Annotated in this window: 48 protein-coding genes; 15 read left to right on the top strand and 33 right to left on the bottom strand. The window is 72.1% G+C overall.

Features of this window, described 5'->3' with window-relative positions; genetic code table 11:
• Positions 1-287 precede the first annotated feature (287 nt).
• The gene (locus AMY39116_RS0334820; protein ID WP_235716275.1) at positions 288-1,241 is read right to left on the bottom strand and encodes a GlxA family transcriptional regulator; all 954 of its coding nucleotides are present in this window, start codon (positions 1,239-1,241) and stop codon (positions 288-290) included.
• Positions 1,242-1,345: 104 nt separating this feature from the next.
• On the opposite strand from AMY39116_RS0334820, the gene AMY39116_RS0334815 reads away from it, so the two are divergent.
• Positions 1,346-1,984, top strand: a complete 639-nt coding sequence (locus tag AMY39116_RS0334815) for an HD domain-containing protein (protein WP_020422215.1) — start codon at positions 1,346-1,348, stop codon at positions 1,982-1,984.
• Between the two features lie 120 nt (positions 1,985-2,104).
• Entirely contained in the window at positions 2,105-5,602 is a 3,498-nt protein-coding gene (gene dnaE / locus AMY39116_RS0334810; protein ID WP_020422214.1) for a DNA polymerase III subunit alpha, read from the top strand.
• Positions 5,603-5,818: 216 nt separating this feature from the next.
• Here the strand turns inward: dnaE and AMY39116_RS0334805 are convergent, their stop codons facing one another.
• The 12 genes from AMY39116_RS0334805 to AMY39116_RS0334730 form a co-directional block, all read right to left on the bottom strand.
• Complete coding sequence (locus AMY39116_RS0334805) at positions 5,819-6,661, bottom strand: CoA ester lyase (protein WP_020422213.1); 843 nt, start codon at positions 6,659-6,661, stop codon at positions 5,819-5,821.
• Positions 6,662-7,101: 440 nt separating this feature from the next.
• Complete coding sequence (locus tag AMY39116_RS0334780; RefSeq protein ID WP_020422208.1) at positions 7,102-8,310, bottom strand: CaiB/BaiF CoA-transferase family protein; 1,209 nt, start codon at positions 8,308-8,310, stop codon at positions 7,102-7,104.
• On the bottom strand, positions 8,307-10,229 hold the full coding sequence (locus tag AMY39116_RS0334775) for an SUMF1/EgtB/PvdO family nonheme iron enzyme (protein WP_020422207.1): 1,923 nt from the start codon (positions 10,227-10,229) through the stop codon (positions 8,307-8,309). The genes AMY39116_RS0334780 and AMY39116_RS0334775 overlap by 4 nt, the downstream gene beginning before the upstream one ends.
• Positions 10,226-11,119: a ribokinase gene (locus AMY39116_RS0334770; RefSeq protein WP_020422206.1), complete on the bottom strand. Its 894-nt coding sequence runs from the start codon at positions 11,117-11,119 to the stop codon at positions 10,226-10,228. Before AMY39116_RS0334770 ends, AMY39116_RS0334775 begins: the two co-directional genes overlap by 4 nt.
• Complete coding sequence (locus AMY39116_RS0334765) at positions 11,116-12,444, bottom strand: ADP-ribosylglycohydrolase family protein (protein WP_020422205.1); 1,329 nt, start codon at positions 12,442-12,444, stop codon at positions 11,116-11,118. Before AMY39116_RS0334765 ends, AMY39116_RS0334770 begins: the two co-directional genes overlap by 4 nt.
• Complete coding sequence (locus tag AMY39116_RS47955) at positions 12,441-12,563, bottom strand: hypothetical protein (RefSeq protein WP_255346914.1); 123 nt, start codon at positions 12,561-12,563, stop codon at positions 12,441-12,443. Before AMY39116_RS47955 ends, AMY39116_RS0334765 begins: the two co-directional genes overlap by 4 nt.
• Before the next feature lie 44 nt (positions 12,564-12,607).
• A complete protein-coding gene (locus tag AMY39116_RS0334755; RefSeq protein ID WP_235716274.1) occupies positions 12,608-13,768 on the bottom strand; it encodes an ADP-ribosylglycohydrolase family protein in 1,161 nt (386 codons plus the stop codon).
• 34 nt (positions 13,769-13,802) lie between these two features.
• Complete coding sequence (locus AMY39116_RS0334750) at positions 13,803-15,077, bottom strand: ABC transporter substrate-binding protein (RefSeq protein WP_027936484.1); 1,275 nt, start codon at positions 15,075-15,077, stop codon at positions 13,803-13,805.
• 26 nt (positions 15,078-15,103) lie between these two features.
• Positions 15,104-15,931, bottom strand: coding sequence for a carbohydrate ABC transporter permease (locus tag AMY39116_RS0334745; protein WP_020422201.1), 828 nt, complete (start codon positions 15,929-15,931; stop codon positions 15,104-15,106).
• A 4-nt stretch (positions 15,932-15,935) separates the two neighbouring features.
• The gene (locus AMY39116_RS0334740; protein ID WP_020422200.1) at positions 15,936-16,892 is read right to left on the bottom strand and encodes a carbohydrate ABC transporter permease; all 957 of its coding nucleotides are present in this window, start codon (positions 16,890-16,892) and stop codon (positions 15,936-15,938) included.
• Entirely contained in the window at positions 16,889-17,914 is a 1,026-nt protein-coding gene (locus tag AMY39116_RS0334735) for a LacI family DNA-binding transcriptional regulator (RefSeq protein WP_027936483.1), read from the bottom strand. The genes AMY39116_RS0334740 and AMY39116_RS0334735 overlap by 4 nt, the downstream gene beginning before the upstream one ends.
• Before the next feature lie 700 nt (positions 17,915-18,614).
• The gene (locus tag AMY39116_RS0334730; RefSeq protein ID WP_020422198.1) at positions 18,615-19,430 is read right to left on the bottom strand and encodes an NAD(P)H-binding protein; all 816 of its coding nucleotides are present in this window, start codon (positions 19,428-19,430) and stop codon (positions 18,615-18,617) included.
• Between the two features lie 41 nt (positions 19,431-19,471).
• Here AMY39116_RS0334730 and AMY39116_RS0334725 point away from each other — a divergent pair, with 41 nt between their 5' ends.
• Positions 19,472-20,479 carry an LLM class flavin-dependent oxidoreductase gene (locus tag AMY39116_RS0334725; protein WP_020422197.1) on the top strand — a complete coding sequence of 336 codons (1,008 nt, stop codon included), beginning with the start codon at positions 19,472-19,474 and terminating at the stop codon, positions 20,477-20,479.
• Between the two features lie 53 nt (positions 20,480-20,532).
• Positions 20,533-21,351, top strand: coding sequence for an endonuclease/exonuclease/phosphatase family protein (locus AMY39116_RS0334720; protein WP_157358795.1), 819 nt, complete (start codon positions 20,533-20,535; stop codon positions 21,349-21,351).
• A 659-nt stretch (positions 21,352-22,010) separates the two neighbouring features.
• On the opposite strand, the gene AMY39116_RS0334715 is transcribed toward AMY39116_RS0334720, so the two are convergent.
• Complete coding sequence (locus AMY39116_RS0334715) at positions 22,011-22,751, bottom strand: GAF and ANTAR domain-containing protein (RefSeq protein WP_020422195.1); 741 nt, start codon at positions 22,749-22,751, stop codon at positions 22,011-22,013.
• Between the two features lie 182 nt (positions 22,752-22,933).
• On the opposite strand from AMY39116_RS0334715, the gene AMY39116_RS0334710 reads away from it, so the two are divergent.
• A complete protein-coding gene (locus tag AMY39116_RS0334710; protein WP_020422194.1) occupies positions 22,934-23,278 on the top strand; it encodes an STAS domain-containing protein in 345 nt (114 codons plus the stop codon).
• A gap of 3 nt (positions 23,279-23,281) precedes the next feature.
• Here AMY39116_RS0334710 and AMY39116_RS0334705 read toward each other — a convergent pair whose 3' ends face one another.
• The 5 genes from AMY39116_RS0334705 to AMY39116_RS0334685 form a co-directional block, all read right to left on the bottom strand.
• Positions 23,282-24,037, bottom strand: a complete 756-nt coding sequence (locus AMY39116_RS0334705) for a GAF and ANTAR domain-containing protein (RefSeq protein WP_020422193.1) — start codon at positions 24,035-24,037, stop codon at positions 23,282-23,284.
• A 220-nt stretch (positions 24,038-24,257) separates the two neighbouring features.
• Entirely contained in the window at positions 24,258-25,250 is a 993-nt protein-coding gene (locus AMY39116_RS0334700) for an LLM class flavin-dependent oxidoreductase (protein WP_020422192.1), read from the bottom strand.
• 21 nt (positions 25,251-25,271) lie between these two features.
• Complete coding sequence (locus AMY39116_RS0334695) at positions 25,272-25,562, bottom strand: metalloregulator ArsR/SmtB family transcription factor (protein ID WP_020422191.1); 291 nt, start codon at positions 25,560-25,562, stop codon at positions 25,272-25,274.
• A 277-nt stretch (positions 25,563-25,839) separates the two neighbouring features.
• Entirely contained in the window at positions 25,840-26,844 is a 1,005-nt protein-coding gene (fgd, locus tag AMY39116_RS0334690) for a glucose-6-phosphate dehydrogenase (coenzyme-F420) (RefSeq protein WP_020422190.1), read from the bottom strand.
• Positions 26,845-26,903: 59 nt separating this feature from the next.
• On the bottom strand, positions 26,904-28,598 hold the full coding sequence (locus AMY39116_RS0334685) for an AMP-binding protein (protein WP_020422189.1): 1,695 nt from the start codon (positions 28,596-28,598) through the stop codon (positions 26,904-26,906).
• A 141-nt stretch (positions 28,599-28,739) separates the two neighbouring features.
• Between AMY39116_RS0334685 and AMY39116_RS0334680 the strand changes: the two genes are divergently transcribed.
• Positions 28,740-30,071, top strand: coding sequence for an MFS transporter (locus AMY39116_RS0334680; protein WP_020422188.1), 1,332 nt, complete (start codon positions 28,740-28,742; stop codon positions 30,069-30,071).
• 36 nt (positions 30,072-30,107) lie between these two features.
• Here AMY39116_RS0334680 and AMY39116_RS0334675 read toward each other — a convergent pair whose 3' ends face one another.
• The 8 genes from AMY39116_RS0334675 to AMY39116_RS0334640 form a co-directional block, all read right to left on the bottom strand.
• Positions 30,108-30,917 (bottom strand): LuxR C-terminal-related transcriptional regulator, encoded by an 810-nt coding sequence (locus tag AMY39116_RS0334675; RefSeq protein ID WP_020422187.1) that lies wholly within the window; start codon positions 30,915-30,917, stop codon positions 30,108-30,110.
• A gap of 159 nt (positions 30,918-31,076) precedes the next feature.
• Positions 31,077-32,063: a transketolase family protein gene (locus AMY39116_RS0334670; protein WP_020422186.1), complete on the bottom strand. Its 987-nt coding sequence runs from the start codon at positions 32,061-32,063 to the stop codon at positions 31,077-31,079.
• On the bottom strand, positions 32,060-32,920 hold the full coding sequence (locus AMY39116_RS0334665; protein WP_020422185.1) for a transketolase: 861 nt from the start codon (positions 32,918-32,920) through the stop codon (positions 32,060-32,062). Before AMY39116_RS0334665 ends, AMY39116_RS0334670 begins: the two co-directional genes overlap by 4 nt.
• 51 nt (positions 32,921-32,971) lie before the next feature.
• Complete coding sequence (locus AMY39116_RS0334660) at positions 32,972-33,655, bottom strand: GntR family transcriptional regulator (protein WP_020422184.1); 684 nt, start codon at positions 33,653-33,655, stop codon at positions 32,972-32,974.
• A gap of 23 nt (positions 33,656-33,678) precedes the next feature.
• A complete protein-coding gene (locus AMY39116_RS0334655; protein WP_020422183.1) occupies positions 33,679-34,143 on the bottom strand; it encodes a ribose-5-phosphate isomerase in 465 nt (154 codons plus the stop codon).
• Entirely contained in the window at positions 34,140-35,813 is a 1,674-nt protein-coding gene (locus AMY39116_RS0334650; RefSeq protein WP_020422182.1) for a dihydroxyacetone kinase family protein, read from the bottom strand. The genes AMY39116_RS0334655 and AMY39116_RS0334650 overlap by 4 nt, the downstream gene beginning before the upstream one ends.
• Positions 35,814-35,827: 14 nt before the next feature.
• Positions 35,828-36,601: an SDR family NAD(P)-dependent oxidoreductase gene (locus AMY39116_RS0334645; RefSeq protein WP_020422181.1), complete on the bottom strand. Its 774-nt coding sequence runs from the start codon at positions 36,599-36,601 to the stop codon at positions 35,828-35,830.
• A 23-nt stretch (positions 36,602-36,624) separates the two neighbouring features.
• Positions 36,625-37,437: a sugar phosphate isomerase/epimerase gene (locus AMY39116_RS0334640; RefSeq protein ID WP_020422180.1), complete on the bottom strand. Its 813-nt coding sequence runs from the start codon at positions 37,435-37,437 to the stop codon at positions 36,625-36,627.
• 186 nt (positions 37,438-37,623) lie between these two features.
• On the opposite strand from AMY39116_RS0334640, the gene AMY39116_RS0334635 reads away from it, so the two are divergent.
• From AMY39116_RS0334635 to AMY39116_RS0334625, 3 genes are read left to right on the top strand one after another with little or no spacing between them, the layout of a single operon-like run.
• Positions 37,624-38,967, top strand: coding sequence for an MFS transporter (locus tag AMY39116_RS0334635; RefSeq protein WP_020422179.1), 1,344 nt, complete (start codon positions 37,624-37,626; stop codon positions 38,965-38,967).
• Between the two features lie 60 nt (positions 38,968-39,027).
• Positions 39,028-39,219, top strand: coding sequence for a tautomerase family protein (locus tag AMY39116_RS0334630; RefSeq protein WP_020422178.1), 192 nt, complete (start codon positions 39,028-39,030; stop codon positions 39,217-39,219).
• Between the two features lie 51 nt (positions 39,220-39,270).
• Positions 39,271-39,582, top strand: a complete 312-nt coding sequence (locus AMY39116_RS0334625; protein ID WP_020422177.1) for a hypothetical protein — start codon at positions 39,271-39,273, stop codon at positions 39,580-39,582.
• Here AMY39116_RS0334625 and AMY39116_RS0334620 read toward each other — a convergent pair whose 3' ends face one another.
• Positions 39,583-40,191: a TetR/AcrR family transcriptional regulator gene (locus AMY39116_RS0334620; RefSeq protein ID WP_020422176.1), complete on the bottom strand. Its 609-nt coding sequence runs from the start codon at positions 40,189-40,191 to the stop codon at positions 39,583-39,585. It abuts the gene before it with no gap.
• A gap of 52 nt (positions 40,192-40,243) precedes the next feature.
• Between AMY39116_RS0334620 and AMY39116_RS0334615 the strand changes: the two genes are divergently transcribed.
• Positions 40,244-42,400, top strand: a complete 2,157-nt coding sequence (locus tag AMY39116_RS0334615; protein ID WP_020422175.1) for a glycoside hydrolase family 3 C-terminal domain-containing protein — start codon at positions 40,244-40,246, stop codon at positions 42,398-42,400.
• Positions 42,401-42,447: 47 nt separating this feature from the next.
• Here AMY39116_RS0334615 and AMY39116_RS0334610 read toward each other — a convergent pair whose 3' ends face one another.
• The 5 genes from AMY39116_RS0334610 to AMY39116_RS0334590 all read right to left on the bottom strand — a co-directional run bounded on the left by AMY39116_RS0334610 (position 42,448) and on the right by AMY39116_RS0334590 (position 48,025).
• Entirely contained in the window at positions 42,448-43,572 is a 1,125-nt protein-coding gene (locus tag AMY39116_RS0334610) for an NDMA-dependent alcohol dehydrogenase (RefSeq protein WP_020422174.1), read from the bottom strand.
• A gap of 25 nt (positions 43,573-43,597) precedes the next feature.
• On the bottom strand, positions 43,598-45,052 hold the full coding sequence (styD, locus tag AMY39116_RS0334605) for a phenylacetaldehyde dehydrogenase StyD (protein WP_020422173.1): 1,455 nt from the start codon (positions 45,050-45,052) through the stop codon (positions 43,598-43,600).
• A gap of 344 nt (positions 45,053-45,396) precedes the next feature.
• The gene (locus AMY39116_RS47690) at positions 45,397-45,705 is read right to left on the bottom strand and encodes an AAA family ATPase (RefSeq protein WP_020422172.1); all 309 of its coding nucleotides are present in this window, start codon (positions 45,703-45,705) and stop codon (positions 45,397-45,399) included.
• A gap of 9 nt (positions 45,706-45,714) precedes the next feature.
• Positions 45,715-46,629, bottom strand: coding sequence for a helix-turn-helix domain-containing protein (locus tag AMY39116_RS0334595; protein WP_027936482.1), 915 nt, complete (start codon positions 46,627-46,629; stop codon positions 45,715-45,717).
• 88 nt (positions 46,630-46,717) lie between these two features.
• On the bottom strand, positions 46,718-48,025 hold the full coding sequence (locus tag AMY39116_RS0334590) for an MFS transporter (RefSeq protein ID WP_020422170.1): 1,308 nt from the start codon (positions 48,023-48,025) through the stop codon (positions 46,718-46,720).
• Positions 48,026-48,135: 110 nt separating this feature from the next.
• Here AMY39116_RS0334590 and AMY39116_RS0334585 point away from each other — a divergent pair, with 110 nt between their 5' ends.
• The 5 genes from AMY39116_RS0334585 to AMY39116_RS0334565 all read left to right on the top strand — a co-directional run bounded on the left by AMY39116_RS0334585 (position 48,136) and on the right by AMY39116_RS0334565 (position 53,143).
• Positions 48,136-49,041 carry a DUF6772 family protein gene (locus AMY39116_RS0334585; protein WP_017981535.1) on the top strand — a complete coding sequence of 302 codons (906 nt, stop codon included), beginning with the start codon at positions 48,136-48,138 and terminating at the stop codon, positions 49,039-49,041.
• Positions 49,038-49,373 (top strand): hypothetical protein, encoded by a 336-nt coding sequence (locus AMY39116_RS0334580; protein WP_235716273.1) that lies wholly within the window; start codon positions 49,038-49,040, stop codon positions 49,371-49,373. The genes AMY39116_RS0334585 and AMY39116_RS0334580 overlap by 4 nt, the downstream gene beginning before the upstream one ends.
• A gap of 16 nt (positions 49,374-49,389) precedes the next feature.
• A complete protein-coding gene (locus tag AMY39116_RS0334575; RefSeq protein ID WP_020422168.1) occupies positions 49,390-50,412 on the top strand; it encodes a LacI family DNA-binding transcriptional regulator in 1,023 nt (340 codons plus the stop codon).
• A gap of 63 nt (positions 50,413-50,475) precedes the next feature.
• The gene (locus tag AMY39116_RS0334570) at positions 50,476-52,287 is read left to right on the top strand and encodes a glycerophosphodiester phosphodiesterase family protein (protein WP_020422167.1); all 1,812 of its coding nucleotides are present in this window, start codon (positions 50,476-50,478) and stop codon (positions 52,285-52,287) included.
• 58 nt (positions 52,288-52,345) lie between these two features.
• Positions 52,346-53,143, top strand: a complete 798-nt coding sequence (locus tag AMY39116_RS0334565; protein ID WP_193354407.1) for a crotonase/enoyl-CoA hydratase family protein — start codon at positions 52,346-52,348, stop codon at positions 53,141-53,143.
• The last annotated feature ends 111 nt before the right edge of the window (positions 53,144-53,254 follow it).

The following is a 53,254-nucleotide window of genomic DNA, read 5'->3' as shown; positions in this document are numbered from 1 at the left end:
GGAGTGGGCAGCGCGCGGGGCGGCGCGGGTCCGGCCTGCGGAGGGTTTGGCGCATCCGGCCACCGGCCGCCATTCCGGTGCGGGACCGCGCGCCGAAACATGGGCAACGCGCTGGGGCGGCGGGTGGTCCGGCCCGCCAAGGCCTCGGACCACCAACGCTTCGGCGCGCGTTGCCGGCTGGAACCTGAGGTGCGAAGGACTAGCGGGTCGGCCTTCCGGAGGGATGGCGCGCTGCCCCGCATCGGTGCACTACCCGCCGGGGCAGGCCCACTCGTCCGCGTACCACCTCAGGTTCGGCGGCTCGTCTGGAACCGTTGCTGGTAGGCCCTCGGCGAGACGCCCGTGTGCTGCACGAACACGCGCCGCAGGGATTCGGCGCTGCCGAAGCCGCTCGCGTAGGCCGTGGCGGTCACCGGGTGGCCCGCGTCGAGCAGGGACTTCGCCGCGTCGAAGCGGATCAGTTCCACGTACTTGGCCGGTGTGGTGCCCAGTTCCTCCTGGAAGAGCCGCGTCAGGTGGCGGGTGCTCAGGCCCGCCCGCGCGGCCAGCTTCGGCAGCGAGTGGTCCCCCGCCGGGTCCGCCGCGACCGCGTCGCACACCGCGCGTAGTGGCGGGGTCTTCGGGGCCGGGCCGCGCAGCGACGGCGAGAACTGCGACTGCCCGCCGGGCCGCTGCAGGAACACCACCAGCGACCGCGCCACGCGGCGGGCCAGCTCGGGCCCGTGGTCGCGCTCCACCAGCGCCAGCGCCAGGTCGATGCCTGCCGTGACCCCGGCGGAGGTGAACACCGGCCCGTCCTCCACGAAGATCGCGTCCGGCTCGACCTGGATCGCCGGGTGCGCGCGGGCCAGCGTTGCGGCGTGCTGCCAGTGCGTCGTGGCCCGGCGGCCGTCCAGCAGTCCCGCCGCGGCGAGCACGAACGATCCCGTGCAGATCGACGCGATCCGCTTCGCCCGGCCCGCGATGGTCCGCGCCGCCTCGGCCAGTTCCGGCGGGACGGCGTGCGCGGGGAACACGTCGCCGCCCATCACCAGAGCCGTGTCCAGCGGCCCGGTGTCCGCAACGTCGGCGTCGACGGGGATCCGCATGCCGGTCGACGACGACACGTCCCGCCCGCCGACCGAGCACAGCACCAGCCGGTAGTCCGCGCCGAACCGGTTGGCCTCGGCGAACACCTCGCTCGGCCCGGCCACGTCGAGCAGCTTCACCTCGTCGAACACCAGTAGCGCCAGCCGCCGCACGCGCACCTCCACACGTCCCGATCTGTGGAGAGTACGTCGCGAATCGAGGAGCGCAGGCAACCCCGCCGCTGCGACGCTCGAGGGGACCAGAAAGGACACCACCGATGACCACCGTGATCGCCGGCATCACCATCCCCGACTCCGCGCTCGCCGCCGAAGCCACCGAGCTGGTCCGCGACGCTACCGACGACCTGCTGTTCCACCACTCGCGCCGGGTGTTCCTGTTCGGCTCACTGCAGGGCCGCCGCCTCGGCCTCACCGCCGACCCGGAACTGCTCTACGTCGGCGCGATGTTCCACGACCTCGGCCTCACCGAGAAGCACCGGGGCGCGACGCAGCGGTTCGAACTCGACGGCGCCGACGAGGCCCGCCGCTTCCTCGAATCCCACGGCGTGCCCGAGGACTCCGTGCGCAAGGTGTGGGAGGGCATCGCCCTGCACACCACCCCCGAGGTGCCGTGGCGGCTGGAACCCGAGGTGGCCCTTGTGACCGCGGGTGTGGAGACCGACGTGCTCGGCATCGGCCGGGACAAGCTGGCCGATGCCGACCTCGCGGCCGTCGTCGCGGCCCACCCACGCCCGGACTTCAAGCGCCGCATCATCCAGGCCTTCGCCGACGGCTTCCGGCACCGCCCGGACTCCACCTTCGGCACGGTCAACGCCGACGTCCTCGAACACGTCGACCCCGCCTACCGGCACATCGACTTCGTGGAGGTGATCCTCCGCAACGACTGGCCGGAATGACCCGGTGACCTCCTGCCACAACCACCGGTGGTCCGGCGACGCGTGTCGTTTGTTGGACCGCCGGGCCGCGCGTCGGGTCCAATGCTCGCCGCCGGGAACCGACCAGGAGGAGTTGGCGGGATGCGATCTTTCGTCCACCTGCACGTGCACACCGAGTACTCGATGCTCGACGGTGCGGCGAAGATCGCCCCGCTGTTCGCCGAGGCGAGTCGTCTCGGCATGCCCGCGGTCGGGATGACCGACCACGGCAACATGTACGGGGCGGACGAGTTCTACCAGCAGTCGCGCAAGGCCGGGCTCAAGCCGATCATCGGCATCGAGGCCTACATCGCGCCCGAATCGCGCTTCACGAAGCGGCCCGTGTTCTGGGGACAGGACCAGGGCGGTGACGTGTCCGGTGGTGGTGCGTACACGCACATGACGATGCTGGCGGAGAACGCGACGGGGTTGCGCAACCTGTTCAAGCTGTCGTCGCTGGCCTCGATCCAGGGCTACTACCGCAAGCCGCGGATGGACCGGGAGCTGATCGCGGAGAACGCCTCCGGCATCATCGCCACCACCGGCTGCCCCTCGGGTGAGGTGCAGACCCGGTTGCGGCTGGGCCAGAAGGCCGAGGCCATCCAGGCCGCCTCCGACTACAAGGACATCTTCGGGGCGGACAACTTCTTCCTGGAGCTGATGGACCACGGCCTGCCCATCGAGCGGTCGGTGCGCGAGGGGCTGCTGGAGATCGGCAAGCTGCTCGACCTCAAACCGCTGGCCACCAACGACTCGCACTACGTCACCAAGGACCAGGCCGACTCGCACTCGGCGTTGCTGTGCGTGCAGTCGGGCAAGACCCTCAACGACCCGAACCGGTTCAAGTTCGACGGCGACGGCTACTACCTGAAATCGGCCGCCGAGATGCGCGAGTACTGGGACACCGAAGTCCCCGGCGCCGCCGACTCCACCCTGCTCATCGCCGAACGCGTCCAGTCCTACGAAGACGTCTACACCCACAAAGACCGCATGCCCGTCTTCGAGGTCCCCGAAGGCCACGACGAAGCGAGCTGGTTGCGTCACGAGGTGCGGGCCGGACTCTACTGGCGTCTCCCCGGCGGGGTCCCGCAGACCTACCTTGATCGGGCGGACTACGAACTCGACGTCATCATCCAGAAAGGTTTTCCCGGCTATTTCCTGATCACCGCGGACCTGATGGCGCACGCGCGCCGCACGGGCATCCGGGTCGGCCCGGGCCGGGGTTCCGCCGCCGGGTCGCTGGTCGCTTACGCGCTGGGCATCACCAATCTGGACCCGCTCGAACACGGGCTGCTGTTCGAACGCTTCCTGAACCCGGAACGCGTGTCGATGCCGGACATCGACATGGACTTCGACGACCGCCGCCGCGGCGAGATGATCCGCTACGCCACCGAGAAGTACGGCGCCGACCGGATCGCGCAGGTCATCACGTTCGGCACCATCAAGACGAAGGCCGCGATCAAGGATGCCGCCCGGGTCCACTTCGGACAGGCCGGGTACGCGATCGCGGACCGCATTTCGAAGGCCCTGCCGCCCCCGGTGGCCGCGAAGGACATCCCGCTGTCCGGCATCGTGGACCCGCAGCACGAGCGCTACGGCGAGGCCGCCGAGGTCCGCACGCTGATCGAGACCGACGAAGAGGTCTCCACGATCTTCAACACCGCCCGCGGCCTGGAGGGCCTGATCCGCAACGCGGGCGTGCACGCCTGCGCGGTCATCATGTCCAGCGAACCGCTGATGGACGCCATCCCGCTCTGGCAGCGCGACGACGGGTCGATCATCACCGGGTGGGACTACCCGTCCTGCGAGGCCATCGGCCTGTTGAAGATGGACTTCCTGGGCCTGCGCAACCTCACCGTCATCGGCGACGCCATCGACAACATCAAGGCCAACCGCGGCATCGACATCGACCTGGACACCCTGCGCACCGACGACGCCGCCACGTTCGAGCTCCTCGCACGCGGTGACAGCCTCGGCGTCTTCCAGCTGGACGGCGGTGCGATGCGGGACCTGCTGCGCCGCATGCGCCCCACCGATTTCGAGGACATCGTCGCGGTCAACGCCCTCTACCGGCCCGGCCCGATGGCGATGAACACGCACAACAACTACGCCGACCGCAAGAACGGCAGGCAACCCGTCGAGCCGATCCACCCCGAGCTCGCCGAACCGTTGCGCGACATCCTCGCCGAGACCCACGGCCTGGTCGTGTACCAGGAGCAGATCATGCACATCGCGCAGAAGGTCGCCGGCTACTCGATGGGCCGAGCGGATGTTCTGCGCCGCGCGATGGGCAAGAAGAAGAAAGACGTGCTGGAGAAGGAGTTCGAGGGCTTCCACGCGGGCATGCGTGCCAACGGTTTCTCCAGTGAAGCCGTTCAGGCGCTGTGGGACACGATCCTGCCCTTCGCCGGGTACGCCTTCAACAAGTCGCACGCCGCCGGGTACGCGCTCGTCGGCTACTGGACGGCGTACCTGAAGGCGAACTACACCGCGGAGTACATGGCCGCGCTGCTCACCTCGGTGGGTGACAACAAGGACAAGTCCGCCGTCTACCTGTCCGAGTGCCGCCGCCTCGGCATCAAGGTGCTGCCCCCGGACGTCAACGAATCCGGCCAGCGCTTCGCCGCGGTCGGCGACGACATCCGCTTCGGCATGGGCGCCGTCCGCAACGTCGGCGCCAACGTCGTGGAGTCGATCATCAAGACCCGCCAGGAGAAGGGCAAGTACTCCTCCTTCACCGACTTCCTCGACAAGTCGGAGCTGGTGGCCTGCAACAAACGGGTCATCGAATCACTGATCAAAGCCGGCGCGTTCGACTCCCTCAGGGCCACGCGCCTGTCTCTGAGCCAGATCCACGAGGACGCGGTCGACGCGGTCGTGCCCCTGAAACGCCAGGAAGCCATGGGGCAGTTCGACCTGTTCGGCGCCGAGCCCGCGCCTTCGTCGTCGCCGCTGGCGCACCTCAAGTTCGGCGACGAGGAGTGGCCGCGCAAGCAGCTGCTCGCTTACGAGCGGGAGATGCTCGGCCTGTACGTGTCCGCGCACCCACTGGACGGCGCCGAACGAATCCTGCGCAAACACGCCCCACGCCCGATCGCCGCGATCCTGGACAACCCGCCCAAGGAAGGCGAGCTGGTCATCTCCGGCCTGATCACCTCACTGGAGCGCAGGGTCAACAAGAAGGGCGAACCCTGGGCCATCTGCACGGTCGAGGACATGGACGCCTCACTGGAAGTCCTGTTCTTCCCCAAGTCCTACGCCCTGTTCCAGGCCGACCTCATCGAAGACAACGCCGTCCTGGTCAAAGGCCGCGTCAACTGGCGCGAGGACAAGATGTCCGTCTTCGGCGGCGGGGTGGTGGCGCTGGACCTGTCCGAGCCGGGCGAGGCGCCGCTCGTCCTGCGCGCCCGGCCGGAGAATCTCACGCTGCCGGTCGTCCTGGAACTCAAGCAAACGCTACTCGCCCACCGCGGCGACACCCCCGTGCACGTCAAGCTCCTGGGCCGCCGCGAGCAGACGTTCGCCCTGTACGACTACCCGGTCGAGGTGACGCCGATGCTCCTCGGCGAGCTGAAAACGATTCCAGGCATCACGCTCTGACGTCCGGGCGCTCCCTCAGCGAGCGCGAGGGAAACCGTTCGCACCTGCCCCAACCTCCTGGAATCGATTCCAGCCATAAGGTATTGACGTCAGGCCGGTTCCCCAGGCGAGAGCGATGCCAGCCATCACACCCCCTGACACCCGGCCCGCTCCCCCAGCGAGCACGAGGGAAAACCGTGCGCACCTGCCCCAACCTCCTGGAATCGATTCCAGCCATCAGGCAGTGACGTCAGGCCGCTCCCCGGCGAGTGCGAGCACCGTGCGGGCCTGCTCCAGCATCGCCACGTCGAGGAAGGTGCCGTCGGTCAGGGCGATCGCCCCGACGCCGGCCGCGGTGGCGTCGTCCAGCCGGGACAGCACCTCGCGGGCCCGCGAGACTTCCTGTTCGCTGGGCAGGAACGCGGCCCGGATGGTCTCCAGCTGCGCCGGGTGGATCGCGGTGCGCCCGCGGAACCCCAGCGCCCGCCCCGCGCGGCAGGACGCGGCGAGCCCGTCCAGGTCGCGGACGTTGGTGTAGGCCGACATCACCGGCGGCACCAGGCGGGCAGCGCGCGCGGCGACGACCACCCGGCTGCGCGCCCAGGTCAGCCCGGCCTCGTCGGTCACCCCGAGGTCGGAGCGCAGATCCGCTTCACCGAGGCCGATGGAGGCGACCTGCGCCGACGCCGTCGCGATCTCCAGTGCCCGCTCGACGCCGAGCGCGGATTCGATGAGCGGGTGCAGCTCCCGGCCGGGCAACGCCTCGGCCAGCGCGTGGATCTCCTGCGCAGACTCGACCTTCGGGATCCGCGCGCCCACCTCCACCGGCAAACCGGCCAGAGCCGCCAGGTCCGCCGTGTGCCACGGCGTGCTCGCGTGGTTGATGCGCACCTGCACGCGGCGGGCGAGCGACTCCGACAGCAGCCGCACCGCGTTCGCTCGCGCCTCGTCCTTGCGAGCCGGGGCGACGGCGTCCTCCAGGTCCACGAGCACGACGTCGGCGGCCGAATCCAGCGCCTTCGCCACCCGGTCGGGCCGATCGGCCGGCACATACAGCAGGGTCAACGCCGGAGCGCTCACACCACACCCTCCTCACGCAACCGCACCACCACCGACGACGCGAAACCCAGCACCTTCACCACCCGGTCCCGCCGGTCGGCGGGCACGTACAGCAAGGGTCAACGCCGGCGCGCTCACACCACACCCTCCTCACGCATCCGCGCCACGACCAACGGCGCGAACAGCGCCTTCGCCACCCGGTCCGGCCGATCGGCCGGCACATACAGCAAGGTCAACGCCGGGGCGCTCACACCGCACCCTCCCCACGCATCCGCGCCACGACCAACGGCGCGAACAGCACCTTCCCCACCCGGTCCCGCCGGCCAGCCGGCACCAGAGTCAACGCGGGCGCGCTCACACCGCACCCCCCTCACGCAACCCCGCCACCACCGACGACGCGAAACCCAGCACCTTCACGACCCGGTCTGCGGGCGCATGCAACAGAGTCAACGCGGGCGCACTCACACCGCACCCTCCTCGCGCAACCGCGCCACCTCGGACGGCGCGAAACCCAGCTCCCCCAGCACTTCGTCGGTGTCCGCGCCGTGCGCACGGCCCGTGTGGGCGATGACCCCGTCGTGGCCGGACAGCCGGAAGATGGGCCCCTGCATGAGCGTCGGCCCCAGCTCTGGGTCCTCGATCTCGTGGATCGTGCCCAGGGCGCGGAACTGCGGGTCCTCGACGATGTCCTCGGCGTCGTAGATCGGCGCCACCGCGGCCTGCGCGGCCTCGAACTCGGCGACCACCTCGTCGCGAGTGTGCCGCGCGATCCACCCGCCCACGGCCTCGTCGAGCTCGTCGGCGTGCTTCGCGCGCTCGGCGCCGCTGGCGAACCACGGCTCGTCGATCAGGTCCGGCCTCCCGACCAGCCGCATCACGCGCTCGGCGATCGACTGCGCCGACGTCGACACCGCGACCCACTGCCCGTCGCCGGTGCGGTAGGTGTTCCGCGGCGCGTTGTTCACCGACCGGTTGCCGGTGCGCGGCTGCACCGAGCGCAGCTGGTCCCACCGCGTGATCTGCGGCCCGAGCATCGCCAGGATCGGCTCCACGATCGCGGTGTCCACGACCTGACCGCGCCCGGTCCGCTCACGCGCCGACAGCGCCACCATGATCGCGTACGCGGTGGCCAGCGAGGCGATGCCATCGGCGAGCCCGAACGGCGGCAGCGTCGGCGGCCCGTCCGGTTCCCCGGTGGCGGCGGCGAACCCGCTCATCGCCTCCGCGAGCGTGCCGAACCCGGGCCGCCGCCGGTACGGGCCGATCTGCCCGAACCCGGTGACGCGGGCGAGCACGAGCCGCGGGTTGCGCGCGGACAGCTCGTCGTAGCCCAGGTCCCAGCGCTCCAGCGTGCCCGGCCGGAAGTTCTCGATGATCACGTCCGACCGCTCGGCCAGCTTCAGGAACACCTCGCGGCCGCCGGGTTTTCCCAGGTCGGCGGTGATGGTGCGCTTGTTGCGGCCGAGCGTCTTCCACCACAGGTTGACGCCGTCCTTGGCGACGCCGTGGTTGCGCGCCGGATCGGGACGGCCGGGGTGCTCGACCTTGATCACCTCGGCGCCCATGTCGCCCAGGTGCATCGCGGCCATCGGGCCGGCGAACAGCGTGGCGGCGTCGACGACGCGCAACCCGGCCAGCGCCCCGGCGGCGGGGTCCCGGGAGACGGTCACGCGGTCACCTCCGGCAGGTCCCAGGCGCAGCGGAACCCCACGGTCGCGCCGCGCGCCAGCCCGAGCCCGGGCAGGAGCAGCTTCACGCTGTAGTCCGGGTCGCGGCGGCCGCCTTCGACGTACCAGTCGGAGCCTTCGGCGCGGTAGTCGCAGCCGCCCTTGAGCATCACGAACCGGGTGCGCCCGTCGGAGTGCTCGCTCTCGGTCCAGTTCCACACGGCGGGCTCGCCGCGGCGCAGCAGGCCGCTCTCGCCCGCGAGCTGCCATTCGTCCTCGGTGGGCAGCCGCCCGCCGCGCCACGCGCAGTACGCGCGGGCGTCGTCGAGGTCCACGTAGGTCACCGGCGCGTCGGCGTCGGTGTTCCAGGCGAGGAACCGGTGCGGTTGCGCCGGCCGGTAGCCGGTCCGCTCCAGGAACTCGGTGAACTGCGCGTTGGTCACCTCGGTCACCGCGACGGCCACCGCGTTCGCGAGCACGCCGTCACGCTGGAGGGTGCGCGCGTCGTGCAGCCGCGGCGGCAGCGGCTTCCACTCGTCGACGTACGGCGCGCCCTGGTACATCCCGGTCTCGCGGGCGCGGTAGCGGACGGTCAGCACGTACGGTCCGGCGGGCACGACCACCGCGTCCGGGTCGGGCGTGCCGGTGCTGCGGGCCGGCTGCTTGCGCACGGCGAGGCGGTGCGGGAAGCGGGCGTCCGGATCGTGCGGCACGTCCGGCAGTTCCTTCACCCACGCGGGTTCCGCCTCGGCCCGCAGGAACGCGGCGATCCCTCGCGCGGGCACACCCGGACCCAGCAACGGGATTCCGGGCGCGACCGGGCCGGTGTAGTCCTCGTCGCTCCGGTTGACGACCGTCCACAGTGTCTGGTCACCGAGGTCCCAGCGGGAGCCGTACACCCCGGCCTCCTCCGCGCCGGGCGCGAGTTCGGCCAGGGGCGTCCACTCGCCGTGCAGCAGCAGGTCCTCGGCCGCCCGCTGGACGGTCACCATGCGCCGCACGGTCGCCGCGTCCCGGCGCGACCAGCCGACCCACACGCCGAAGACGACCTCCCACACCATCACGCCGACGCCGTTGAGCCACGCCGACTGGAGTTCCTCGGTGTGGTCGCGGTGCCAGCGCCGGACGTGGTGCTGCATGTGCCGCCGCTCGTACCAGTGCGCGCGCAGCACGCCGGGCACGGGCGAGTCGGCGAAGAACTGCGCCCATGACGACGCGTGGTCCTCGATCCGCTCGACCGGCAGCTTCGACTCGCCCTCCAGCACGATCCCCGGCTTGGCCCGCTCCAGGGCCTCGACGAACTCGGGTTCCGCCTTCTTGAGGGTGTCCAGGAAGACGCCGTCCGCGCCGAGGTCGGCGACCAGCGACGCGAGCTCCTCGAGGTCGTCCCCGGCGCGGCGGGTGCCGACGTCCCACGGGTTGTAGTCGACGAACACGTGCAGGCCCGCATCGTGGAACTGCCGCACGAGATCCGTCAGCCCGGGCACGTCGCGGTAGAAGTCCCACTGGTTGCGGTCGTCAAGGCCGATCACCGGGTAGGCGTGCCACAGCACGACGGCGTCCAGGCCGGCGAACCGTTCCCGGGCGTCGGCGAGGAACCGCTCCGGCGTGAAGCGGCCCTGTTCGAAGTCGTAGAGCAGCTCGTCCCACAGCCACACCTGCGCGACCGTGCGGCACCGCGCCGCCCACGCCGCGCCGGGCCGCTCGTAGGCCGCGCCGGTGTAGCCGTGCCGCCCTTGGGCGTCCGCGCGCCACTCGCGCAGCCGCTCGCGCCACGCCGGGCGGTCGGCCGGATCCGCCGGGCCCGCGAAGATCTTCGCCTCGTCCAGCGCGACCAGCTGGTCCTCGGTGAGCGGGCCGAGCGGGACCTCGGTGGGCCGGTCGATCGGGCGCGGCACGAGCGGGTCGAACGTGTAGGTCATTTCGCGCTCTCCTCGACCTCCGCGACGGTGGGCACGGCGTCCTGCGCGCCGGGCCGGGTGACCGCGAGGGCGGCCGCGGCGCCGGCGAGCCGGGCGGCGCCGGCCAGGTCCAGTCCGCGGGCGAGCCCGGCCGCGAGCACGCCGCAGAAGGTGTCCCCGGCGCCCGTCGTGTCGACCGCGTCCACCTTGACGCCCGGCACCCGCACGGGCTCGCGGTCCCGTTGCGCCACCAGGGATCCCTCAGCGCCGAGCGTGATCACCACGGCGGGCACCCGCTCCAGCAGCGCCGCGGCCAGCTCCTCTGGCGCGGCCTGGGTGTGCGCGAGGTCGGCGGCCTCGTACTCGTTGACGATCAGCAGGTCGAGCGCGGCCCAGACGTCATCGGGCAGGTCTTGCGACGGCGCCGCGTTGAGCACCATCCGGGCGCCCGGCCGTCGCGCGGCGGCGGCCGCGCGGACCATGTCGAGCGGGATCTCCAGCTGCGCCAGCACGACGTCGGCGTGCGCGATCCGCTCGACCTGGGCAGCGGTCAGTTCGAGGCGCGCGTTCGCGCCGGGCGCGACCACGATGGCGTTCTCGCCGTCCGGGGAGACGGTGATGAGCGCGGTCCCGGTCGGAGCGTCCACACGGGACACCAGGTCGACGCGGACCCCGGCTCGCTCCAGGGAGGCCAGCAGCAGATCTGCGGACTCGTCGCGGCCCAGGGCGCCGACGAACGTGGTGTCCGCTCCCCCGGCCCGCGCCGCGGCGACAGCCGAGTTCGCGCCCTTGCCACCGGGGGTGCGGCGCAGGTCGCCGCCGAGGATCGTCTCCCCGCCACCCGGATGGCGCGGCACGTCGACGACGAGGTCGACGTTGGCCGAGCCGACGACCACGACCTGCCCGGTCATGCGGCACCTCGTTCCACGGTCAGGGCGGCCGTGCGGGCCGCGAGGTCGGTGATGCGCTGCTCCCCGCCCGGCAGCGAGGTCGCGATGCGGTCGTCCAGCGGTTTCGCCCACTGGTCCGGCACCCCGTGCAGGGCGCCGACGACGCCGCCGACAGTAGCGGCCGCCGAGTCGGTGTCCCAGCCCGCCGTGACCGCGATCGAAATGCTCGGGCCGAACTCGCCGCCGCCCCTGGCCAGCGCGAAGGCGATGACGGCCGCGTTGTTCAGGACGTGGACCCAGTGCAGGTGCCCGTACTCGGCGTGCAGGCGGTCCAGTCCCGCGTCGACGCCGAGACCGGCCAGCGACCGTCCGAACCGGACGGCCTGCGCGAGCCGGCTGGCCGGCGGGATCACGGTTTCCGCCGCGTCCAGCACCTCGTCGGCGGTGCCGCACACCATCGACGCCGAGGCGAGCGCGGCTGCCCACATCGCGCCGTAGATGCCGTTGCGGGTGTGGCTCAGGCGGGCGTCGGTCCACGCCATCCGGGCCGCGGCGCGCACGTCGCCCGGCGAGACCCAGCCGAACACGTCGGTCCGGATGAGCGCGCCGATCCACTCGCGGAACGGGTTGTGGTGCGTGGCGGTCTCCGGCACCGGGCGGGCGTCCAGGATGTTGCGGTAGGCGGCGCGCTCGGCGGTGAACACCCGCCCGGCGGGGAGGTTGTCCAGCCACAGCTGCGCGACGTCGTCGGTGGTGAACCCGCGGCCGCGCTGCTCCAGGAGCGTGAGCGCGAGCATCGGGTAGTTGAGGTCGTCGTCCTCCGGCATCCCGTCGATGTTCTCCGCCAGCGAGGTCGGGGCGGAGCGGCGGTTCCACGGCCACCGCGCGGCGACCTCGTCCGGCAGGCCGACGGCGGTGAACCAGCGGTCGAGCGGCCAGCGGCCGGTGGCGCGCAGGATCTCCTCGATGCCCTCGCGGGGGATCTTCTCGACCGGCTTGCCGAGCAGGCACCCGGCGGCGCGGCCGGTCCACGCGTCCAGCACGCGCCCGCTGCCGCCGGGCAGTTCCGGCGCGGGCGGCAGCAGCCCGGCGATGGCGTCCCAGTCGTCCGGCTCGTGCGGCGCCGGCGTGGCGGGCAGCGCGGCCAGCTCGTCGAGCAGGGCGCGGGCCAGCGCCCGCAGCTCCGGGGTGGCCGGCCGCGGACCGGCGCCGCTCACCGCGGGCACCGGGTCGCCACCGGCCGCGACCCAGCGGTCCCGGATAACGGTGACGTCCCGGCCCTCGGCGGCGGACTGCACCAGCTCGTGGGCCAGCAGGTCCTCGGGCTGCGCCCAGGTCAGCCTCACGACCGCTCCCCCATCCGCCGCGGCGCCGTCCCGGCCTGCGCCGTGCCCACCTGCCGACTCACCGGCCCCGCCGGCCGCGCGATCACCACCGGATCCCGCCACTCCAGCCGCACAGTCACGCCACCCTCCTCACACAACCCCCAGCTGATGTCGTCCCGCACCGTCACGCCTGGTCCAGCGCGTCCAGCGTCCGCAGCCGCGCCAGTGCGCGTTCCCGGTCCGCCTTCAGGATGTCCGCGGCCGCCGCGGCCATCAGCCGCCCGGTTTCGCGGAGGTCCATCCTGCTCGCCTCGCCGATCGCGTCGATCCAGTCGGCGGGCACGACCGCCGTGCCACCGAGACCGGCGCACAACGCGCCCGCCATCACCGCGATCGAGTCGGCGTCCCGGCCGTAGTTCACCGCGCCCAGGACCGCGCCGCGGTAGTCGCCGCGGTGGCCGAGCACGAACCCGAGCGCGGCGGGCAGCTCCTCGATCGACTTGGTGCGCGACGGGCGCCGCGCGTCCATCGACATCTGCCGGTACTGCGGCCCCACCGAGTCGTAGGGCGCGACTGTGTCCCGGATCAGCCGGGCCAGCTCCCGCTCCTCGTCGTCGTTGGACGGTGCGGAAGTCCAGCCGTCGAAGGCGTCCACCACGGCGCGGAGGGCGGCGGCGGTGCCGTCGTGCGCGAGGTCCAGCGCCGCGGCGACCACGTCGTCCAGCGTCGCGCCGGGGGCGACCGACGCCGCGACCATCGCCGCGAACACGCCGGCCGCCTCCCGGCCGTAGCTGGACTGGTGGGCGCCGGTCAGGTCGATCGCCTCGGCGTAGGCGCCGCGCGGGTCCCCGGCGTTGGCGAGCCCGACCGGCGCCACGTACATCGCGGCGCCGCAGTTGACGACGTTGCCGACCCCGGCCTCCCGCGGGTCGACGTGCCCGTAGTGCAGCCGGGCGACGATCCACTTCTCCGCCAGGAACACCCGCTGCAGCAGCAGCGCGGTCGACTCCAGCTCGGGCACCCACCTGGGTTCGCCGATCATCAGCGGCACCAGGTCCTCCGCCATCGCGTACGCGTCGAGGTGCGCGCGGCGCTTCGCGTACACCTCGACGAGCGCGCGGGTCATCAGGGTGTCGTCGGTGACGTGCCCGTCCCCCTTGTGGTACGGCGCGATCGGGCGCGCCTCCCGCCAGTTCGGGAACCACGGCCCGACGATGCCGGTCACCCGGCCGCCGTGGCGCTCCTCGATCTGTTCCGGGGTCCACCCCTCGGTGGCGCCACCCAGCGCGTCCCCCACGGCCGCCCCGGTGATCACCGCCACCGCTCGGTCTTCCAGCCAGGTCACCGGCTTCACGTTTCCCTTCCAGATGGTCCGGTCGCTACCGGTTGATGGAGTTCCAGCCGTCGGTCAGTTCCTTCGACAGACCGTTCGCGTCGATCTGCTTCGCGAGGAACTTCTGGTAGGCCGGGGTAGCGACGGTGTCCTTCCACTGCGCGTACTTGTCGACGAACAGGTACGGCGCGGAGGTGAGGTACTGGCCCGAGGACAGGATCTCCTTCCAGCCGTTCTGCGCGCCGAGCTTCGTGGTCAGCGCCTCGCGGGCCGAGGTGGTCGCCGGGATCAGCGCGTCGGCCTCGTTGAGCGCGGCCAGGTTCTCGGTGTTGGTGAAGAACTCGATGAACTGCGCGGCCTGCTCGACGTGCGCGGAGTCCTTGTTCACCGACAGCGTCTGCGGGTTGGCGGCCTGCGCGGGACCGGCGGGGCCGGCCAGCGGCGGCAGCACGACCCAGTCGAAACCGGCGGGCGCGTCCTTGGCGATGTTCGCGGCCTGGAACGAACCCTGGATCGTCATCGCGGTCTGCCCGGCGTAGAACGGCGCCAGCGCCTTGGAACCGGACTGGGTCAGCGTGACCGGCAGGATCGAGTTGTCCTGGTGCGCCATGGCGTCCACCAGCTGCGGCAGGGCCATCTCACCCTGGCCGACGCTGATCTTCGCGTCGGTGCCGGTGCCGTCGAAGTACTTGCCGCCGAAGCCGGGCGCGAGCGCGACCATCGCGGCGGTCGGGCTGGACAGGCCCCAGCCGAGGCCGTAGGCGCCGTCGCGGGTGGTCGCCTTCGCGATCTCCCGCAGCTGGTCCCAGGTCATCGTGTCGCCGGCCGGGATGGTGACCCCGGCCTTCTGCAGCAGCGCCCGGTTGGCGAAGACCACATAGGACTGCAGCTCGGTCGGGTAGGCGATCACCTGGTTGTCCACGGTGACCGAGTCCAGCACGCCCTTGGGGATGTCGGTCTTCTTCTGCTCCGACAGGTACGGCGTGAGGTCGGCGAGGTAGCCGTCCTTGGCGAACGGGACGACGCCGGCGGCCTCGTAGTGGATGATGTCCGGCGCGCTGCCCGCGTTGAACTGCGTGATCAGCTTGTCGTAGACGCCGTCCCAGCCCGCCTGCACGACCTCGACCTTGACGTCGGGGTGCGCCTTGTTCCAGTCGTCGACGATCTTGTTCGTCGCCGCGATCGCCGCGGGCTGGTCCGACAGGGACTGGAACTTGAGCGTCACCGGGCCGCCGGGGCTGTCACCGCCGCTGGAGCACGCGGTGAACAGCAGGCTCGCGGCCGCCGCGAGCGCGGCCGTCACCAAACGTCGAGACTTCATTGACCGACCTTTCGTTTTCCGGGGGTTCATCCCTTCACCGCCCCGGCCATCAGCCCGCTGGTGAGCCTCCGGCGCAGGATGGTGAAGAAGACGATGCTGGGGATCGCGGCGAGCACGGCGCCCGCGGCGAGCGGGCCGAGGGACACCTTGCCCTCGCCGCCGATGAACATGTTCAGCGTGATGGGCAGCGTGTAGTTCTCCGGCGACTGGAGCAGCACCAGCGCGAAGAAGAACTCGTTCCAGGAGGAGACGAAGCTGAACATCGCGGTGGCGACGATGCCGGGCATCAGGAGCGGGAACACGATCCGGCGCAGCACGGTCCACCGGCCCGCGCCGTCCATCGCGCCGGCCTCTTCCAGGTCGACCGGGATCGCGCTGACGTAGCCCTGCAGCATCCACAGCGCGAACGGCAGCGTGTAGGTGGTGTGCACCAGCGTCAGGCCGGCCAGGCTGTCGGCCAGCCCGATGGTGCGCAGGATCAGGAACAGCGGCAGGATCACCAGGACCACGGGGAAGACCTGGGACACCAGGATCCAGCCGACGCCGGCGGCGCGGATCTTGCCCTTGAGCCGGGCGAGCACGTAGGACGCGGGCAGCGCGATCACGATGACCAGCGCGGTGGACACCAGCGCCACGACCAGGCTGTTGCCCGCCGAGTGCACCAGGCCCTGCCGGTCGAGCGCTTCGGTGTAGTTGTCCCAGTGCCATTGCTGCGGCAGCAGGCTCACGGTGAGCGAGTTGAGCTCGCCGGAGGACTTCACCGACGCCGAGATCAGCCACAGCAGCGGGAAGCCGAGGAACAGGATGTAGGCCGCCAGCGCCAGGTACTGGGCGGGACGCACGAGGACGCGCATGTGGTCACCGCCCCCGCTCGGCGCGGTCGTCGCGGAACTGCGACCGCAGGTAGACCGCCAGCAGCAGCACGACGATGATCACGAGCACGAGCCCCATCGCCGCCGCGTAGCCGATGTTGCGGTTCTTGAACGCTTCGAGGTAGATGAAGAGCACCGGCACCATCGTCTTTCCGCCCGGCCCGCCCTCGGTGAGGACGTAGACCAGCGAGAACGAGTTGAAGTTCCAGATGAAGTTCAGCGACGTGATCGAGGTGACGATCGGCCGCAGGCTGGGCCAGGTGACCGCGGTGAACCGCCGCCACGCGCCCGCGCCGTCCACCGCCGCGGCCTCGTGCAGGTCCTGCGGGATCTGCTGCAGACCGGCCAGCAGGGTGACGGTGGTCTGCGGCATGCCGACCCACACGCCGACGACGATCACCGCGGGCAGGGCGGTGGAGAAGTCGCCGAGCCAGTTGGTGTCGGCGGGCAGGCCGACGCTGCCGAGGAAGGCGTTGAGCGGGCCGCCGTTGGCCGAGTAGATCATCTGCCACATGATCGCCACGACGACCGGCGGCATCGCCCACGGGATGAGGGCGAGCACACGGGTCAGGCCCTGCAGCTTGAGGCCCGAGTTGAGCAGCAGCGCCAGGCCCATCGAGGCGGCCAGCTGCAGCACGGTGACGCCGACCGTCCAAATCAGACCGATGCGGAGGCTGTCCCAGAAGAACGAGTTGCCCGCCAGCTTGGTGAAGTTGTCGATGCCGGTGAAGTCGTAGTCGGGGTTGCGGACCAGGCGGGCGTCGGTGAACGCCAGCGCCAGGCCCATCACCAGCGGCGCGACGCTGAGCACCAGGATCGGGATCAGCGACGGCATCACCAGCGCGATCGCCTCGCGGCGGCGCGAGCGGGCAATGGTGCCCTTGCGGCGCTTGCGGGGCGCCGGTGCGGGCGCGGGGGCGCGGGTGTCCGCGGCCAGGGTCATCGCCGGCCTCCCTCGGTGAGCCCGCCCGCGGCGGGGACGGTGGAACCGCGCACGATCAGCTCCGGGCCGACGGTGACCTGCTGCGCGTCCTGGCCGGCGTCGTCGGCGAGGCGGAGCATGAGCTGCGCGGCGGCGCGCCCGCGCTCGGTGCTGCCGAGGGAGACGCTGGTCAGGGTCGGGTGGAAGACGCGGCCGATCTCGGTGTCGTCCATGCCGGTGACCGCGATGTCGTCCGGCACGGACAGCCCGAGTTCGCGGATGGCGTGGATGGCGCCGATGGCGAGCAGGTCGTTGGCCGCGACGATGGCGTCGAGGCGCTCCGGGGCCGCGGCGAGCAGGCGGCGCGCGGCGGTGAGGCCGGCGGCGACGGTGAAGTCCTTGGCGACCTCGGTGGTGTGGCCCGTGCCCGCGGCGGCTTCGAAGCCGCGCTGGCGGGCCTGGCCGGGGGTGGTGTCGAGGGGGCCGTTGAGGAAGCCGATCCGGCGGCGCCCGAGTTCCTTCAGGTGGCGGACCGCCTGGCCGATGCCGCCCGCGGAGTCGGTGGAGACCGAGCTGATGCCGTGGGCGTCCAGGGCGCGGCCGATGACCACGACCGGGACGGCGGCCTGCTGGATCTCCTCGATCAGGCGGTCGTCGGTGCGCAGCGGGCTGATGACCATGCCGTCGACGAAACCGCTGTTGAGGCTGCGCACCAGGTCGGCCGTGGAGGTCGAGGTGTCGCCGGTGGTCATGACCACGACGCGGTACCCGTGCGGCGCGAGGACCTCGTGGATGGCCCGCATCATCTCGACGTAGACCGGGTTGCCGATGTCGGCGACCGCGAAGGCGATCTGGAAGGTCTTCTTCATGCGCAGCGAGCGGCCGATGGCGTCCGGGCTGTAACCCAGCTCCTCCGCGGCGGCCCGGACGCGCTCGATCATGGCCGGGCTAGCGCCGGTGCCGTGCAGGGCGCGCGAGGTCGAGGCCAGAGACACCCCGGCTCGTTCGGCCACCTGCAGCAGCGTGGCCCGTGTAGACGTCATTGTCGCTCCGTCGTCGTTCGTTGCCTTGGAAACGTTTCCAACCCGTGACGCTCGGTGGTTGGAAACGATTCCAAGGGGCTGCGGGGAATAGTGACATCCGGTTCGAGGGGTGTCAACACCGGGGTGCGCGTGGGGTCGCGGTGGCGGCTTCGACGCTGGTCAGCGGGCGGCTGAGCTCGCGCGGCAGGCGGTGGCGCTCGCCCTACTGTTCGCGGCGGGGTTTTTACGCTCCGCTACGAGCTTCCCACACTCCGCGATACCCGCCGCGCTGCCTCGCCCGTGTCCTACGCTCCGCGATGCATCCCGCACTACCCCGCGCGTGAACCACTCCCCACGACGCCATCCGCGCTATCCCGCGCAAGCCACACGCCCGCGGCGCATCCCGCACTGCCCCGCGGGGCCACACGCCCGCCACGCATCCCGCGCTACCCCGCGCGGCCACACGCCCCGCGAAGCCACCCGCGCTACCCCACGCAAGCCACGCCTGCGATGCGTCCCGCGCTGCCCCGCCCGAATCACAGGCTCCGCGGTGCGACCTGCCTCCAGGTGCGAGCCGCGCCCGCGCCGCCACGCGGCCTCACGTCTCGCGCTGTCAGGCGCGTCGCTCCGCAGTGCGAGTTTCCCGTCCATGAGGGCGCCCCGAAGGTTGCGCCCGGGAGCGTCCACTTCAGACGCTGCGCGCGACATTTTCCGCAGCAGGTCAGCGAAAAGCGTCCGCGTTCTCCCGCGCCCACTGCTCGAACGTGCGCGGCGCTCGCCCGGTCACCTCGGCCACATCGGGGTGCACCGTGGCCTCGTCCAGCCTGCCTTCGGCGTAAAACTGGGCGAACGCCTCCACGTAGTCGGCCGGCATCGCCGCTGCCATCTCGGCCCGGGTCTCCTCATCGGACAGACCCACCGCGCGCAGGTCCCGGCCCAGCACACGCCCGAGCACCGCCACCTGCTGGGCAGGCAACAGCGCCTCGGGACCGGTCAGATCGTAGGTCCGGCCCTCGTGCCCGCCCCGCAGCGCCCGCACGGCCACCGCCGCGATGTCGCCCGGGTCGACGCACGCCGCGGGCACGTCCGGGTACTGCACACGCACCTCGTCGCCCGCCCGCAGCTGCGGCAGCCACCGCAGCGCGTTCGACATGAACGCGCGCGGCCGCAGGAACGTCCACGCCAGACCGGACTCCCGCACGGCCCGTTCGGACAGCGTCATGTACCGCGACACCGCGTTGTCCAGATCCGCCAGCGCGGCCGACCCGCCGGACAGCAACACCACCCGCTCGACACCGGCCGACCGCGCCCGCGCCAGCAGCCCCGGCATGTCCGCGTACCCGGACAGCAGGAACACCCCGGTCACGCCCTCGAACGGAACGCTCGCCGGATCGTTGAGATCGCCGACGACCGGCTCCGCACCGGGGACCACAGCGTCCGGCTTCCGCACCAGCGCCCGCACCGGCTCACCACTCCCGGCGAACTCGCGCACCACCGCCCCGCCCGCCGTGCCGGTCGCGCCAGTGACGAGAAACATCGCGCCCCCAGATGCCGGTCGAGTCCTGGACAATACCCGGTGTGAAGAAGATCGGGTTCCTTTCGTTCGGCCACCACCAGGCGGGCACGCCGACCCCGACGGCAGGCGACGCGCTGCGGCAGATGGTCGAGCTCGCCGTGGCCGCCGAGGAGCTGGGCGTCGACGGCGCGTTCCTGCGCGTGCACCACTTCGCGCCCCAGTTCTCGACACCCTTCCCGCTGATGGCGGCGATGGCCGCGCGCACCGAGCGCATCGAGCTCGGCACCGGCGTGATCGACATGCGCTACGAGAACCCGCTCTACATGGCCGAACAGGCCGCGGCCACCGACCTGCTCAGCGGCGAACGGCTGCAGCTCGGCATCAGCCGCGGCTCCCCCGAACCCGCGCTGCACGGCGCGTCCGCGTTCGGCTACGTCCCGGCCGACGGCGAGACCGACGCGGACATGGCGCGCAAGCACACGGAGATCTTCCGGACCGCGATCGGCGGCAGCGGCGTCGTCCGGGCCGATCCGCGGATGACCGGCCGCGGCGGGATGCTCGCGATCCAGCCGCAGTCGCCGACGCTGTACGAGCGGATCTGGTGGGGCAGCGGCACCCGCGCCACCGCGAAGTGGGCCGCCGAGCAGGGGATGAACCTGATGAGCTCGACGCTGCTCACGGAGGACACCGGGGTGCCGTTCGACGAGCTGCAGGCCGAGCAGATCGAGATCTTCCGCGCGGAGTGGGCGCGCCAGGGGCACGTCCGCGAGCCGCGGGTGTCGGTGAGCCGCAGCGTCATCCCGATCACCACCGACGTCGACCGGCGGTTCTTCGGGCGGGAACGGGACAGCCAGGACCAGGTCGGCTGGCTCGACGGCGGGGTGGCGCGGTTCGGGAAGACCTACGCGGGCGAGCCGGACGTGATCGCCAAGCAGCTCGCCGAGGACGCGGCCGTGCAGGCGGCGGACACGGTCCTGGTGACGGTGCCGAACCAGCTCGGCGTGGACTACAACGCGCACCTGCTGGAGTCGATCGTCCGCGACGTCGCACCCGACGCCGGCTGGCGCTGAAACGTTCGCCGCTCGTTCACCGGGTCCTCATGTGCGCGGCCGAAGATCGCCGGGTGCGTAGAACACTGGCGATCATGCTGATGCTGAGCGGAATCCTGCTGACCTCGGTGGCGCCCGCGAACGCGAGCGAGCCGCGGCAGCGGGTGCTGTCCGTGCTGAGTTTCAACATCCACCACGCGCAGGGCACCGACGACGTGCTCGACCTCGCGCGCGTGGCCGGGGTGATCCGGGACAGCGGCGCCGACGTGGTCGGGCTGCAGGAGGTGGACCGGCACTACTCGGCGCGCAGCGAATGGGCCGACCAGGCCGCCGAGCTCGCCCGGATGCTCGGCTACCACGTGGTCTTCGGCGCGAACATCGACCGGGACCCGCCCGCCGCCGGCAGCCCGCGGATCCAGTACGGCACCGCGATCCTGTCCCGCTACCCGATCACCGCGTGGGACAACACGCACCTGTTCCGGTCGCCGAACCAGGAGCAGCGCGGCCTCCTGCACGCGGTGCTGGACGTGCGCGGCGTGGCGGTGCACGTGTACGACACACACCTGGCAGCGAGTTCCCAGGTGGACCGGCTGGAGCAGACCCGGCAGATCACGGAGCTGATCGGCGACATCACGCCTGCGGTGCTCGTGGGCGACCTGAACGCGCTCCCGGAGGCCCCGGAGATCGCCACGCTGAACGCGGCCTTCACCGACACGTGGCCGGTGTCCGGGAAGGGCGCGGGCGCGACGTACCCGGCGGAGGCGCCGGACCGGCGGATCGACTACATCTACGCGTCGCGCTCGGTGCAGCCGCTGGTGACGCGGGTGCTGGACGGGGATCCCGTCGCGTCGGACCACTTGCCGCTGATGAGCCGCCTGCTCGTGCGGCACTGAGTTTCAGGCGCGCTGGCAGCAGTGGCCCTTTGCCGCCGTGGTCCGCGGATGTCCGCGCAGCGTGGACAGTTCCGCGGCCCCCGGCGCTCCTGGCTCGCGCCGACGCCAACTGGTCGAGGTGGACGGTCAACGGACCCTCCGCACGCGGAGGGTCCGGCCGGCTGGCCGGCACGCCGAGGGTCGGCCAGCCGACGGCCCGCCCGGTGGGCGGGCATCGACCGCCGGGCGACCACGCCCGCCGTGGACGGTCAGCGGACGGCCAGCGCCCGGCAGGCGGCGCGCGGTTGCGCATTGGCCGACGAGCCCGCCCGGTTGACCTCCCAGTGCCTCCAGCCGCATTCGCTGAACACGACGGCGAACACGGCGGTCGAGCGACCACACCGAGGCGGACGCCTCCGACACCTCCGCCGGCGGCCAGCAGTGGCGCGCCAACCTATGAAGCCTGCCCGATTGACCTCCCAGCGCTCCCAGCTGCGCTCACCGGCACATTCCACCCCGGAACGACCAAGCCAAGGCCGATACTCAGCGGGACTCCAGCACCACCGCCCAACGGCAGTCACCCACCAACCAACAAAACCCGCCCAGCAGACCACCCAGCGCCCCCAGCTACGCTCGCCAGACCACATCACCACCCGCCGAACCACGCCCGAGGCGGACACTCAGCGCGCCCGCAGCACCTCCGCCAGCCTGCCTTCGTGGTGGGCCGTCACCAGCGCCGCAGCCACGTCGCGCAGTTTCACGTTCCGCTGCTGCGACATCCGCTTCAGCGCGGCGAGCGCCTCGTCCGCCGTCTGGTGGCCGTGGTGCATCAGCAGGCCCTGCGCCTGCGCGATGACCGTCCGCGTCCGCAGCGCCGTCTGCACGTGCCCCAGCAGGCGGATGTTGTCGTGGTAGAGCGCGCTGTTGTCGAACGCCACGCCCGCGTGGAGGGTGAACAACAGCGCCAGGTCGTGTGAATCCTCGCCGAAACGGCCGCGCTCGGCGGAGAGCACGCTGAACGCCGCCCCGGACTCGGCGCCGGGCAGTGGCAGCGTCAGCGCGCTGCCGAACCCGTGCCGGCGCAGGTGCGCGCTGTAGGCGGGCCACCGCTCGTCCGTCGCGGTGTCGTCCACCCGCCGCGGCTCGCGGTAGGTCAGCGCCTCCGTGACCGGGTCCGGCCCGGACCCGTCGGTCGGCGGCTCCGGCAACGGCTTGCCCGCGGACGCGAGCACCTCGGCCGTCCCCGCCGCCGTGCGGACCGTGATGGACGCGCGGTCGCAGCCCGGCAGCAACGCGCAGGCACGCGCCACGTACCGGGACAGGGTCGAGGTGACGTCGTCGTCGTCCACCAGCCTGCCGATCTCGGCGAGTTCCTGCGCGATCGTGAGCACCGCGGGTGCGGACAGGAGCGATTCGCTCATGACACCTCGTCTCTTCCACGCGACCTGCCGGTCCTCGTCCGGCAAGCCTAGCCGGGCGATGCGGTAGGGTCGGTTGCGTCACGGTTATACAAGCAGCTGTGGCTCGCCAGTTTCCGTCGGCAGCGCGGTGTCCGTGTCCTGCCCTGTTTCGCGAGCCCACGAGCTTGCCCCAGGAGATACCAGTGACGAACCTGAAAGTGGAGTGGACCTACCGGCCGGACGCGCTCGTCGTGACCGTGACGGGTGAAATCGACGCCGGAACCGTCGTCCACCTGCGGGACGGGCTGGGGGCGGCCCGTGCGGGGGCGCCGGTGCCCCCGCCGCGCACGCTGGTTCTCGACCTCCTGCGCGTCGGATTCCTCGACTCGGGCGGCCTCGCGTTGCTGGTCGAGGTTTCGCGGGAGTGCGAGGCCGCCGGGCAGGAGTTCATCCTGGTCTGCACGAGCCGCCCGGTGCTGCGCCCGCTCGAGCTGACCGGGCTGGACCGGGTCTTCACGATCGCCTCGGCGGTGCCGTCGGCGGCCTGACGCTCAGTTCGGCAGACTGTCGTCCGGGTCCACCACGTGCCCGGAGTGCTCGGCGACGAACCGCGCCGAAATGGTGTGCAGCTTGACGTTCTCCCGCTGGGACTGCCCCACCAGGAGCTGGAACGCCTCGTCGGCGCTGATCCGCCTCGCCGCCATCAGGATGCCCTTGGCCTGCTCGATGACCCCGCGCGTGCGCATCGCCGCGCGCAACTGGCGCACCTGTTCCTGGGTGCGCAACGCGCGTCTGGACAGGTGCAGCACCGTGTCCACGACCGTCGCGTACAGCTCCAGGTACTTCTGGTCGACGTCGCGGAACCCGTGCTCGCCGAACCCGAACAGGTTGATCGCGCCCATCGCCTCGTCGCGCACCTGCAGCGGCGAAGCCAGGTAGCTCGCCACCCCGTGCCCGGCCGCGACGGCGGAGAACCCGGGCCACAACTCCCGCGCCGTGCCGACCTCGACCCGGACCACCTGCCCGGTGCGCGCCGCGCGCAGGCACGGGCCGTCGTCCTCGTCGTACTGCGCCGCGTCGATGCGCGTGGCGCGGTCGTCGGTCGAAGCCACCGATCGCGCGCCGGAATCGTCGAGCACCGTGATCGAGGCCATGTCGGCCCCGGGCACCACGCGCACGACCTGCTCGCAGACCACCCGCAGCAGCACGTCGAAGTCGTCGGTGTTCCCGACCGTGCCGGCCAGTTCCTCGAGTGCACGGGTCACCTCGTCGAGGTGTGCGAGCTGGCCTGCCGCACCGTCGCTCATCCTGGTCGTGTCCCTTCCTGGCAACCATCCGGAGCGGGGCGAGCGACCAGCGACAGACAGCACCGGGCCCGCACCCGGTCGCTGTCTGCTCAACAACCCGGCCGATATTACCCGGCCGCCCGGCGGGCGGATCGCAGGTCAGGCGCGGGTGCGGCGCGGCGCCGAATCCGGGCCGCGGCACGCGGAACCGCGGCACACCGAACGAGCCCAGCCGGAGTTCCTACGCGACCGCCGCCATGGCGTTCGCCGTCAGCTCCACCGACCGGACCCGGTCCGCGATGTCGTGTGCGTGGTGCGCCAGGATCAGCTCGTCGGCCTGGGCTTCGGTCGCGAAGTCCGCCAGGTAGGCGCGCACCTCGTCGGGAGTGCCGACCGCGGTGTAGCGCGTCATCGACGCCAGGCCGCGGCCGCGCGGCGAGGCCAGGAACGCGTCGATCTCCGCGTCGGTGAAGTTCGCCCCCGCGCGGCCCTGCGACAGCATCGCCCGGGTGCGCGCCCGGTACGCCACCGACCGCTGCGCCTCGGCCTCGTGGTGGTCCTCCGCCGCGAACACGTTCGCCCCGGCGATCACGTACGGCTCGGCCAGCTGCTCCGACGGCTGGAACCGCTCGCGGTACAGCGAGACGGCCTGGTGCAGCGAGTCCGGCGCGAAGTGCGACGCGAACGCGTACGGCAGCCCGAGCTGGGCGGCCAGCTGCGCCCCGAACAGCGACGAGCCCAGGATGTAGAGCGGCACGACGCCCTCGGCCCGCGGCACGGCCCGCACGCCCTGCACGGCCTTGCCGCTCAGATAGGCCTGCAGCTCCAGCACGTCCTGCGGGAACGAATCCGCCGACATCGGGTCGCGCCGCAGCGCCACCATCGTCTGCTGGTCGCTACCCGGCGCCCGGCCGAGCCCGAGGTCGATGCGTCCCGGGAACAGGGTCTCCAGCGTGCCGAACTGCTCGGCGATCACCAGCGGCGAGTGGTTGGGCAGCATGATCCCGCCGGCGCCCAGCCGGATGGTCGACGTGTGCTCGGCGACGTGCCCGATCACCACGCTGGTCGCGCTGGAGGCGATGGACGCCATGTTGTGGTGCTCGGCGTACCAGACCCGCCGGTAGCCGCTGCGCTCGGCGGCCTGCGCGAGCGCCACGCTGGCCGCGAAGCTCTCGCGCGCGGTCTGGCCGGGCGCGATCGGCGCGAGGTCCAGTACGGACAGGACTGGGGACATGACGGGCTCACCTTTTCCGGGTCACAGGTCGCGGTGCAGTCGCTCGGTGAAGGCGCGGATGCGGTCCTCGTCGCGCCGGTAGTAGGTCCACTGGCCCTGTCGCGTGGCCAGCAGGAACCCGGCGCGCTGCAGGATGGCCAGGTGCGCCGAGACCGTCGACGCGGAGGTGCCTGCCTTCTGCTGGATCAGGCCGACGCACACCCCCAGCCCGGCCGTGTCGGCGGCCGCCGGGAAGCTGGCCGCCGGGTCCTTGAGCCACTCCAGGATGCGCAGCCGCGTCTCGTTCGCCAGGGCCTTGCACTCAGGGAGCACCCGCACCGTCCTTCGACATTTCGCTAATTCCCGAAATTACTCCCGCCGATGAGGGGTCCGCACCATGACGCCGCTCACGGGGTGCGAGCGGCGGGTGGCGAGCTGCGCGAGGAGCCGCCGCCCGTCGTGGTGAACCACCGGGTTGCAGCCCGGCGCGACCGCCCGCCGCTCACGGGCACCACTGCCCGCGAGCGGCGCGGCGCGATCAACCCAGCTCGCGCAGCCGCAGCAACGGCGACCGCCCACCGGCACCACGGCCGTGAGCGGCGCGCGGGGCTCAGCCCAGTGCGCGCAGCCGCGGCAGGACGTCCTCGGCGAACTGCGTCAGGAACCGCTCCTGGTCGTGGCCGGGGCCGTGGAACACGAGGTGGTTCAGGCCCGCGTCCAGGTACGGCTTGATCTGCGCGACGGCCTCGTCCGGGTCGGAGGCCACGATCCACCGCTTGGCGACCTGCTCGATCGGCAGCTCGTCGGCCAGGCGCTCCATCTCCTCGGCCGAGGACACGCTGTGCTTCTGCTCCGGAGTCAGCGACAGCGGCGCCCAGAACCGGGTGTTCTCCAGCGCCTTCTCGTGGTCGCGGTCGTAGGACATCTTGATCTCGATCATCTTGTCGATGCCCGCGACGTCCCGCTCCGCCGCGGCCGCGCCCTCGGCGACCGCCGGCATCAGCTTGTCGTTGTAGAGCTCCATGCCCTTACCGGAGGTGCAGATGAAGCCGTCGCCGGCGCGGCCCGCGTACTTGGCCACCACCGGGCCGCCCGCGGCCACGTACACCGGCACCGGCTGCTCCGGCCGGTCGTAGATCTTGGCGTTGACCAGGGTGTAGTACTCGCCCTCGAACGACACGTTGTCGGTGGTCCACAGCTCGCGCATCAGCTTGATCGCCTCACGCAGCCGCGCGAACCGCTCCTTGAACTCCGGCCACTCCCGGCCCGACACCGCGATCTCGTTGAGCGCCTCGCCCGTGCCCACGCCGAGAATCACCCGGCCGCCCGACAGCAGCGACATCGTCGCGAACGCCTGCGCGATCACGGCCGGGTTGTACCGGAACGTCGGGGTCAGCACGCTCGTCCCGATCTGCACCCGGTTCGTCCGCTCGGCCACCGCCGACATCCAGGACAACGCGAACGGGGCGTGCCCGCCCTCGTGCCGCCACGGCAGGAAGTGGTCGGACACCATCACCGAGTCCAGGCCCAGCTCCTCGGCCCGCACGGCGTACTCGACCAGATCCCGCGGACCGAACTGCTCCGCCGAGGCCTTGTAGCCGACTTTCAGACCCACGTTCGTCCTCCCTCACACTGGTTGCTCACCTCCAACCTACTGCGCGCGGGAGGGACCGTTCAGCCGCGCAGGTCCGGGAACTGGTCGTCGCGCCACTCCGCGGGGCTGCCCGTGCCCAGCTCGTCCTCGCGGGACCGCAGCTCGACGCGCCGGATCTTGCCGGAGATCGTCTTGGGCAGCTCGAAGAACTCGAGCCGCCGCACCCGCTGCCACGGCGCGAGGTTCTCGCGGGCGTGCCGCAGGATCGACAACGCGGTCTCCTTGGTCGGCTCGTGGCCGGGCGCGAGCGCGACGTAGGCCTTGGGCACGGCCAGCCGCACCGGGTCCGGCGCGGGCACGACCGCCGCCTCGGCCACCGCCGGGTGCTCGATCAGGACCGACTCCAGCTCGAACGGGCTGATCTTGTAGTCGCTGGCCTTGAACACGTCGTCGGTGCGGCCGATGTAGGTGATGTAGCCCTCGGCGTCGATCGTCGCCACGTCACCCGTGTGGTAGTAACCGCCCGCCATGGCCTCTGCGTTGCGCTCGGGGTCGCCTTGGTAGCCGGTCATCAGGTTCACCGGCGAGCGTGACAGGTCCAGGCAGATCTCGCCCTCGCCGGGGCCGGAAAGCGGCTGTCCGCTCGCCGGGTCGACCAGCACGACCGGCACTCCGGGCAGGGCGCGGCCCATCGAGCCGGCCTTGACCGGCGAGCCGGGCGTGTTGCCGACCTGCGCGGTCGTCTCGGTCTGCCCGAAGCCGTCCCGGATCGTCAGCCCCCACGCCCGCCGGACCTGCTCGATCACCTCCGGGTTGAGCGGTTCGCCCGCGCCGATGACCTCGCGCAGCGCGGACGGCCGCTCGCCCAGGTCGGCGTTGATCAGCATGCGCCACACCGTGGGCGGGGCGCAGAACGAGGAGACTTCGCGCTTCCGCAGCTGCTCCAGCAGCGCGGCGGCGTCGAAGCGGCGGTAGTTGTAGACGAAGATCGTCGCCTCGGCGATCCACGGCGCGAAGAAGCACGACCACGCGTGCTTCGCCCAGCCGGGCGAGGAGATGTTGAGGTGCACGTCGCCCGGCCGCAGCCCGAGGAAGTACATCGTGGACAGATGCCCGACCGGGTAGGACACCTGGGTGTGCTCCACCAGCTTCGGCCGGGACGTGGTGCCCGAGGTGAAGTACAGCAGCAGCGGGTCGCCGGGCGCGGTGCCCGGGTGCTCGACCGGGACGTGCGGCGTGTCCGCGGCCTCACGCAGGTCGGCCCAGCCGTCCGCCGCGCCGACGCTGATCCGGGTGTACCCGCCGGGCACGTCGGCGAACTTGCCGGTGTCGGCGGCGTTGCAGATGACGAACTCCGCGCCGCTGCGGGTGATCCGGTCGGTCAGGTCGGCCGGGCCGACGGCGCTGGTGGTCGGCAGGATCACCGCGCCCAGCTTCATGATCGCCAGCATCGACTCCCACAGCTCGACCTGGTTGCCGAGCATCAGCAGCACCGGAACGCCGCGGCGCACGCCCCGCTCGCGCAGCCATGCGGCCAGCCGGTCCGAGGCGCGGGACATCTCGGCGAAGGACCGCTGTGTGGTGGTGCCGTCCTCCTCGGCGATCACCAGCGCGGGCCGGTCGTTGTCGCGCGCGATCGCGTCGAACCAGTCCACCGCCCAGTTGAACCGCTCCCCCAGCTCGGGCCAGCGGAACTCGGCCACGGCGCGGGCGTGGTCCTCCCGCAGCGCCACCAGCTGGTCCCTGCTCGCATGGTAGGCATCGGTCGCGTTCACCGCTTTGTGTCCTTTCGCTCGGGCTGCCCGACATCATGCAATCGGCCGCCGCCGGGGCGATACCCACGGATGGGGGTAGCGCCCGTTTTGTCCATACCGGACGATCTCTGGCCAGTGAGACCTCAACGACGAGGAGAACCCGTGTCGAGCCAGACCCCGGCGGTCCCGATGCGCAAGGTGGCCGTGGCCAGCTGCGTCGGGACGACCATCGAGTACTACGACTTCTTCATCTACGGCACCGCGGCCGCGCTGGTGTTCCCGAAGGTGTTCTTCCCGGCGCTCGGCGCGACGGCCGGGACCGTGGCCGCGTTCGCCACGTTCGCCGTCGCGTTCATCGCCCGGCCGGTCGGCGCGATCCTGTTCGGACACTTCGGCGACCGCATCGGCCGCAAGCGCACCCTGATCTCCACGCTGCTGCTGATGGGCATCGCCACCGTCCTCATCGGACTGCTGCCGGGCGCGGCGACCATCGGGGTGGCCGCGCCGATCATCCTGGTCGTGCTGCGGTTCGCGCAGGGGCTCGCGGTCGGCGGCGAGTGGGCCGGGGCGACGCTGCTGACCGCGGAGTACGCGCCACCGGCCAAACGCGGCCTGTACGCGGTGTTCCCGCAGCTGGGCCCCGCGATCGCGTTCGCGTTGTCCAGCGGCACGTTCCTGGTGACGAACCTGGTGATGGGCGACGCGGACGCCGCGTTCCTGGACTACGGGTGGCGGGTGCCGTTCCTGGTGAGCATCCTGCTGGTGGCCGTCGGGTTCTACGTGCGGATGAGCATCGCCGAGACCCCGGCGTTCGTCGCGGCGGGCGGCACCGCGGGCCTGGACCGCCCGAAGCGGCTGCCGTTCCTGGAGGCGGTGCGCAAGCAGCCGCGGGAGATCCTGCTGTCGGCCGGTTCGCTGACGATGCTGTTCGCGTTCTTCTACATGGGCACCACGTACCTGACCAGCTACGGCACGAGCAAGACCGGGGCGGGGCTGACGCGGCCGGTGGTGCTGGGCATCGGCATCGCGGCGGCCGTCGCGTTCGGGATCGTCATCGTCGTCGCCGGCGTGCTGTCGGACCGGCTCGGGCGGCGGCGGGTGATCGTGTACTCCTCGGCGCTCGGCGTGGTGTGGTCGCTGGCGCTGTTCCCGTTGCTGGACACCGGCCGCCCGGTCGCGTTCGCCGTCGGTGTGCTGGTCACGCTGATGATCTTCGCGGTGGCGTACGGGCCGGCCGGGTCGTTCCTGCCGGAGTTGTTCCAGACCCGCTTCCGCTACACCGGCGCGGGCCTGGGCTACAACCTGGCGGGTGTCCTGGGTGGCGCGATCCCGCCGCTGGTGGCGCCCGGTCTGACCGCGAGCTTCGGCAGCATCGCGGTCGGCGTGATGCTCGCGGTGACGGGGCTGATCTCGCTGGTGTCCACGCTGGCGCTGAAGGAGACCCGCGGCACCGCGATGACGGCCGGGCAGGCCAGCGAAGCGACCGTGGCCTGAACCGGGGGCCGGTGGCGCCGCGCGGCGCCACCGGCCTCAGGGCAGCAGCATCAGCCGGCGCGCCTTGACGACGGCTTCGTGGCGGGTGTGGGCGTCCAGCTTGCGCATCACAGAACCGAGGTAGGCCTTGACGGTCTCCCGCGACAGCGACAGCCGCTCGGCGACTTCGCCGTTGGTGAAGCCGAGGGCGACTTGGGCGAGCACGTCGGTCTCCCGGGTGGACAGACGCACCCGCGGGCCCTGGACGGGTTTGCCCTCGCCGAGGTCGACGAGCCGTTGCGCGGCCGCGTAGATCCGGCGGCGCGCCTCGGGGTCGGGCAGCGCGCCGGCGATGGCCCGCAGCTCGGAGTGCACCGAGCGCAGCTCCTCGCGGGTGGCCCCGGGGGACAGCGAGTCGAGGCGCGCGGTCAGCTCGTCGCGCTCGCTCAGCTCACGGGCCAGGCGCTTGCCGGACTCCATGAGGGCGTCGCGGACGCGGTCGCCGAACGTCACCGGCCGCCGCACCGCGCCGTACAGCACGCCGCGGCAGCGCCCGCCGGCCCGGACCGGCACGGCGATGATCGACGCCAGCCCCTCGGCGAGCACCGGGCGGTCGTAGTCGTGGGTGATGGTGCGGGCGCTGCCGTAGTCGCTCACGGCGATCGGGTGGCCCTGCATCAGCACGCGGCCGCCGAGGCCCGCGCCGGGCAGGACGTCCAGGTTGTGCAGCGCGGTCGTGCGTGTCCCGACGAAGCCCGACAGCCGCAACCGGCCGTCGACCACCTCGCCCCCGAACACGACGGGCAGACCCGCCACGCGGGCGGCGCCCTCCAACTCGACATGCAGCACCGAGCGGGCGTCAGACATCGGCGTCCGTCCTCCTCGCACCACACCATCGTCGGTCGCCCCACGGTACCCGCGTGACCAGGGCACGTCGACACCCGCGCGGTGGCGCTACCCCCGTCCGGGGGTAGCGCACGGCGTTCAACGGAGGTGGTCACGCAGCGGGCGTTCAGCCGAGGTGCCTCAGCCGAGCTCAGCCAGCACCCGCTCCACCACGCGGTCCGTGGCCAGCCCGTACCGGTCGTGCAGCGTGGGCAGCGCTCCGGCGGCCAGGAACTCGTCCGGCAGCGCGACCGGCACGATCCGGCCGGACACCCCGGCCCGCACCGCCGCCGAGGCCACCGTCCCGAACAGGCCGCCGACCACCGTGTGGTTCTCCAGCGTCACCGCGAGCCGGTCGCCGGCGATCTCGCGCAGCACGGTCTCCGAGTCGAACGGCTTGATCGTCGGTGTATGCACGACGGCCACGTCGACCTTGTGCGCGGCGAGCTTCTCCGCCGCCTGCAGCGCGCGCATCGTCATCAGTCCACTGGAGACGAACACGACGTCGTTCCCGCCGCGGAGCACGGCAGCCTTGCCGAGCTCGAAGGAGTAGTCGTACTCGTCCAGCACCGTCGGCACCTTGCCGCGCAGCAGCCGCAGGTACGTCGGCCCCTCGCACGCGGCCAGCTGCGGCACGGCCTGCTCGATGTCGACCGAGTCGCACGGGTCCACGATCGTCAGGTTCGGCATGCCGCGGAAGATCGCGATGTCCTCGGTGGCCTGGTGGCTCGGCCCGTACCCGGTGGTCAGGCCGGGCAGGCCGCCGACCACGTTGACGTTGAGGTTCGGCTCGGCGATGTCCAGGCACAGGAAGTCGTACGCGCGCCGCGCCGCGAACACCGAGTAGGTGGACGCGAACGGCACCAGCCCGACCTCGGCCATGCCCGCCGCGGCGCCGAGCAGCAGCTGCTCGGCCATTCCCATCTGGAAGAACCGGTCCGGGTGGGCCTGGGCGAACACGTGCATGTCGGTGTACTTGCCGAGGTCCGCGGTCAGCCCGACGACCCGGGTGTCCTGCTCGGCGAGCGCGGCCAGCGCGTGCCCGAACGGCGCGCTCGTCGTCTTCTGGCCGGGGTCGGCGAACGACGCGATCATCGCCGACGTGGTCAGCCGTTTGGTGGTGGTCACGCCCGCGCTCCTTCGTCCAGCTGCCCGCGGCAGATGTCCCACTCGTGCTCGTCGATGCGCATGAAATGCGCCTTCTCCCTGGTCTCCAGCAGCGGCACGCCCCGGCCGATGCGGGTGTCGCACAGCAGCACCGACGGCTGCCCGTCCGGCCGCGCCTGCTCGGCGATCTCGTCGAACGCGGCGAGCAGGGCGGGGATGTCGTTGCCGTCCACGCGGCGGACGAACCAGCCCGCGGCCGCCCACTTGTCCACGACCGGCTCGGTGCGCAGCACACCGGCGGTGGGGCCGTCGGCCTGCAGCGCGTTGATGTCGACCATCGCGGTGAGCAGCCCGAGCCGGTGGTGCGCGGCGCCCATCGCGGCCTCCCACGTGGAGCCCTCGTCGAGCTCGCCGTCGGAGAGGAAGTTGAACACCCGCGACGACGAGCCCCGCAACCGCAGCCCGAGCGCCATGCCGACGGCGACGGTCAGCCCGTGACCGAGCGAGCCGCCGGAGATCTCCATGCCCGGCGTGTAGGTCGCCATGCCCGACATGGGCAGGCGCGAGTCGTCCGAGCCGTAGGTCTCCAGCTCCTCGACCGGCACCACCCCGGCCTCGGCCAGCGCCGCGTACAGCCCGATGGCGTAGTGCCCGGTGGAGAGCAGGAACCGGTCCCGCTCCGGCCACTCCGGGTCTTGAGGCCGCAGCCGCAGCTGGTCGGTGTAGACGGTGGCGAGCAGGTCGGCGGCGCCGAGCGCCTGCCCGACGTAGCCCTGGCCCTGGGCCTCGCCCATGTTCAGGATGTGGTGCCGCATGCGGTGGGCCGCCGCGGCGACGCGGTCGGCACGGGTCGCCGACGGCGCGATCGATGCAGTCATGGATTGCGTCGCTTTCATGATCCGGGCGGAAAACACGCCCGGGGGGAAGAGTCAGTTCTCGCCGGTGATCTCGATGCGCGGGCGGGTGCGCACCGTGCCGAACAGCAGGGCCTGCGCGGTGGCGACCATGTGCTCGGAGATCACGCTCTGCGTCTTGACCGGGTCACCGGACTCGATCGCCGTGACGATCTCCAGGTGGCGGCCCGGGCTCATGTTGGACAGGGCGCGTTCCAGGCCGCGGTACATGATGCACATGCGGATCGGGCCTTCGAGGAGTTTCCACGAGCGCACCAGCGCGTCGTTGTCGGTCAGCTCGACCAGCAGCTCGTGGAAGGCCAGGTCGGCCTCGATCTGGGCCTCCAGCGACACCCGGGTGGCGCGCGCCATCCGGTCCACCGCGGCCCGCAGGCGGCGGCAGTGCTCCTCGCGGTAGTAGCTCGACGCCAGCGTCTCGCCGGCCAGCGCCTCCAGCGCCGCCCGGACGGTGAAGGTGTTGATGATGTCCTTCTCGCTGATCAGCCGGACCGTGACGCGGCCGCGCTCGCCGTATTCGACGAGCCCCTCCTGCTGGAGCTGGCGGAACGCCTCGCGCAGGGTGCCGCGGCTGATGCCGAGCTGCTCGGAGACCTGCACCTCGCCGAGGTGGCTGCCCGGCGGGAACTCGCCGGTCGTGATGGCCTGGCGCAGCGTGTCGACAGCCATCTGCCGCAGGTTGCGGTTCGGCTCCTTCACCACGCGCGCCCTCCCCGGGCTGGTCGTCAGCACCGCTCGTACTCGCTGATCAACGATACCTTCGCCGCGCTGGCGGACCGCTCGTCGAAGGTGTATCCCAGCCACTCTGCCACGAGCCGCCGTGCCAGCTCCAGCCCGACCACCCGCTGCCCGAGCGTGAGCACCTGGCAGTTGTTGGACAGGATCGAGCGTTCGACGGAGAACGAGTCGTGCGCGGTGGTGGCCCGCACGCCGGGCACCTTGTTCGCCGACAGCGCCATCCCGATGCCGGTGCCGCACACCAGCACCGCCCGGTCGGCCCTGCCGTCGCGGATCGCCTCGCCCGCGGCGAGCCCGATCTCCGGGTAGGGCCGGTGCACGTCGTCCGCGCCGCGGTGCACGCCCAGGTCGATCACCTCCGCCACCCGCGGGTCGGCCCGCAGGTCGGCGGCGAGTTGTTCCTTGTAGTCCAGGCCGGCGTCGTCGCAGCCGACCACGATGCGGTAGTTCATCGCGTCCCTTCTCGCAGGTACTCGGAGACGGTGCGGGCGATCAGGGCCAGCGACACGGCTCCCGGGTCCGGGGTGCCGACGCTGCGCTCGGCGAGCGGGCGGGCCCGTCCCCTGCGCGGCACCAGATCGGCGGTGGCGCGGGCAGCGTCTTCGGCGGCGGCCGCGGCCTGCGCCCAGGTGCCCGAGGCGAGCCGTTCGCGGAACGGCACCAGCGCGTCGACCAGGGTCTTGTCGCCGGGCTCGGCGCCGCCGAGGGACATCACGCGCTCGGTGAACGCGTCCACGGCGGCGACCGCGTCGATCGTGCCGTCGCCGATGACCTCGCCCGCCGCACGCAGCCCGGCGCCCCACAGGACCCCGGACGTGCCGCCGGCGCGGGCAGCCCACTCGTCACCGGCGGCGGCGAGCACGTCGCCCGCCCCCGCGCCCTGGTGCCAGGCGGCTTCCGCGGCGGTGACGGCGGCGTCGATGCCGCGGACCATGCCACGGCCGTGGTCGCCGTCGCCGGCCACCGCGTCGATCGCGCCCAGCTCGGATTCGGCTTCCCGCAACGCTTTCCGCACCGCGCGCAGCCCGTCGAGCACCGCCCCGGCCAGTTCCCGGGACTCCGCGGAGGCCTCGGCGAACCGCGGGCCGTCGTCGGTCACCTCCGCGACGGCCTCCTCGCCGGAGTCCGCGGCGATGGCGCCTCGGCGGAACGCGGGTGTCCACGCGGGCGCGGTCCACAGCCGTTCCAGCTCGTCGTCCAGCCAGGTCACGGTCAGCGACACCCCGGCCATGTCGAGGCTGGTCACGAGCTCGCCGACCTCCGGCAGCACCAGCGTGTGGCCGGATTCGCCCAGCAGGCGGCTCACGTCGGCCCACAGCACGAACAGCTCCTCGTGCTTGACCGAGCCGAGCCCGTTGAGCAGCACCGCGATCCGCTCCCCCGCCCCGGCCGGTTTCTCCGCGAGGACGCGCCGCACGAAGTCCGCGGCGAGTTCCCGCGCGGCAGGCCGCGGCACGTCGCGCAGGCCGGGTTCGCCGTGGATGCCGAGCCCGAGGCCCATGTGCCCCTCCGGCACGGTGAACAGCGGGGCGTCCGCGCCGGGGAACGTGCAGCCGGCGAAGGCGGCGCCGATCGTGCGGGTCGCGTCGTTGGCCTTGCGGCCGACGCGCACGACCTCGTCCAGGTCCATGCCCTCCTCGGCGGCCGCGCCCATCACCTTGAAGACGGTGAAGTCCCCGGCGATGCCGCGGCGCTCGGCGGGCAGCTCCGCGCTGGCGATGTCGTCGGTGACCACGACGTTCTCCGCCCGGATCCCCTGCGCCCGCAGGCGTTCGGTGGCCAGGCCGAAGTTCATCACGTCGCCGGCGTAGTTGCCGTAGGTGAAGACGACGCCCGCGCCGGAGTGCGCCGCCCGCGCCACCGAGACCGCGTCCTGCGCGGACGGCGAGGTGAACAGGTTGCCGCTCACCGCGCCGTCGGCCAGGCCGGGACCGATGACGCCGTAGAAGGCCGGGTAGTGGCCGGACCCGCCGCCGGGCAGCACGGCCACCTTGGGCCGCGACGGCCGGTTGCGGCGGACGGCCCCGCCGGGCACGCGCCGCACGGTGTCCGCGTGCAGCTCGCAGAACCCGGCGAGCGCGTCCTCGGCGAAGGTCGCCGGATCGTTGCTGAGGTAGGTCATCGCGCTTCCCGTCCTCAGTGGAGGAACGAGCCACCGTTGATGTCGATGGTCGTGCCCTGCAGGTAACCGGCATCCTCGCTGGTGAGCCACGCGATCACGCCGGCCACGTCGGCCACGGTGGCCTGGCGGCCGATGGGGATGCTCTTGACGATCGCGGCCTCGAGCTCCTCGGTGGTGCCGACGCGGATGTCGGTGTCCACCGCGCCCGGCGCGACCGCGTTGACGGTGACCCCCGCGTCGCCCAGTTCGCGGGCCAGCGCCTTGGTGAAGCCGAGGATCGCGGCCTTCGCCGAGCTGTACGGCGTGCGGCCGAACACGCCGCCGCCCTGCTGCGCCGACACCGAGGACATGTTCACGATCCGGCCCCAGCCCGCCTCGATCAGGTCCGGCAGGAACGCCTTGGTGACCAGGTAGGTGCCGGTCGCGTTGACCGCCATCACCTTGTTCCACAGTTCGAGCGTGGTCTCCAGGAACGGCACCGGCGAGGTGATGCCGGCGATGTTGACGACCGCGCCGACGGTCGGCAGCCGCCCGGCGTCGACCTCGGCGCGCACGGCCCGGTAGGCGGCGAGCACGGACGGCTCGTCGGCCACGTCGACGCCGTGCGCGAACACCGGCGCGCCGGTCCCGGCGGCGATCTCGTCGGCGGCCTCTTTGGCGGCGGGCTCGTTCAGGTCGAGCACGGCCACGGCCCAGCCGTCCCGGGCGAGGCGGGCGGCGGTGGCCTTGCCGATCCCGCGGGGCGCGCCTGCCCCGGTGATCACGGCGGTGCGCTGCGTGTCAGGCATTTCGGTGTCTCCTTGCATGGGGTTCACAGGCCGGCGATGTAGGCCGCGGCCTTGACCGCGGCCGCCGGCCGTTCGTCGTCGGTGACGTCCCGGGTCTCCAGTTCCAGGGAGCTGGCGCCCTGGTAGCCGGTGGCACGCAACGCGGCGAAGGTGGCCGCGAAGTCGACCACCCCGTTGCCGATGCTGTGGTTGATGTGGCCCGGGGTGGCGTCGCGCAGGTGCACGTGGGCGATGCGCCCGGCGAACCGCTCGGCGTAGGCGGCGGGGTCGCCGCCGGAGGCGACGATGTGGCTGGTGTCGAGCACCAGGCCCACCGACGGGTCGAGCCGGTCGGCCAGCTCGGCGGCCAGATCGGTGTTCCAGCACAGGCGGTGGTAGTGCGGGGCCTCGACCCACAGGGCGACGCCGTGCCGCGCGGCGGCCTCGGCGGCCCGGTGCAGCTGCGCCGCGACCAGGTCGAGGTCCGCGTCCAGGGTCGCGACCGGGTCGTGGGACTGGGCACCGCAGGGCAGGACCAGTGCGTCGGCCCCGCAGGCCGCGGTGAGCTCGAGCAGGCGGCGCAGGTGGGCCGCCCGCTCGTCCTCGTCGTGCGGGCGGTTCAGGTCACCGATGTCGCCGTTGACCGAACGGACCCGCAGACCGGAGGCCGCCACCTCAGCGGCGACGGCGCGCACCGCGTCGTCGGTCAGGTCGTACGGCACGTGGTCGCACACCCCCGGCAGCGCGCCGAGGTCGATCTCGCCGAAGCCGCACTCCGCGATGAGCGCCAGCGCCGCCGGCAGTGGCAGGTGCCGGAAGCTGATCGTCGAACAGCCCGGCCATCCGGTTGGTTCCATGGTCGACAATGTTAACAGAGCTGTGTCAACAGACAAGATCTCCGCGGATTTTGCCCATGACAGCGCGGTAGAGCAGGAAACACGCTGTTGACATCACCGGGAGAGCGACGCACGATGTCCTGCATTGTTAACAGGAGGGCACGGCGACATAGGGTCGTGGTGGCCCTGACAGGAAGGCAATCGACAATGCGCAGCGAAGCGCTCACCATGCGCGGTCCGGTGCACGGCACGCCCGATGCGCGCCGCGTCGCGTGGGGCTCCACCGCGGGGGCCGTGATCGAGAGCTACGACTTCATCGGCTTCGGCACCGCCGCGGCGCTCTACTTCGGACACGCGTTCTTCCCCAGCGCCTCACCCGTCATCGGCACGCTGTCCGCGTTCGCCACGCTCGGTGTCGGGTTCGTCGCGCGGCCGATCGGCGGCATCATCGGCGGCCACCTCGGCGACAAGATCGGCCGCAAGCCGGTGCTGGTCGCGTCCCTGATCGTGATGGGACTGGCGACGTTCGCGATCGGGCTGCTGCCGACGTACGAGACGGCCGGCGTGCTGGCCCCGGCGCTGTTGGTGACCGTGCGGATCATCCAGGGTGTCGCCTACGGCGCCGAGTGGGGCGGCGCGATCCTGATGACCTACGAGCACGCGCCGTGGCGCCGCAAGGGCGCGTTCACCGGCATCGTGCAAGCGGGGTTCCCGATCGGGCTGCTGCTGGCGAACCTGGTGTTCCTGGTGTCGGTGAACCTGTCCGGCGACTGGGCGTGGCGGGTGCCGTTCCTGGCCAGCCTGATCCTGGTGATCGTCGGCCTGATCGTGCGCGCGAAGGTGCCCGAGTCGCCGGTGTTCGAGGACGTGCGCGACAGCGGCGACATCGTGAAGGCGCCGATCGTGCAGGTGCTGCGCGAGGACTGGCGCAACGTGCTGCGCGGCATCGGGCTGCGGATCGCCGAGACCGCGGGGTACGCCGTGGCCATCACGTACATGATCTCGTACCTGAAGTCCGAGGAGCTGGCGACCAGCGGCGAGACGATCATGGCGCTGTGCATCGCGTCGGCGGTCGGCATCGGCGCGACGATCGCGTGGGGCGGGCTGACCGACCGCATCGGACGGCGTCCCGTCTACCTGTGGGTGACACTGTTCGGCGCGCTGTGGGCGATCCCGATGTTCCTGCTGGTGAACACGGCGTCGCTGATCGCGATCGTGGTCACGGTGATCGTGTCGTACGCGGTGTGCCAGAACGCGCTGGCCGGCGCGCAGGGCGCGTGGTTCCCGGAGCTGTTCCAGGCCAAGACCCGCTCCTCGGGGGCGTCGCTGGCATACCAGATCTCGGCGATGATCTCGGGTGTCACGCCGTTCGTGACGACGCTGCTGTTCCTGTGGCTGGGCTGGCTCGGGCCGGCGCTGCTGTTCCTCGCCTACTCCGCGCTGGGCCTGGTGTCGGCGCTGCTGACGCGTGAGACGTGGGGCCGAGCCGAGCGCGAAGCCGCCGACCGCGCGACCGCGGAAACGCCGGCCGAACCGGTGCGGCTGTCCTGACCTCCCGCGCCGGGGTCCGCGATGATGGGAGCCCGGACCCCGGCACCCGAGGAGGCTTCGATGCCGTTGATCCAGGTCAGCCTGCGCGAAGGCCGCGACCCGGAGCGGATCCGCGCGCTGATCACCGCCCTGACCGAGGCCACGGTGGCGGCGCTGGACGCGCCGAAGGAGTCGGTGCGCGTGATCGTCACCGAGGTGCCCGGCAGCCGCTGGGCCGCGGGCGACGTCACCCTCGACGAGAAGGACGCTTGACTCCCGCCGCCGGTGATCGATAATCACGGGCGGCGGTGAGGGGGTGGGCCGGTGGTTCCGGTCGGTGCGGTCCGGTGGTCCGGCGCGGGCTGCCTGGTGGGGCCGCTGCTCCTGCTGGGCCTGATCGCGGGCGCGGTGGTCCAGAACCTGTTCGACGGGCACTCGCTCGTCACCGACATCGGCTGGGTGGCGGGTTTCGTCCTCAGCGCGGTGCTCATCCGGGTGATCGGCCGCCGGCTGAACCGCCACTGCAACGTCCACACCCTGTACGACTCGCCGATGCAGAGCTACATGTGGCTGGCGGTGGCGTGCGCCGTGCTCACGCTCGGGATCATCCTGCTGTTCCGACTGCTGCCGGACTAGTCACAGCCCCGCGAACAATCGCGCCGCCGCGGCTTGCCACTCCGCCACCAGGTCCGTGCCGGCCGGGTCGCGGAGCCACTGGATCTGCAGCCCGTCCATCGCCGCCACCACCTGGCGCGCCAGCGACGCCGGGTCGGGCACGCGGCCGGACGCCATGGCCGTGAACTCCGCCAGCACCCGCTCCTGCCGCGCCGCGAAGTAGGCCGCCGCGGGGTGGCCCGGCGCCAGCGATTCCGCCTGCAGCACCGAAAACAGCCGCACGATCTCCGGTTGCGTGGCGTTGCGCCGCACCAGCGCCTCGCACGCCTCGGCCAGTGAGATGTCCCGCGGCCAGCCCGTCGCGTCCGCGCCCAGCCCCAGCTGCTCCGCGAGCGACCGGAAGTCCTCGGCGTCCCGGTGGTCGAGCACGGCCAGCAGCAGCCCGTCCTTCGACCCGACGTGGTGCAGCAGCCCGGGCACCGTCAGCCCGCACGCGTCGGCCACGTCCTGCATCGACAGCGCCCAGAACCCGCCCTCGCCGATCAGGCGCGTCGCCACGTCGAGGATCTGCCGCCGCCGCTGCGCCGCGGGCAGCCGCGTCCGGTCCCGCCTCGTCTTGACCGCCTCCACACGCCCATCCTAGGCTACCGAGTACTTAGTAGGTACTAGGTAAGGACGCTCCGTGCAGCCTGATCCCACCGTCGCCGAGCAGGCGGCCCTCACCAGCGGCAACGACTTCTGGCACACCACCCCGGCGGCCGGGCTCCCCTCGATCACCGTCACCGACGGCCCGCACGGCCTGCGCCTGCAGGCGAGCGAGGACGACGTCGTCACCGGCCGCCCGGCCACCTGCTTCCCGCCCGCCGTCGCGACGGCCTCGACCTGGGACCCGGGCCTGCTGCGCCGCATGGGCGAGGCGCTGGGCGACGAGTGCCGCGCGATGGACGTCGCCGTCCTGCTGGGCCCCGGCATCAACCTCAAGCGCACCCCGCTGGGCGGCCGCAACTTCGAGTACTTCTCCGAGGACCCGCTGCTGACCGGCGTGCTGGCGACCGAGTGGGTGCGCGGCCTGCAGAGCCGGGGCGTCGGCGCGTCCCTGAAGCACTTCGCGGTCAACAGCCAGGAAACCGACCGCATGCGGATCAGCGCCGACGTCGACGAGCGCACCCTGCGGGAGATGTACCTGCGCGCGTTCCAGCGGGTGGTGACGCAGGCGCGGCCGTGGACGGTGATGTGCTCGTACAACCGGATCAACGGCGTCCACGCGAGCCAGAACCACTGGCTGCTCACCGAAGTCCTGCGCGAGGAGTGGGGGTTCGAGGGCCTGGTGGTGTCGGACTGGGGCGCGGTCGCGGACCGGGTCGCCGCCGTCGCCGCGGGGCTGGACCTGGCGATGCCCGGCCCGGACGACGCCGGCGACCGGGCACTGGCCGAGGCGGTGGCGGACGGGCGGCTCGATCCCGCCGCGCTCCGGGCGGCCGCCGACCGGGTCCGCGCGCTGGGCGAGCGCGCCGCGGAGCGGGAGCCCGCCGAGTTCGACGCGGACGCCCACCACGCCCTCGCCCGCGAGATCGCCGCGCGGGCCATCGTGCTGCTCAAGAACGACGGCGGCCTGCTGCCGCTGTCCCAGGGCCAGTCGCTCGCGGTGATCGGCGAGTTCGCCCGCACCCCGCGCTACCAGGGCGGCGGCAGCTCGCACATCACCCCGACGCGGCTGGACGACGCCCTCACCGCGCTCTCCGAATCAGCCGAGGTCCGCTTCGCGCCCGGCTACGACGACATCGACGAGGCGGTGGCGCTCGCCGCGGAGAGCGAGGTCGCGCTGGTCTTCGTCGGCAGCGAGCACGAGACCGAGGGCGCCGACCGGGAGAGCCTGGACCTGCCGCCCGCGCACCGCGAGCTGGTCGAGCGGGTCGCGGCGGCGAACCCGCGCACCGTGGCGGTGCTGTCCAACGGCGGTGTCGTGCTGACCCGCCCGTGGGAGGCGGCGGTGCCGGCCATCGTGGAGGGCTGGCTGCTCGGGCAGGCCGGCGGCAGCGCGCTCGCCGACGTCCTCTTCGGACGGACCAACCCGTCGGGCCGGCTGGCCGAGACGATCCCGGTGCGGCTCGCCGACCACCCGTCCTACCTGGACTTCCCCGGCGAGAACGGGCACGTGCGCTACGGCGAGGGCCTGCACGTCGGCTACCGCGGCTTCGACGCCCGCGAGCAGGAGGTTGCCTACCCGTTCGGGTTCGGGTTGTCGTACACCACTTTCGAGTACGGCACCGCGGAGGCGACCGCCACGGACGCGGGGATCGAGATCCGGGTCCCGGTGACGAACACCGGGCAGCGGGACGGCCGCGAGGTGGTGCAGGTGTACGTGAGCGTGCCCGGTTCGGCGGTGCGGCGGGCTCCGCGCGAGCTGAAAGCGTTTGCGAACGTCCCGATCGCGGCGGGCGAGACGGCCGAAGTGGTGTTGCGCATCGCCCGCGAGGACCTGGCCTACTGGGACACCCGCGTGAACCGGTGGATCGTGGAGGGCGGCGAATACCACTGCGCGGTGGGCTCGTCCTCACGCCACCTGCACACGACCGCGGTGGCCGAGGTGACCGGCGACGAAGTGCGGGTGCCGCTCACCGGGGAATCCACAGTGGCCGAATGGTTCGCCGACCCGCGCGGCGCGGAACTGCTCGGACAGGCCTTCGCCGCGGCCGACGGGCGGATCGGACGGCTGGTGGCCGACCCGTCGACGATCTCGCTGGTGGGCAGCCTGCCGCTGAGCCGGATGTCCGCCTTCCCGGGCAGCCCGCTGACGGCGGCGACATTGGCGAAGCTGATCGACGAGGTCAACGGCTGAACACGGACGGCCCGGCACCCCCGTCGAGCGCCGGGCCGTCCGCCGTCTCAGTCGAACACCACCAGACCGCGGATGTTGCGGCCCGCGTGCATGTCCTCATACGCCTGGGCGACCTCGTCGAGTGTGTACTCGCGCGTGATCAGCTCCTCGAGCTTGAGCTGGCCCGCCTGGTACATGCGCAGCAGGTTCGGGATGTCGCGGCGCGGGTTGGACTCGCCGAACAGCGAGCCCTGCAGCCGCTTCTGCATGAGCGTCAGATCGCCCAGCGCGATCGGCGCGCCGGCCTCGGTGATGTTGCCGAGACCGGTCAGCACGACCGTCCCGGCCTTGCGGATCGACGCCAGCGCCTGGCCGACGTGGTCGCCCTGCACGACACCGATCGTCACGATCGTGGCGTCCGCGCCCTGCCCGTTGGTCAGCGAGCGCGCGAGGTCGGCGGCCTCCTCGATGGTGGCGAACGCGTGGGTCGCGCCGAACACCTTCGCCTTGTCCCGCTTGAGCTGCACGGGGTCCACGGCGATGATCGTCTTCGCGCCGGCGTGCGCCGCGCCCTGCAGGGCGTTCGCGCCGATGCCGCCGATGCCCATGACGATCACGACCGCGCCGGGCTTGATGTCGGCCGAGTTGACCGCCGAACCCCACCCGGTCGGCACGCCGCACCCGACGAGCGCGGCCGCCTTCAGCGGGATGTCCTTGCCGATCTTGACGACCGAGTCCACCGACGCGGTGGTGTACTCGGCGAACGTAGAGATGCCGCACTGCTGCCCGACCGGGTTGCCGTTCTCGGTCATCCGGAAGCTCGTCGGGTCGTCCGCGCGCGCTCCGGTGAGCAGCGACGCGCCGAGGTCGCACAGGTTGGACAGCCCCTGCGCGCAGAACTCGCACTTGCCGCACGCGGGCAGGAACGAGAACACGACGTGGTCGCCCACCTCGTAGCCGGGCGTGTTCGGGCCGACCGCGGTGACGACACCGGCGCCCTCGTGTCCGCCGACGTACGGGTACACCGCGACGGGCACGTCACCGGTGGCGACGTGGTCGTCGGAGTGGCACAGGCCGGACGCGGCCAGCTTGACGGTGACCTCGCCCTGGCGCGGGTCGTCCAGCTCGACGGTGGCGGTTTCGTAGGTGCCTGGGGCCTGGCGGACCAGGGACACCTTGGTGGTGATGGGCATGCTGCTCCTCCTCGAGCGAGCGTCCTTACAGGACGACGGTGACGACCTTCTCCTCGGTGTTGGCGAGGATCCCGCTCCAGCCGAGCTCGCGGCCGACGCCGCTGGACTTCATCCCGCCCCACGGCAGGGCGGCGTCGATCGGGGCCCAGCCGTTCACGCCGACCGCACCGGCGCGAACCTGCGCGGCGAGGGTGTGCGCGGCGGTCACGTTCCGGGTCCAGATGGTGGCGGCGAGGCCGTAGGTGGTGTTGTTGGCGATGCGGACGGCGTCGGCCGGGTCGTCGAACGGGATCACCGAGCCGACCGGGCCGAAGATCTCCTCGCGCGCGATCGTCATGTCGTTGTCCACGTCGGCGAAGATGGTCGGCTGCACGAAGTAGCCGGGCCGCTCGGGGCGGGCGCCGCCGGCGACGAGCCGGGCGCCCTCGGCGCGGCCCTTCTCGATGTAGCCGAGCACGCGCTCCTGCTGCTTCTTGTTGACCAGCGCGCCCATCGTGGTGGCGGGGTCGAGCGGGTCGCCGAGCACCTGCTGCCGCGCGGCGCCGGCGAGGGCGTCGACCACGTCGGAGTACAGCGAGCGGTGCACGAGCACGCGGGTGCCCGCGGCACAGACCTGGCCCTGGTTGAAGAACAGGCCCATCGCGGTGCCGCCGATGGCCGCTTCGAGGTCGGCGTCGGCGAGGATGATCTGCGGCGACTTGCCGCCCAGTTCCAGGGTGATGCGCTTGAACGACTGGGCCGCGGCGACGCCGACGTGGCGGCCGACCTCGGGGCTGCCGGTGAAGCTGATCTTGTCGACGTCCGGGTGGTCGATCAGCGCCTGGCCGGTGACCTCGCCTAGGCCGGGCAGCACGCTGACCACGCCGTCGGGCAGGCCGGCCTCCTTGAGGAGCTTGGCCAGGTGCAGGATCGACAGCGGCGCGTCCTCCGGCGGCTTGACCACGACGGTGTTGCCCGCGGCCAGCGCGGGGGCGAGCTTCCACGCGGTGATCATCAGCGGCGTGTTCCACGGGATGATGGCGGCGATGACGCCGACCGGCTCGCGGCGCGTGTAGGAGTGGGTGGGGCGGCCGAGGTAGCCGTCGGTCGGGATGACCTGGCCGGTGATCTTGTCGGCCCAGCCGGCGAAGTGCCGGAACGTGCGGGCGGCGTTGGGCATGTCGAGGACGGTCGGCTGGCCGACGGGCTTGCCGATGTCGAGTGCTTCGAGGCGGGCGAGCAGTTCGGCGTCGCGATCGATCAGGTCGGCGACGCGGTTGAGGATGAGGCCCCGCTGGGAGCCGGGCAGGGCGGCCCACTCGCCGGACAGCTGGGCGCGGGCGGCCTTGACCGCGGCGTCCACGTCCTGCGCGGAAGCGGCGGCGACGTCGACCAGCTTCTCCTCGGTGGCCGGGTTGAGGTCGGCGAACGTGCCCCCGGTGCCGTCGCGCCACTGGCCGGCTAGGAAGAGCTGGCTGGGGAAGGTCTCGGTGGTGGTCACGGGCGGTGCTCCTCGGCGATCGGCGTCGACCACGACCCGGACGGGCCGTCTGTCCCGAGGATGCGCCACGTCACAGTGGCCGGTCTTGCGTCTGCGCGCACGGCTCTTGTGCGTGCGCGCACCAGATCAGCTCTCGGCGAGCAGGTGCCGCAGATACCGCTGCGGCGCGGCGAGGAAGTCGCGGGTCAGGCGCACCGGCAGCCGCGCTGCTCGGTGAGTTCGGCCAGCCGCGCCAGCACCGCCGCGCACCCGCGCACCCGCGCACCCGCGCGCCGAGAGCGTCGCTTCCGGCTCATCCGGCTCATCCGGCAGGTGTAGGCCATGTGGCCCGAACCGGTGCCTCACTAGGCCCCGGAACGACTCCCCGTGCGAGCGTTCGTGACGAAACACCCCAGGTGATCGCCCAGGGCCGACTCGCTGGCGCGGGTCGCGAAGTTGAAGTTCCGGCTGCCGCCCTCGGGGTTGAAACCCGCGGCTACCGCGAGCGCCTCCACCAGGGTCGACTTGCCGCTGCCGTTCTCACCGACCAGGAAGGTCACCCCGGGCGCCAGCGGCAGACCGCCGGAGCGGGCCAGGTGCGCCACCACGGGCAGGGTGAACGGGTAGCTGCCCAGATCCGCGCCCGGGGCAAGCCGGACCCGCTGCACGAACACCGGCGCGCGCTACCCCGCCACCAGCTGCGCCCGGTGCTCGCGCGGGGTGCGGCCGTACTTGGCCCGGAAGGTGCGGCTGAACTGCGCCGCATCCACCAAGCCCCACGACGCCGCGATCGCCGCGACCGGGCGGGCCGCCAACGCCGGGTCGGCCAGGTCGTGCCAGCACCGCTCGAGCCTGCGGTCCCGGATCCAGCCGGTGATCGTCGCGCCGCGGCGTTCGAACAGTTTCTGCAGCTGGCGCAACGAAACGTGCACCGCGGCGGCCACTTCGGACGGGGACAGCGCCGGGTCGGACAGGTGCTCCTCGATGTACCGCTGCGCCGCCGTGACCACCGTGTCCGCGGGCGGCTCGGCCTGCGCGGCGAAACACGCGGCCAGCATGTCGACCGCCGCGTCGGACAGGAAACCCGCCTCCGGGCCGGGCCGCGCCACCCGCGGGTCCAGCCCGCGCAGCAACGCCGACGTCAGCGCGCCACTGCCGGCCGAACCGGGGATCGTCACCGCCGTCAGATCGTCCACCCGCGGCGCCCGCGGCTTCAGCCGCCGCCGCGGCACGAGCAGCACCAGCATCTCGAAGTCGTCGTCGAAAACCAGCTCGTACGGCCGGTTCGTGTCGTACACGGTCAGATCACCGGGCGCCAGCCGCGCGGTGCGGCCGTCCTGCTGGACGACGCCGTGCCCGCGCAGCTGCAACCCCACCTTGTACAGGTCGCCCGCCCGGCGCCGGATCAGGCCGCGGGTGCGCCGCGTGACCTGGCGCGTCGAGCTGACCACGGAGACCTGCAGGTCGGCCATCGGCCGGGCGTGCACCCGCCCGTGGAACCGGTTCCCGACCGAGACGACGTCCAGCGGCACGAACGCGCTGGCCAGCACGTCGCGCCAGGACTCCAGGCTCGTCGCGGCGCCGGCGTCCAACGTCATCGGGAACGCGCCCACCTCGGCCTCCTCGCCTCGAATAACCGAACGCCCGGTCGGATTGGCGCCATGGTACGTGGCGGGGTGCCGGGCGTCACCCTCCCGCCGGGGCCGTCACCCGCGCGGCGCCGCGGCGGCGCAGGTGCTCCGGCTCGGCGATGAACCGCGCCCCCAGCACCGAGAGCAGGCACAACAACCCGCACACCAGCGCGATCGGCCAGGTCTGCCCGCCGGACGCGGACGTCAGCGCGGCCGCCACGAACGGGATGCAGCCGCCGACCACCGCGCCGGCGATCTCGCGGGTGAACGTGACGCCGGTGTAGCGGTAGCCGACCGGGAACAGCTCGGACATCATCGTCGCCTGCGAGGCCAGCGTCAGGTCGTTGCACAGCGTGTAGAGCAGGACCAGCGCCGCCCAGATCACCACCGGCGTGCCGGTGTCCAGCAGGAAGAAGAACGGGTAGAACAGCAGCGCCGCCGCGGTCGCCCCGGTCATCATCACCGGCCGCCGCCCGAAGCGGTCGCACAGCCAGCCCGCGGTCGGCACGGTGACCACCTTGAGCGCGTTGGCGATGACGATGCCCAGCAGGCCGACCCACGCCGCGGTGCCGACCTCCTTGGTCAGGTAGCTCAGCGCGTAGACCGAAGGCAGGTAGCTGATCACGTTGGGTGCGACGGAGATCAGCATGCCGGGCAGGATCTTGCGCCCGGAAGTGGCGAACAGCGCCCGCAGCGGCGCCCGCGTGGCGCGGCCCTCCTCCTTGGCGCGTTCGAACTCCGGGCTGTCCGGCACCGTGAGCCGCACGATCACGCCCGCGACACCGACCAGGCAGCTGAGCAGGAACGGGATCCGCCAGCCCCAGCCGGTGAAGTCCGCATCGGACATCAGCGCCGAGGTCAGGAAGAACACGCCGGTCGCGACCAGCGAGCCGACCGCGTTGCCGAGCGTCGGCGCGCTGGCGTTGATGCCACGCGCCCTGGTTTCGGCGTGCTCGGCGGACAGCAGCATCGCCCCGGCGTACTCGCCGCCGGCGCCGAGCCCCTGCACGACCCGCAGCAGCACCAGCGCCACCGGCGCGAACACGCCGGCGGTGGCGTAGCTGGGCAGCAGGCCGATCAGCGTGGACGCCACGGCCATCACCATCAGGGTCACGAACAGCATCGTGCGGCGCCCGACGCGGTCGCCGAGGATGCCGATGATCACGCCGCCGACCGGGCGCGCGAAGAACCCGACGGCGAACGTGGCCAGCGACGACAGGGTCGCGACGACGGGGTCACCGGAGGGGAAGAACACCTGCGGCAGCACGAGTGCGGCGGCCGTGCCGTAAAGGGAGAAGTCGTACCACTCGAGCGCCGTGCCCACGGTCGAGCCCACCGTGGCCCGGCTGATCCGGAGTCTCATCGCAGACCCTTCGTTGCGTCTGACGAACGTCTACATTAACGTTCATGGTGGCGACAGGCTACGAGTTCGCTTTCCCTGCGGTCAAGAGACAAGGAACCGCTTTGACTTCCATGAACGTTAATGAGACGGCCCTGTCGAAGTACAACCCGCTGTCCCGCGTGCTGTGCTTCGACCGGTTCGACTCCACCACGCACGGCTGGACCGAGCTGCTCGGCAACTACGACGGCCGCGGCGACCTGGACACCGTGGACGACCACATGCGCGACTTCCGCCCGCCGCAGCTGTCCTCGTGCACGTTCTTCGACGTCGGCACGCACGGCACGCTGAGCGGCAACTACGCGCTCAAGCTCGCGACGCGCCCCTACCCCGGCCACACCGCGACCGGCATCCGCCGCCTGACGATGGCGGGCCGCGGCCGGGTCCGCATCGAGACCCACTTCGCGTTCAAGGCCGAAGCCACCGTCGGGCACGAGGCGCCCGCGTCGGTGCCGTGGGACGGCAACCGGCACCCGTCGGAGTCGCAGTTCGGGGCGTTCACCGTGGCCACCGACATCTGCTCGGACGGCGGCCTGCGCTACCACAACGTCATCCGCTACCAGAACACCAACCTGGACGGCGAGATGACGAACCGCTGGATGTACCCGGTGGTGCCGGAACCGACGCCGCGCGACCACCAGGAGGGCAAGTTCGCCCTCCCCTACGCCGCCGACTTCACCGCCCCGGACCCGGACGACTGGCGCACCTTCGGCGAGCCGCTGGAGATGTGCGTCAACGAGGTGCCCACCAAGATCAACTGGCACTACCTGCGCTGGGACATCGACACCAGCACCCGGTCCAATGTGGAGCTCCAGCTCAACGACCGCGTGATGGACATGCGGGACGTGCCCGTGCCGCCGTACCCGGACCGCTACGGCACGCTGGACAACCTGCTCAACTTCTACTTCTCGGTCCGCACGCACTGCGGCGTCCGCAACTTCCTGTTCCTGGACTCGGTCCTGATCTCGGTGGATTGGTGAGGCACGACATGCGCTCGACGACGACGGCTGTCCTGGAACGCAACACCGTGGTGCGCGAGGACTTCGCGACCGAACCCTACGAGCTGCCGTGGGCCGCCGAGGCCCGGTTCTTCGTGCAGGCCCTCGACCTGGACGGCCCGCTGGTATTCCGCACCGAGATCTCCCCCGACGGCCTGCACTGGTGCCCGCTGGACGACGACGAGCACCGCATCGACGCGCCGGGCCTGATCACCTGGGCGGTGAGCGGGTTCGGCCAGTGGCTGCGGGTGCGCTGCGCCGTGGGTCCCGGCACGACCGGGAAGCTGCGCATCTATCTTGTTGGCAAGGGTTGATCCGGAGGTCAGGCTGGTGGTGCGCGCTCGGCGGGTCACGTTGCGTGACGTCGCGGACAGGGTCGGCCTGTCCGCGAACACGGTGTCGCGCGCGCTGTCGGGCAAGGACCAGGTCAGCGAGGCCACCCGGGAGATGATCGTCGCCGAGGCCCGGCGGCTGGGGTACGTGCCGAACAGCCACGCCCGGTCGCTGGTCTCCGGTACCACGATGGTGCTCGCGCTGGTGATCACCAACCCGTCCAACCCGTTCTACGCCGCGCTGATCTCCGCGGTGGAGCGGCAGTGCCGTCTCGCCGGGTACTCGGTCCTGCTGCTGGTCACCGAGGAGAACGAGGACAACGAGGAACGCGCGGTGCAGCAGCTGCTGCGCTTCGGCGTCGACGGGGTGCTCGCGGTGCCGATCCAGCACCGGCCCGGCGTGTGGGCGGAGCTGTCCGCGGCCGGGCTGCCGGTCGTGCTGCTCAGCCGCGACATCCCGGAGCTGGGCTTCGACTTCGTCGGCATCGACGTCGAGCAGGCGGTCGCGGACGCGGTGTCGCGCGTGGCCGGGCCGGGGCGGGCGTGGCTGTTCGAGGAGGACCTGGAGATCAGCACGGTCGCCCAGCGCATCGCGGGTTTCCAGCGCGCGCTCGGCGGCGATTCGCTGGTGCTGAAGGTGCCAGGGCACCGGACGCGGGACGCGGCGCTGCCGTGGCGGCCGGACGACGCCCACCGGCTCGCGGCCGGGCTGATCAGCCGTGAGCACCACCCGGAGCTGGTGGTCACCGGCAACGACTACTTCGCACTCGGGGTCTACAAGGCGGTCCGGGAGTGCGGGCTGACCGTCGGCGAGGACGTGCGCGTGCTCGGCTACGGCGATCACCCGTTCGCCGCCTACCTGGAGCCGGGGCTGACCACGATCCGGCTGCCCGCGGACGAGGTCGGCTCGGCCGGGGTGGAGTTGTTGCTGCGGCGGGTCGCGGACCCGGACCGGCCGCGGGAAACCGTGCGGTTGAGCGCCGAACTCGTCGAGCGCGGCTCGGCGCGCGTCGTGCGCTGATCGTCGCCGTCCGTCCAGGAAAGATCAACCTTCCCGCCACAATCCGGACATAGCGTCCGCCGCATGAGACGCACTCCCCACCGGTGGACGGCGGCCGCGCTCGCGCTCGGCCTCGCCGCCGCACTCGTCCCCACCCTCGCCGCCGCCGCGCCCGGCGACGTCGTCGTCCGCGAATCCTTCGACAGCGGCGCGCTGCCCGCCGGGTGGACGCCGGTCGCCGGCACCTGGCAGGTCAGTGGCGGCAAGCTGACCAACACCGCGCCCGGCACGCTGTCCCGGATCACCTTCGGCACGCACCTGGAGGACTTCCGCGCCGAGGCCACCATCCGGTTCGACTCGGTGACCAACTCCAGCCGCTGGGCCGGCATCGTGCTGGACACCGCGCCCGGCGGGGCCGTGCCGTGGAGCCAGGCGGTCATGCGGTCGGCCTCCACCGCGACCAACGGCATCGAGTTCGCCCAGCGCACCGAGGCGAACACCTGGAACGTCACCGACACCGCCGCCGCGCCGTACGACGCGGGCACCGGGCGCGACGTCCGGGTGGCGATCGAGGTGCACGGCAGCCGCGCGAGCTGGAGCTTCGACGGCAAGACCGTCCTGACCACGACCAAGCTGCGGCGCAGCGCGTCGGGCGTGTTCGGGTTCATCGCCGACGGCGCGAAGATCAGCGTCGACGACGTGGTGGTCACCCAACTCGAACCGCTGCCGGTGACCCAGCCGGACGGTGCCCTGCCGCTCACGGTCGCGCACCGCGGCTACTCCGCGGTCGCGCCAGAGAACACCCTCGCCGCCGTCGAGGCGGGGATCCGCGCCGGCGCCGAGTACGTGGAGATCGACGCGCAGACCACCCGCGACGGCGTGCCGGTGGTCATGCACGACAACACCGTCGACCGGACCACCCCGGGCACCGGCGACATCTCGACGCTGACCGCCGCTCAGGTCACCGCGCTGGACGCGGGGTCGTGGTTCTCGCCCGCGTTCGCCGGGCAGAAGGTGCCGACGCTCGGGCAGGTGCTGGACCTGGTCCGCACCGGCGGATCGACGCTGCTGCTGGAGATCAAGGGCCCGGAGACCCGCGCGGAGACCACGCGGATCCTGGACGAGGTGCGCAGCCGCGGCATGGCGCGGCAGGTGCTGGTGCAGAGCTTCGACGAGCAGGTCCTGCGGGACGCGCGGGCGGTCGCGCCGGAGATCCCGCTGGGGCTGCTGCGCGGCGCGGTGGACGCCGATCCGGTGGCGACGGCGAAGGCGTTCGGCGTGGTGACGTACAACCCGTCCGCCGCCGCGCTGCTGACGCGTCCGGACGCGGTGTCCCAGCTGAACTCCGCCGGGATCGCCGTGATGCCCTACACGGTGAACGACGCCGCGACGTGGCGGAAGCTGGCCGACGCCGGGGTGGACGCGATCATCACCGACCGGGCGGGCGAGCTCGCCGGCTGGCGGTCGGGCCACGCGGCGCCGTCTGTGTCGATTTCGGTGCCGGGTGAGCTGCGGCGGTTCGTGCCGGCGCCGGTCGCGGTGTCGGCGCGGGACGCCTCGTCGGTCTCGGTGACGCTGGACGGGACGCGGATCGACCCGGCGGTGCCGCTGGACCCGCGCTCGCTGGCCGCCGGCGCGCACGAACTGGTCGCCACCGCGACCGGCCCGGGCGGGACGGCTTCGGCGTCGGCGAAGTTCGAGGTCGTGGTCGACGTGACAGGCGTGCGAGTGCTGGTCGCCGAGGCCGGGACGCGCCCGGAGGAGACGGCGACGATCCTGCGCCACCTGGACGCCGGGCGCTTCGACCAGGCCGCCGACGCGGTGCGCCGGGCCGGATTCGCGCCGGAGCTGGAGCGGATCCTGCTGGCGGACCTCGCGTTGATCGCGGGTCGCTGAGGGCCGGGGTGGCGGGGCGATCTTGTCCCCGCCACCCCGTCCGGGTGAGACTGGCGCGGTGGATCGCGTGCGCATCGAGATCAGTCAAGGCGTCGCCGACGTGCGGCTCAACCGCGCCGACAAGCGCAACGCGCTGGACCCGGCGATGTTCGCGGCCCTGGTGCGGGCGGGCGAACGGCTGAAGACCGAGCCGGGGTTGCGGGCGGTCGTGCTCTCCGGCGAAGGGCCGGACTTCTGCGCCGGCCTGGACTTCGCGGCCTTCCAGGCGATGCGCTCCGGCGACCGGATCAGCGCCGACGTCGACCTGCCGCCCGCCGACGGCCCGGCCAAGGCGACCGGGCAGCGCGCCGCCTACGTGTGGACCGAGCTGCCGGTGCCGGTGATCGCCGCGATCACCGGGCACGCCCTGGGCGGCGGGCTGCAGGTGGCGCTGGGCGCGGACATCCGGATCGTCGCGCCGGACGCGAAGCTGTCGGTGCTGGAGATCAAGTGGGGGCTGATCCCGGACATGACCGGCACGCAGGTGCTGCCCGAGCTGGTCGGCCGGGACGTGGCGAAGGAGCTGACCTTCACGGGCCGGATCGTCAGCGGCGCCGAGGCGGTCTCGCTCGGCCTGGCGACGCGCGTGGCCGACGACCCGCGGGCGGAGGCGCTGGAGCTGGCCCGGTCGATCGCCGGGCGCAGCCCGGACGCGGTCCGCGCGGCGAAGCGCCTGCTGGACCTGCCGCGTGACCACGAGGCCGGGTTCGCGGCGGAGCAGCGGGGGATCACCGCGCTGATCGGCAGCCCGAACCAGGTCGAGGCGGTGACCGCGTCGTTCGAGAAGCGGGCGCCACGCTTCACCGACCCGGCCTGAACCGCGAGTCCCACGCCCGGCGCGCGAGTTCCACGCTCACGCCCGGGCTCCACGCTCAGGCCCACAGGACCCACACCCACGCACCCAGGCCCCACGCCCGTGCCCGCACGA

This window comes from Amycolatopsis sp. ATCC 39116 (assembly GCF_000231075.2).
In the GTDB taxonomy this organism is placed as follows: domain Bacteria; phylum Actinomycetota; class Actinomycetes; order Mycobacteriales; family Pseudonocardiaceae; genus Amycolatopsis_E; species Amycolatopsis_E tucumanensis.
Note: the sequence above shows the minus strand (reverse complement) of the source record. Positions and strands in the feature narration are given on the sequence as shown.

Excerpts from the sequence above, each read along its gene's own strand:
- AMY39116_RS0334665 (WP_020422185.1), bottom strand. The coding sequence starts at position 32,920 with ATGACTGCATCGATCGCGCCGTCGGCGACCCGTGCCGACCGCGTCGCC.
- AMY39116_RS0334630 (WP_020422178.1), top strand. The coding sequence starts at position 39,028 with ATGCCGTTGATCCAGGTCAGCCTGCGCGAAGGCCGCGACCCGGAGCGG.
- AMY39116_RS0334595 (WP_027936482.1), bottom strand. The coding sequence starts at position 46,629 with ATGACGTTGGACGCCGGCGCCGCGACGAGCCTGGAGTCCTGGCGCGAC.
- AMY39116_RS0334655 (WP_020422183.1), bottom strand. The coding sequence starts at position 34,143 with ATGAACTACCGCATCGTGGTCGGCTGCGACGACGCCGGCCTGGACTAC.
- AMY39116_RS0334705 (WP_020422193.1), bottom strand. The coding sequence starts at position 24,037 with ATGAGCGACGGTGCGGCAGGCCAGCTCGCACACCTCGACGAGGTGACC.
- AMY39116_RS0334770 (WP_020422206.1), bottom strand. The coding sequence starts at position 11,119 with ATGACCGGGCAGGTCGTGGTCGTCGGCTCGGCCAACGTCGACCTCGTC.
- AMY39116_RS0334775 (WP_020422207.1), bottom strand. The coding sequence starts at position 10,229 with ATGACCTACACGTTCGACCCGCTCGTGCCGCGCCCGATCGACCGGCCC.
- AMY39116_RS0334675 (WP_020422187.1), bottom strand. The coding sequence starts at position 30,917 with ATGTCTGACGCCCGCTCGGTGCTGCATGTCGAGTTGGAGGGCGCCGCC.
- AMY39116_RS0334740 (WP_020422200.1), bottom strand. The coding sequence starts at position 16,892 with ATGACCCTGGCCGCGGACACCCGCGCCCCCGCGCCCGCACCGGCGCCC.
- AMY39116_RS0334750 (WP_027936484.1), bottom strand. The coding sequence starts at position 15,077 with ATGAAGTCTCGACGTTTGGTGACGGCCGCGCTCGCGGCGGCCGCGAGC.
- AMY39116_RS0334590 (WP_020422170.1), bottom strand. The coding sequence starts at position 48,025 with ATGAGACTCCGGATCAGCCGGGCCACGGTGGGCTCGACCGTGGGCACG.
- AMY39116_RS0334585 (WP_017981535.1), top strand. The coding sequence starts at position 48,136 with ATGAACGTTAATGAGACGGCCCTGTCGAAGTACAACCCGCTGTCCCGC.
- dnaE (WP_020422214.1), top strand. The coding sequence starts at position 2,105 with ATGCGATCTTTCGTCCACCTGCACGTGCACACCGAGTACTCGATGCTC.
- AMY39116_RS0334715 (WP_020422195.1), bottom strand. The coding sequence starts at position 22,751 with ATGAGCGAATCGCTCCTGTCCGCACCCGCGGTGCTCACGATCGCGCAG.
- AMY39116_RS0334745 (WP_020422201.1), bottom strand. The coding sequence starts at position 15,931 with ATGCGCGTCCTCGTGCGTCCCGCCCAGTACCTGGCGCTGGCGGCCTAC.
- AMY39116_RS0334735 (WP_027936483.1), bottom strand. The coding sequence starts at position 17,914 with ATGACGTCTACACGGGCCACGCTGCTGCAGGTGGCCGAACGAGCCGGG.
- AMY39116_RS0334650 (WP_020422182.1), bottom strand. The coding sequence starts at position 35,813 with ATGACCTACCTCAGCAACGATCCGGCGACCTTCGCCGAGGACGCGCTC.
- AMY39116_RS0334730 (WP_020422198.1), bottom strand. The coding sequence starts at position 19,430 with ATGTTTCTCGTCACTGGCGCGACCGGCACGGCGGGCGGGGCGGTGGTG.
- AMY39116_RS0334635 (WP_020422179.1), top strand. The coding sequence starts at position 37,624 with ATGCGCAGCGAAGCGCTCACCATGCGCGGTCCGGTGCACGGCACGCCC.
- AMY39116_RS0334610 (WP_020422174.1), bottom strand. The coding sequence starts at position 43,572 with ATGCCCATCACCACCAAGGTGTCCCTGGTCCGCCAGGCCCCAGGCACC.
- AMY39116_RS0334700 (WP_020422192.1), bottom strand. The coding sequence starts at position 25,250 with ATGTCCCCAGTCCTGTCCGTACTGGACCTCGCGCCGATCGCGCCCGGC.
- AMY39116_RS0334640 (WP_020422180.1), bottom strand. The coding sequence starts at position 37,437 with ATGGAACCAACCGGATGGCCGGGCTGTTCGACGATCAGCTTCCGGCAC.
- AMY39116_RS0334645 (WP_020422181.1), bottom strand. The coding sequence starts at position 36,601 with ATGCCTGACACGCAGCGCACCGCCGTGATCACCGGGGCAGGCGCGCCC.
- AMY39116_RS0334815 (WP_020422215.1), top strand. The coding sequence starts at position 1,346 with ATGACCACCGTGATCGCCGGCATCACCATCCCCGACTCCGCGCTCGCC.
- AMY39116_RS0334570 (WP_020422167.1), top strand. The coding sequence starts at position 50,476 with ATGAGACGCACTCCCCACCGGTGGACGGCGGCCGCGCTCGCGCTCGGC.